Genomic DNA, 57671 nt, shown 5'->3' on the forward strand with positions numbered 1-57671 from the left:
TGTCTGGGAGGGCGCCATCTGGCACGCGGGTATGTACATCTGGATGAACTTACGGCAGAGCGTTTTATTCCCAATCCTTTTGTACCTGGTGAGCGAATCTATCGTACAGGCGATCTTGCCCGTATGCTGCCTAGCGGCGAGATTGTTTACTTGGGACGGTCGGATCAAATGGTGAAAATCGGGGGCTACCGAATTGAGACGGGCGAGATTGAAACAGCTCTTTTGCAAAATCCGGCGATTCAACAGGCAGCCGTGCTGGATTGGATAGATGAGCAGAGCAACAAGTATTTGTGCGCTTATCTGGTTGTGCAAAGCGACTGTACCGTTCGAGATTTAAGGGCATTTTTGCTGGAACGATTGCCGGAATATATGATCCCTTTACGTTTTATGAGGGTCGAGAACATGCCCCTTGGTTCAAGCGGAAAGCTGGACCGTAAGGCGTTAGATGCCTTGGGGATAGAGCTGCCTTCCGGCAAAGAGCTTACACCGCCACGTAACGAAATGGAACGGAAGCTGGTCCTGTTGTGGGCGGACATTTTCAAAACAGGTGCAGTAGGTATAGATGATCATTTCTTTGAGTTCGGTGGAGACTCGTTGCTGGCTCACCAGTTTATTTTGCGTGTGCGTCAAACGTTGGCCATTGAGATGACTTTAAAAGATCTTTTTGCAGCTCCGACCATTCGACAACTTTCGGATCTCATAAGCTCCAGAAGAATTGAATACCATCACGAGGTTGAAGAGACGGTCTGTTCCTTGATTCCTGCCGCCGCTCCGAGTGCCTATTATCCAGCCTCATCTGCTCAAATGCGTCTTTTTATGATGCACGAGCTGAATCCAGAGGATCTGAGTTACAACCTACCAGGCGCTATTATGCTGGAAGGAGAGCTGGACATCGCCAAACTTCAAGAAGCCTTCCAAGCGCTTATTCAGCGTCATGAAGCTTTTAGGACAACATTTGATGTGATCAACGGTGAAATTATCCAGCAGATTCATGAATCTGTTCCATTAAATATTGAGTTTTTTAAAACAGAGGAAACGGAGATTAGCAACATACTACGGGGCGCTGGAAAGCTAATAAAGGAAGTCGTCCCTGTTCAGCAGCATGCACTGTCATCGGTAAAAGTAGAGAAAAAAGAACGCCGACGGAGGGAGATTTAGCATCATGCATTATGAAGGATATGAAACATCTTCGGCGCAAAAGCGGCTATATCTGATAGATGATCTTCTCGGACCTAACATTATCTATAACATGCCCAGCATTCGAATTATCAAAGGTCCCCTGAAGCAGGAGCGATTGTACAGGGCATGGTGTAGGCTGACAGAACGTCATGAGGGCTTGCGAACATCGTTCCTACAAAAGGACGGTGAGGTTTTGCAACTCGTCCATGAATCCATTGACGTATCCATCCCTTATAGAGAACATTCGGGTCAGAGTACGGATAAGCTTGTTAACGAGTTTATCCGTCCATTCAGCCTGCATGAAGTCCCTCTATGGCGGGCTGAGCTAGTACCCTTGGCTGATGAGGAGCTCCTGTTCCTGTTTGATATCCACCATATCATTGCAGACGCGGTAACCATCAACATTATATTTGAAGAGCTGATGGCTCTGTATCACGGGCAGGAGCTTGCTCCATTGGAGTTTCAGTATGTCGATTATACGATTTGGCAAAACGATCAATTAAGCGACATTCATATTCAGAAGCAGGGTGAATTTTGGTTGAACCAATTTACAGAAGATGTCCCGCTGCTGTCGTTGCCTACGGATGGAAAAGGGCTAAGATCCGATTACAGCGGCGGGGTTGTACCGTTTTCTATTAAAGCTGATACAGCTCACTCCTTGCGGGCATTATGCTTGCAGCACAATGTTACGTTGTATATGGTTCTACTCGCCGCATACAGCATCCTTCTGTCCAAATATGCCGGACAGGAGGATCTGGTCATCGGAACACCTGTCGCTGGAAGAACTCATTCAGAGTTTGAAGGGATTGTGGGCATGTTCGTGAACACGCTCGCCTTGCGCCAGAAGCCGCTGGGAAGCATGCGGTTCTCTGTTTTTCTGGAAGAAGTGGCAGACCGAACCTTCGCTGCTTTTGATCATCAGGATTATCCCTTTGATATGCTGGTGGAGCAGGTCAATCCTGAACGAATCAGCGGCCGCAATCCCTTATTTGATGCATGCTTTGTATTGGAAAATGTACCGCAGCCTGTCGTGCAGGCAACAGAGGTCACGTTTTCTCCTTATAGCTTTGAGCATAAAATCTCAAAATTTGATATCACCTTGTATGCATACGAAATGCAGGAGGGTATAGGGCTGGAATTGGAATATCGCAAAGCGTTGTTTAAGGAGGAAAGCGCCAGCCGCATGCTGCGGCATTTTGCCAGAATTGTCGAGATCATTGGCGAACAACCCGATATTCGGATTGAAGATATTGATATGGTTACAGAAGAGGAACGCACTGTTCTCCTTCATACTTTTAATCAGACCAGCAGCAAAAATGCATATGAAAAAAAATTGCATGGAGTACCCATCCATCGTCTGTTCGAACAGCAAGTGATACGGACGCCTGACCATCCAGCTGTGAACTGGAAAGAAAAGCAACTAACGTATGAGGAATTAAATGAACGTGCTAATCAATTAGCTTGGGTTTTACGGCAAAAGGGGGTTCAGGCTGAGGATGTAGTTGGAATTTTAGCTACGCCTGCGCTGGAAATGATTGTCGGTATATTGGCTATTTTGAAGGCGGGGGCTGCTTATTTGCCGATTGATCCGCTCTACCCGGATGAACGGATTCAATACCTTTTACAGGATAGCCAGGCGAAAATATGCCTTCTACCAACTGCCAGCACCAGACGTTTTCCTCAGGCGGAAACGCTGCTGCTCACAGACCCGAGTCTATATACGGGAGAGTCCTGTAATCTGGAGGACAACAATCAGGCGCGCAATGTGATGTACATTATTTATACTTCAGGGTCAACAGGACAACCGAAAGGCGTAATGATTGAACATCAATCCTTTGCTCGCCTGGTACTGGAGCCGGGACCGCTGAAGATTACGCCAGAGGATCGAATATTGCAGACGTGTTCCCTGGCCTTTGATGTGTCGGTTTATGAATTGTGGGGAACGCTGCTGAGTGGAGCAACCTTGTATCTCATTGAAAAAGAAGAGCTTTTATCTGCCGACATACTCGGAATGAGGATGGCACAGTATCAAATCACCATGGCATGGTTTACGGCCCCGCTTCTAAATCAGTTGATTGATGACAAACCATCCATCTTCACTGGACTTCGTCTGATCATGACTGGAGGAGATGCCCTGTCTCCACAGCATATGAAGCTCCTTCGCGCCGCACAGCCGAATTTAACGATTGTGAATGCGTACGGCCCTTCGGAGAATACAATTTTTACGTCGTTTCATACGATTCAAGAAGACTATGACCATAACGTGCCGATTGGCAAGCCTGTCGCCAACACGCAGGTCTATATTTTGAACGCGTCCAATCAACTACAGCCCATTGGTGTGCCGGGTGAGCTGTGTATTGGCGGTGAAGGGCTAGCGCGTGGCTATTTGGCTCGTGAGGAATTAACGGCAACCAAATTTGTTACGCATCCGTGGTTGCCGGAAGAGCGAATGTACCGTTCCGGAGATTGCGCTCGATGGTTGGCTGATGGAACGCTTGAATTTTTGGGTCGCATGGATCACCAGGTCAAAATTCGGGGCTTCCGTATTGAAACTGGCGAGATTGAGGCTCGGCTTGCTCACATCGAGGGGATTCAGGAAGCAGTCGTTCTTGTTCGCCAACACAACGATGGGATCAAATACCTCTGTGCTTACTTTGTCTCCGATGCAGAAATGTCACCAGCGGAAGTTCGACTGGAGCTCGCTACGTATTTGCCGGATTACATGATTCCTGCCTGTTTGATTCGGCTTCCTCGTTTGCCACTGAATGTGAATGGCAAAGTGGATCGGAATGCTCTGCCGGAGCCTGATCTTGAAGCACTGCGGGAAAATGAATATGTCCCTCCTTGTAACGAACTGGAACAGGAGCTGGTTCGCATCTGGTCGATGGTTCTGCCCTCGAACCTACCCATGGATCGCATCGGGGTAATGGACAATTTTTTCACCCTCGGAGGGAGCTCGCTCAAGGCTACCAAGCTGGTTTCATTGGTTTTGCGTGAGCTGGGAATCGACCTGCCGCTTACCAAATTATTTACTTACCCTACCATTCGCCAACTGGCAGATGCATTGAATGGAAGGGCGAAAAGTGAGTTTCCGGCCAGAGCAGATACGCTAGTCCTTTTAAAGCCAGGTACATCGCAGGATAAGCACCTTTTTTTCATTCATGATGGGAGCTTGGATGTCAGTTGCTACATGGAATTGGTAAACGAACTTACGGCTACATGGAATTATTGGGGCATAAAAATGGATGCTTCGATTCTTGCTGGAAATAAAACAGCTGGAATGAAAGAAGCCGCACATCGGTATGTAGGTCAAATCAAAAGTATTCAAGAGAAGGGTCCCTATTATATTGCCGGGTGGAGTATGGGGGGAACGATTGCTTTTGAAATGACCCGCCAATTAGAAGAGCAGAAAGAACGTGTTGAGCTCTTGACGATTCTGGACACACTTCCGCCTTTGAAGTATGGCAAGGAAGATCATTGGGACCGTCATATTCAAGAGCTGGAAAGAATGGACGAAGATTTGGATTTATCGCTGTGGAAGCGAGCATTTCCAGACAGTGTACTTCCTTTACTGCCTGAATTCAATGAGTTGGGACGGAATGAATTACTAGAACGCTTTAAAAGCGTAAATCATTGGGTGAAAATGCAGCATGTTTACCAGCCAGATCGAGCTGTAACAGCCCCTGTATGTTTGTTTATTTCAGAACATACCTGGGAATTGGGATATAAAGGGTGGGAAATGTATTGTAAGGGGGAAATGTGTACCCATAAAGTGCCTGGCGATCATTTTTCCATCGTAAAAGGGGCTCAAGCTGTGTCTGTAGGTTTGGTGCTGAATACATTTTTGAGGTAAAAACATGCTCCTGCTTGGAGGTTGAGGACCACAAGCAGGAGCTTTTGTTTAATATGAACATGTGAGTTGATTTGTAATATTAATTAACATGATGTATAAAAACATATGGTAATGTATGAAAAACCCCCTTGTCTGCTTCCAAAATTTATAGTAAAGTATCCAATAATCAACTTTGTATGAAACTAATATTTACTATCTGTGAGTATTTATCACACATTCTCCATGACCTAACACAATCCTCTTCCCTTTTATGACATTACATCTATTCCATTATCCTACTGCATCTCTTACACCACTAGATTATGAATGCTTTCTGTGCCTGTCTGTATTCTTCAAAAAAAGCCTGTCCAGAACCTCCATACCTTCCCTACTACACACCTATTTGATGAACTCGGAACTTGGGACTACAGCTTGAGGACAAGCTTGTCATGCCAATCCAAAGGAATTGGTATTCATCCGGTATCAACGAATTAACAATATATAAGGTGTGAAAGGGGTTCGCTGCATGAGCAAAAAGTACGTAAAACACAAAATCTGGACCGTACTGCTGGTACTTGCGCTAGGAACTGTTTTGGTGCTTTCCGGTTGTGGGGGATCAGGTGAAGGTGCAAAACCAGAGGCAGGAAAATCGCCAGGTGGAGCGGGAAAAGGCGCTCAGGACACCTTGATTTATGGGCGTGGCGGGGATTCCGTGGCGCTAGATCCTGCCATTGTAACTGAAAGCGAGTCGTTAAAAATTGGAATGCAGGTGTTCGATACACTATTGGAATACAAGGAAAGTACCACGGAGATTCAGCCGGGGCTCGCAGAGAGCTGGGAAGTATCACCGGACGGACTTGTCTATACGTTCAAGCTGCGTCAGGGCGTAAAATTCCATGACGGAAGTGACTTTAACGCAGAAGCAGTTGTATTTAACTTTGACCGCTGGGTTGATCCGAAAAGTCCATACAAATTTGAGGGTGACTCGTTTGATTATTATGATTCTATGTTTGGGCCAGATGGAAGCAGAGTGATTAAGGAGGTTAAAGCGGTGGATGCGAATACCGTCCAGTTTACACTGAACAAGCCGCAGGCTCCTTTTTTACAAAATATCGCTATGCCATCCTTTAGTATTGCAAGTCCCAAGGCTATTAAGGAGAAAAAGGCTGATTTTAAAAATAATCCGGTCGGCACAGGGCCGTTTGTATTTAAGGAATGGAAACGTAACGATACGATCACCTTGGAGAAGAATCCTACTTATTGGAAAGAAGGACAGCCAAAGCTGGCTAAGGTCATCGTTCGTTCGATCCCAGACAACACTGCTCGATTTAATGCTCTGCAAAACGGGGAAATTGACCTGATGGAAGATTTGAATCCGGATGATGCGAAGCAGTTAGAAGGTAACAGCGAGTTGGTAAAAATCGAACGTCCCTCCTTTAATGTGGCATACATTGGATTTAATTTAAAGAAAAAGACATTTAGTAATCCCAAGGTACGGCAAGCACTGAATCACGCAGTGAACAAACAGGCCATTATTGATGCATTGTTTGCGGGCGAGGCCAAGCCTGCGGTCAATCCGATGCCGCCCACGTTATGGGGATATGACGAAAGCATTCAGGACTACACTTATGATCTAAACAAGGCTAAATCTTTGCTAGCGGAAGCGGGTTTTCCTAACGGACTTCCAGAGCCGCTAACCTTCTATGCAATGCCTGTATCTCGCCCATACATGCCTGACGGCAAAAAGGTAGCAGAGGCCATTCAAGCTGATTTTGAAAAAATAGGAGTCAAAGTCAACATTCAATCTCCAGAATGGGCTACGTATCTGGATGATCTTAAAGCTGGAGAGAAGGATGATCTATACATGTTGGGATGGAATGGGGATAATGGCGACCCGGATAATTTCCTTTACACATTGCTCGACAAGGACACGATCCCAGGCAATAACCGCAGTTTTTATGTGAATGAGGAACTTCACAAAATACTGGTAAAGGCGCAGGTTGAGGTTGATCAAGATAAGCGTGCGGAATTGTATAAACAAGCACAAGTCATTATTAAACAGGATGCGCCTTGGATTCCCTTGGTTCACAGCACGCCGTTGATGGCAGGCAAAGCCAATCTTAAGGGTTTTGTACCTTGTCCGGCAGGTATTGAAGCGTACGGTAATATTTATTTTGAATAGCCTAAACGCAAGCAGGCGGTGAATAGCATATGAACTCATATATTGTAAAAAGGCTGGCCATATTGATTCCCGTATTGCTGGGGATGACGCTTATCGTGTTTTCGATTATTCATGCTATTCCTGGTGATCCGGCAGAAACGATACTGGGGGACAAGGCCACGGAACAGTCCAAACAGGCGCTGCGTGAGCAACTAGGGCTGGACAAGCCGTGGTTACAGCAATATGGGACCTATCTAAGTGAGCTGGCACGAGGGGACTTGGGCGATTCCATTCGCACCCGGCAGCCGATTGCCCGGGAAATGGTCCCTTATCTGGCGGCTACGCTGGAGTTGACGGTAGCAAGCATGTTGTTTGCCGTTGTCGTGGGTATGAATGCAGGCATCGTAAGTGCCTGGAAGCGAAATTCCTGGTTTGACTATGTCAGCATGGTCATTGCCCTGGTCGGAGTATCGATGCCGATTTTTTGGCTGGGCTTGATGGAGCAATGGATCTTTGCTAATAAGCTGCATTGGCTTCCTTCCATCGGACGTATGAATTCCCGTGATCCGGTGGAAGCTGTGACACATTTAGCCGTGATTGATGCGTTCATAGGTGGACGTATGGATCAGGTATGGACCGTCATCAAGCATTTGATCCTGCCCAGTATCGCACTGGGAACGATTCCAATGGCGGTCATAGCGCGTATTACCCGTTCCAGCATGCTGGAGGTGATGGATGCGGACTATATCCGCACGGCTCGGGCGAAGGGGCTGGCATCTTTTCAAGTCGTGTACAAACATGCGCTTAAAAATGCTGCGATCCCTGTGCTTACTGTCATCGGTCTTCAGACCGGATCGTTACTGGGAGGCGCCGTACTGACAGAGACCATATTTGCCTGGCCCGGCATCGGACGGTACATTTTTGAAGCGATCAGCTCGCGTGACTATCCGGTTATCCAAAGCGGAATTCTAATCATTGCGTTCCTGTTCGTCATCATTAATCTGATTGTCGATTTGCTGTACGCTGTTCTCGACCGGCGTATTCGTTATCAGTAAATCAAGTCATCAGTTGGTCAGAGGGGGGGGTGTCCGATGTCACAATTTTCAATGGAAACCAATAACATACCGACGACACGCAGCACACTGGCGCATTTGCCGGTGGTATCAGGCCCTTGGAGAGATGCGTGGAGAGCTTTCTGTCACAATAAAATGGCGTTCGTCGGTCTCAGTATTATTATCTTCTTTGTCATCATTGCTTTGATCGCGCCCTGGATTGCTCCTTTTGACTATAAAGAGCAAAATTTGGTGAGCCGCTTGCAGCCTCCTTCCGCAGAGCATTGGTTCGGTACCGATGATCTTGGCCGAGATTTGCTGACTCGTACGCTGTATGGCGCCAGAATCTCGTTATGGGTCGGTTTCTTGTCCGTTATTGGTTCCATGATTGTAGGAACTGCCTTAGGATTAATTGCTGGATTTTATGGAAAATGGGCTGATATGATCATCTCACGCCTATTCGACATTTTACTGGCATTTCCGGGGATTTTGCTGGCAATTGCTATTGTGGCCATTCTGGGGCCTTCGTTGGAAAATGCGTTATACGCCATTGCAATTGTCAATGTGCCAACGTATGGACGATTGGTTCGCTCCAAGGTGCTGAGTGTCAAAACGGAGGAGTATATTACGTCTGCCAGAGCGCTTGGAGCTAATAATCGGCGAATCATACTCCGTTATATTTTGCCTAATAGCCTGACGCCGATCATCGTACAAGGAACATTGGGGATCGGAACGGCCATTATTGAAGCAGCAGCGCTCGGATTTCTGGGCTTGGGTGCACAACCTCCTGAGCCCGAGTGGGGCAAAATGTTGTCCGATTCGCGGCAATATATCCAAAATGCGCCGTGGACAGTTATTTTTCCGGGGATATCTATCATGCTGACCGTATTGGGCTTTAATCTGATGGGTGATGGCCTGCGGGATGTTTTGGACCCAAGAGCGAAGCGTTAGGGTAAAAATAGCGAGGTATATAAACAGCATCATTCCGTCTACACCGTTTTCCATGCACATTTTTTAGTTTTACTTATATACTTCTATTTAAATAGGAGAAAAGAGGTGTTCCCTGAATCTGGTAGCTGGGGAACACCTTTTTATATGACTTTGTTTACGTTTAGTGTACTTCGATTCATCCCGCTATGGTTTGCAATCTTCTCCGTAAGTCATGTGAACTTTCCTGAGGCGTGAAAAAAATGTATAATCACTCCAATTGAGTACGTAGGGAGTGGGCTTTATGACATGGCAAAATAAAAGAGAGCATCGACAATTTGCGGAGCAGACACGAAGCGACGCTTCACGGGCAGCATATGAACGGGATTATTCCCGATTGATCCATTCACCGACCTTCCGCCGGTTGCAGGGTAAATCACAAGTATTTGGCGCAGGCACAGGAGATTATTATCGCACACGGCTAACGCATTCTTTGGAGGTAGCGCAAATTGCGCGTGAGGCAGCACGAAGCTTGCTGCGACGTCATCCAGAAGTAGAGTTGGAACAGGCGGATAACGCGGGACTGATCATTGACCCTGAGGTGGTGGAGTGTGCGTCGATCGCACATGACTTTGGGCATCCACCGTTCGGACACAAGGGAGAAGAGGTGCTGGACGGGATTTTGGATCAACTGATTGAGACGAAGGTAGAAAAGATATCCGCTGCTGGTGGCTTTACGCCTGAGTCCAAGCGTGGACAGGAGGCCTATGCACGCGAGCGACAAATTTATGAGCATTTTGAAGGGAATGCGCACAATTTTCGGCTGATTATGTTTTTGGAGAAGCGTGAGAATGTGGACGGTTTGAATTTGTCGGACGCTGTATTGCTCGGAATCAACAAATACCCGTATCCAGGGATTCTGAACAAAAAAGGGTTGTACCTGCATGAGTGGGAATATATACGTTCTATCCGCGAGGATTGGGGCATCCCTGACGGTAAAAAAACGCTGGAGGCCCAGCTCATGGATCTGTGCGACGATATTGCTTATTCCGCGCATGATTTGGAGGATGGGATTAAGGCAGGGAAAATTGAGGTGCACGAGCATTTCTTATATGACCCATATTTAATTCGTCTGATCACGGAAAAAATCACTACGTTGGAGGATAGCTTCTGGCAAGGCTGGCAACTGGCTGAGATTGAGCAGAAGGTCGCAGCGGTACTAAGCGAATTTTTGAAGGTGTGGAATGGGAAGATGCCGATATGTGAACACGATTATTCTCGCACCCGCCGGGAGGTCAAAGCATACTGGGTCAGCCTGTTTGTCAGCAGCTTAGGTGTAATTGATGATGGAAACTGGAAAAAGGTAACCTTCGTACGGGATGGAAGCGAGGATTTGGATATGCTGCGCACGGTGAGTGTATTAAAAAGCTTTGCTTGGGTCACCATGATCCGCGATCTGCGCGTACAGCGTCTGCAAAAACGCAGTGAATGGATGCTTAGACGGTTATGGTTGGCTTTTCTGGACCCCGAAACATCCAAGTCCATTATTCCGACCGATTGGCTCCAGCGCTACGAGCGAGACCAGGCCAAGGCCAAACCAATCTGGACATGGGAGCATATGGTCATTGACTATATTGCAGGCATGACTGATGCTTTTGCTGAAAAAATTTATAATGAGTTATATGGCCTGAAGGTAGGTTCCATTTATGACCTGGACTAACGTTTTTATTTAACCCTATATAGTAGAAGAAACTTGCTTAGAACGGATAGAAGGGAGAGGAGAAGGCGTATATGCAACCTCAGTCTTTAGCTACTTACTCGTTGAATCTCGGTGTGCTTGATATGGTACCGCTGCTGCCCGGCAATCGTCCGGAGCAAGCAGTTCAATGGGCGGCAAAGCTGGCGAAACAGGCGGAAGCATGGGGATATACACGCTACTGGACCTCCGAGCATCACGATATGGAGGGGCTGGCTTCCTCCAGTCCGGAAGTGCTGTTGTCTCATATCGGGGCGGTGACGACGACCATCCAACTGGGGGCGGGGGCTATATTGCTCCCGCATTATAGTCCAGTCAAGGTCGCCGAATGGTTTCATCTGCTGGCTGCTCTATATCCAGGCAGAGTCGAATTGGGTCTGGGGAGGGCCCCTGGCGGGGGGCCTCATGCTTCGATGGCACTAAGCGGCAATTTTCTTCAACATGTGACTGAGCTGCCACAGAAGATGGAAGCTCTATTGGCTTTGTTGGAAGGCACATATGAATATGAACAGATCCCCGTGTTTGCCCGTCCAATGCCAGAACAGCCGCCAGCGCTGTGGATGCTGGGTACCAACCGAAAAAGTGCGGAATATGCTGCGCAGTATTCAACGGGCTATGTATTCGGCCAATTTATGAGTGAACAGCAAACGGAAGAAATGCTAAGCATTTACCGCTCCAGCTTTCAGCCGTCCACACGGATGGACAAGCCCCGTACTATGGTTGCTGTAGGAGCAGTATGTGCGTCGACAGATGAGTTGGCGCAGCAATGGGCTGCACAGATTTCATTGGGTGATCCAGCGATCCGAGCCAGTTGGCTGGTGGGAACACCATCGGTTATTGCCGAACGGTTGCGTAACTTGCAGGTCAAATATGACAATGATGAGTTTCTGTTGGTCACGCCCATTCCCGATTATGAGCAGCGGCTTCATTCCTACCGACTAATAGCGGAGGCTGTGAATTGTAGTCTTGATTCCAAATGAAAAGATGAAAAGAGAACTGACATGAATAAATACAAAATCGATACAGATAAAATGAAACCTCGCTACATATATACCTATGCGTGTCATGAGACCGAGCGTGAATTGTGTCTTTTGGAACTAAAGTGCTTGTTCGGTCAACAGCCTGTGCATAGTTCCATGCTGTCGTCCCATCTTCGGCTGGAGCCGGGGACCAGTCCGTTTATCCATATTCGTCTGGATATCATCATCGAGGCGGACACGCTGGAGGAGCTATGCGAAGCAGCTTCCATGTTACAGCTTGAGGAAGGAAAGACCTTTAAGGTGCTGTGCCTTAAAGAAGGGGACAATGAGGCTGATTATGACGAGCGGCGCGGGATAGAACGTCGGATTGGCGCACGTATTCACGGGCAGGCGCAAATGAAGATACCGGATGTCACCCTAGGAGTCATACGATTAGGAGAACGATGGCTAATGGGCATATGCGAGTATAGCGACAGGTCGTGGCAGGAACGTCGTCAGAAGCCGCAAAACTATTCTACTGGACTACCCGTTCTGGTAGCTAGAGCACTTGTGAATTTGGCAGCAACGGATCTAACTGAATCTAAGGGAAAGTCAGACTCCTTGAAACTGCTGGACCCGTGTTGTGGTATGGGCAATGTAATGATTGAGGCATTGAGTATGGGCAAGGATATCCGCGGCTGTGATATCAATCCGTTGGCGGTGCGTGGGGCACGAGTGAATTTACGCCATTTTGGATATGAAGAAGATCTGGTGAAACTAGGGGATATGAACATGCTCACATGTAATTACGATGCAGCTATATTGGATATGCCTTATAACCTGTGCTCCGTGCTCCCTGCTGACGAACAAAAAAAGATGCTGCGTAGTCTGAGGCGCCTGGCCGCGCGGGCTGTGATCGTGAGCACGGAGCCGATGGCAACATTGCTATCCGAGTCAGGCTGGACCGTTACGGAGCAATGCCGGTTCTATAAGACAGGTATGAGTCGGGAAATCTGGATCTGCAAGTAGCTTGTTAATACTGAGTTTTGTAGTTAACCAAATTCAACGGCAGCTCCTGATCAGTAGCATAGGCTTTCAAATTAGTAACAAAAATATCTACCGCTCGTTCAGCATATCGGTCTGTATCCCCTGCAATATGCGGCGTAATCAGGACATGCTCTAGGTTCCATAGTGGATGTGACGCAGGTAGCGGTTCTTCCTCGAATACATCCAGTCCGGCAAAAGCAATATGTTTTTGTTCCAGCGAGCGTACCAGCGCATCTGTATGAACAGTCTTGCCGCGACCGACATTTATGAAGAAGGCGCCTTTACGCATCGCTGCAAATGCGTTTTCGTCAAAGAAGTGATGGGTCTCTTCAGTGAATGGCAAAATATTAACCACAATATCCGCAACGCCCAATGCTTCATGTAGTTGTTCGTTTGTGTACATGTGTTCTACATGGGGAGCTTCCTTGCCGGAACGGCGAACCCCGATCACTCGCATGCCAAAGGCTTCTGCAATCCGAGCGGTTTCACGGCCAATTTCGCCAACGCCTGTAATCAACAGCGTTTTGCCACGTAATTCCGTCAGTTGACCTTCCGGTGGCTGCCATGTTTTCTGACGCTGCAAGAGAGCCGCTTGCTGTAAATAACGGGTATGCGATAGCAGCATTCCAAAGATCTGCTCTGTAATTGGAATCGCATGTACACCACTCGTATTCGTGAGTGCAATGTTGCGCTTTTCCAGTTCGGTAAGCGGGAGCTTATCAATCCCAGCCGACCAGGTTTGTATCCACTTTAGCTTGCTGTCTGGATGTAATGCTTCCTCGGCAATATGCTTGGACCAGCCTAGAATAACCTCGGCCTCACGGATCTGTTCAGTCTCCAATTCCTGGGCTTTGCCAATAATCAACTCGTAGCCTGGAGCCGCTGCACGAACCTGTTTTTTTTGATCATCCGTCAGTTGATGTAAACTTAAAATGCTTCCCATGATTCATAGCCTCCTCGATGTTTGATTCCTTGGAGTTTCCAATATATTCTGGCGAACCATCCCTTCAAGGATAACAGATTGTCGGAAAATTTGCATAAGAAGGGTAGAAACAAGCCCGCGGTGTCATCATATATAACAACAAGTGGCTTTACCCTGATTGGGGACCAACCAAACAGCTACTTTTTGGGATATGTAAGGGATATTTATAAGAAAGGAGAAGAGGTAGATGAAAAATGAATCGCAAAGGCTCTTTACAGCGATAGCTCTCCCGGACCAGCACAAGAAGAAGTTACGTCATTGGGTAGAGCAGGATTTGAGTAATTTGTCTTTCCGCAAATGGAGTGACTTCAGAGATTACCACGTGACACTTCAGTTTCTGGGTGATGTGGCGAATTCGGTTATTCCAAAACTTGAGCAGGCTCTAGTTCATGCTGCAGCTGAGCATCGCCCGTTCACGCTTGGCATGGGTCAAGCAGGCTTTTTTGGACGCGAAGATTTTCCGCGTGTACTATGGAGGGGAGTGACCGGGCAGCGAGAGTCACTGGATCAGCTGTACCAGTCCATACTTCGAGCTACCGAACCGCTGGGTTTTAAACCCGAGGAACGACCTTATCGACCTCATATCACTGTAGCACGTTCATATACAGGAGGGGAGCCTGTTTCAGCGTCTGTGTGGCAGTCAGATGACCGAAGCGGCGAGCCTTGGGAAGTGGGGGAATTTGTATTATATGCAACCCGAATGGGACAAAAACCGATGTACCAAATAATTCAAACATTCCCATTAATGAGGTGAAACCCTTGATCTATCAGCGAATTTAGTGATATAGTGTTTCAGCGTTATTCAAAAAGCGCATTTTGGGTTACATATCTGAGGAATGTGCTTAAAGTTAACGGGAGGAACATTATGGAAATCGTTAAAGAACATCGTTGGTTTGCACCTCTTTTGAGTGTGCTGCTTGTTTGTATATTGGGGATAGGCCTCTACGCTGAGGTTCAGCAAACACAGAATAATCATAAAAATGCACCTATGCAATCTCTGAGCTGGTCAGGGAACACTTCGGTTCCTACATATGGCGACAGGATGGGGACCCATAACGGGTCAAACAGGACAAGCCCCATCTTTGTCGCTGCTCATGGGCAGCCAAGCTGGAAAGAAATCATGCCGACTCCGTTACCCGCTTCCCAGATGAAGCAGGTGGAACAAGCTCGGAATAACGCTGTTACAGGCAAGAAAAAGCCTGAGGTCCAGCATAGCAAGTCCGCAATCCTAACCCCTCCTACAACCATCTACTTTACGAAGACAAAAATGCTCACTCAGGATGACAAGGCGTTGTCTACCTGGAGCTATCCTGTCTCCGCTAAAGAACTGCTCCTGCTGCAAAAAATAGTGATGGCAGAAGCAGAAGGCGAACCGTACGAAGGCAAAGTGGCAGTTGCCAACGTTGTCTTAAACCGGCTGCGGTCAGCCTCATTTCCCGATACGATTCAGGCAGTGATTTATCAAAAAGCGCAATTTAGTCCGGTTGCGAACGGGCGTCTTCGTCGTGTTCAGCCTAACCAGGACTGCATACGTGCAGTTACGGCCGCTTTGAATGGCCATAAAGCCGTGCCTGATAACACCTGTTTTTTCCTTTCGCTTACGTTGGCCCAGGACCTTACGGTTCATCATTCGCGTACCAAGGTTAAAACAATCGGTCATCATACCTTTTATAAATGAGCATTTGGTATAAATCCCATGAGCGACAAATAACAGCCCTTTCTAAACAACAGGGTTCAGCTTTGTGAGCGTATTTTGTGTGCGCAGGTGAAGCCGGTATGCAAAAGAGGTATAATAGGTAAAGGAAAGTAACCTAAATAATGAAAGTGACAAAGGAGGCGTAAATGTTATGAAAATCACATATTATGGACATTCAGTTGTGTTGGTGGAGGCAGAGGGGAAACGGATTATTATCGATCCTTTTTTGACGGGGAATCCTAAAGCAACCGTACAGGCCGAAGATATTCAGGTGGATGCAGTACTGTTGACACACGGTCACGCCGATCATTTTGGTGATGCAGTTGAAATTGCCAAGCGCAATGATTGCCCTGTAATTGCGGTGGCGGAACTGGCTGAATATTGTGCATCCTTGGGAACCAAAGCTCACGGTATGAATCTGGGTGGTGGTCACCAATTTGACGGTTTTCATGTGAAATTTACGCTGGCGTTCCACAGTTCCTCTTTGACAGTGAACGGACAAACCATCTACATGGGAGAGCCTGCGGGGATTTTATTGACGATGGGAGGCAAAACATTTTTCCATGCAGGGGATACCGGCTTGTTTGGCGACATGCGTCTCATTGGAGAAACCAACTCCATTGATGCCGCAGTATTGCCGATCGGAGATGGTTATACAATGGGACCGGAGGATGCTTTGCTGGCAGCGAAATGGCTACGGGCAAGCCGCGTGATACCGGTGCATTACAATACTTTTCCCGGCATAGAGCAGGATGGAGACGGCTTCTGTGACCGTCTTCATAAAGAAGGTATTGAAGGGAAAGCATTGAAGCCAGGCGAAAGTCTCGAATTTTAATACGGTTTATCGATTTGCGGGAATGTACATGATGGTCCGTATGTATATTAAACTCCTTTGTCAGCCTTTTCTGTTCCTTGGGAACAGAAAAGGCTGACTTTTTTAATGAATATTTATACATAAAAATGATATATTTTTGCATTGGTACGTTGAAGCTGTAATGTAAAAGATTTATTATCACAACCATAAAAACTTTGAATTGCTAACACAATAGGTCAATGATAAAATGATAGAACTAATTAGATTCATCAGTGGAATCGACGTGTTTTTCAAGTCAAGCCATTGCATAATTATTGAAAAACATGCGCATTCGGCGGACCGTACCGCCTTGAATACGTCTTATGTTTTTTGTCCCCCATTCCTCGTAGTTGTTCTTTGATTTACCTCTTGTTGCCACTGTCTTCTATTCGGCCGCCTGTATTTCAGGCCAGCATGACTTTATAACAGAAAGGTTGCATTCCATGAGACAGACAGGTTTACCACCCAAACAGGGACTATATGATCCCCAATTCGAAAAAGACGCCTGCGGCATGGGCTTTGTTGCCCACATCAAGGGAAAACCATCGCACGATATTGTAAGTCAGGCTTTGACCATGCTCGTAAACATGGAGCATCGGGGCGGTCAGGGAAGTGAACCAAACTCCGGTGACGGAGCAGGGATCATGATTCAGGTTCCGCATCTGTTTTTTCAAGAGGAAGCGGAGCGATTGGGCTTCAAATTGCCAAAGGCCGGACAATATGGCGTGGGTATGCTTTTTGTATCCAATGATCCAAAAGTTCGTGAGCTGCATGAGCAGAAGCTTAGAGAAATCATTGTGGACGAGGGCCAGAACTGTCTGGGCTTTCGCGATGTTCCAACGTATGACGAAATGCTGGGTAAATCGGCAAAAGCAGCTAAACCTGGCGTACGTCAGGTGTTCATCGGCCGCAGTAGCGATTTGAAGGAAGAACTGGATTTTGAACGGAAACTGTATGTCATTCGTAAACGTGCAGAGCTTGCTATTCGCTATAACCAAGAGGATATGAATGGTGAGTCGTTCTATATTCCAAGTTTGTCATGTCGCAAGGTTGTATACAAAGGAATGCTGACAACCGAGCAGGTAGGTAAATTTTATCTGGATTTGCAGGATGAGCGGGTGACATCGGCGATCGCGCTGGTCCATTCCCGTTTTAGTACGAATACGTTCCCGAGCTGGGACCGTGCGCATCCTTATCGTTTTATGATTCACAACGGTGAAATTAATACCATGCGCGGCAACGTAAACTGGATGCATGCGCGTCAGGCACAGTTTGAAAGTGAAGCGTTTGGCAACGATATCAAGAAGGTTAAACCTGTCATCAACCCAGATGGCTCGGATACAGCTATGTTTGATAATACGCTGGAATTTCTGTATCTGAGTGGACGTTCGCTTCCTCATGTAGCCATGATGATGGTACCTGAGCCTTGGAACAAGCATGAGACCATGGACCCGAAGAAGCGGGCATTTTATGAATATCATAGCACCATGATGGAGCCGTGGGACGGACCTGCTGCGATGGCGTTTACAGACGGTATCCAAATCGGGGCGATTCTTGACCGCAACGGCCTGCGTCCTGCACGTTACTATGTGACCAAGGACGATCTGATTGCACTGTCATCTGAGGCGGGCGTTTTGGATATTGCTCCTGAAAATGTGCTTTATAAGGATCGTCTCCGTCCAGGGCGTATGCTCCTGGTGGATACCCAAGAAGGTCGCATCGTTTCTGATGAAGAGTTAAAGGAGCGCATTGCATCCGAAGAACCTTATCAGCAGTGGCTGGATGAGCATTTGATTGATCTGGATGATCTGCCTGAAGCACTGGAGCAGCCAGAACCGAAACATGAAAATGTAAATCAGCTTCAGCTCGCTTTTGGATATACGTTTGAAGAACTACGCAAACTTCTGGAGCCGATGGCACTTACAGGTGCGGAACCGATTGGCTCAATGGGGTATGATGCTCCATTGGCGGTATTGTCTGACCGTCCGCAACGTTTGTACAATTACTTTAAACAAATGTTTGCTCAGGTTACCAACCCGCCGATTGACGCCATTCGTGAAGAAATAGTGACGTCAACTGCAACGACGATTGGACCAGAGCGCAATTTACTGCACCCAGAACCGGAAAGCTGTCGCCAGATTCGGTTGGATTCGCCGGTGCTGTCGAATGAAGAGTTTGCTAAAATTCGTCACGTACACCGTCCAGGCTTCAAATCCATGACCATTCCGATCTTCTTTGAAGCAAAAGAAGGTGCTGAGGGCCTGTACAAGGCGCTGGAAGGACTGTTTGAGGCGGCTGACCGTGTCATTGACAAAGGTCATAACATTCTGATTCTGTCTGACCGTGGAGTGGACGCAGAAAATGCAGCCATTCCGGCGTTGCTAGCTGTTTCCAGCCTGCATCACCATCTGATTAAGCAGGGTACACGCACACGTGTGAGCATTTTGCTGGAATCCGGGGAGCCAAGAGATATTCACCATTATGCGGTGCTTTTGGGCTACGGTGTGAGCGCGGTTAATCCGTATCTGGCGTTTGAAACGCTGGATGTCATGATTCAACAGGGCTTGCTGCGCGGCATCTCGCACGAAAAGGCAGTTAAAAATTATATTAAAGCGGCAACCAAGGGTGTCGTTAAAATATTGTCCAAAATGGGTATTTCCACGATTCAGTCGTACCGTGGAGCGCAAATTTTCGAGGCCGTAGGTCTGAAGCAGGATTTCGTTGACCGTTATTTCACATGGACGCCTTCCCGCATTGGCGGTATTGGTCTGGAGGAAGTGACGATGGAAGCGCTGGCCCACCATAACCGTGCTTTCACTGATAAGGACGGCAATGACAAGGTGCTCGATTCGGGCGGCGAATACCAATGGCGCAACGATGGAGAAGAGCACTTGTTTAACCCGCAAACAGTGCATTTACTCCAGCAGTCGGTTCGCTCGGGAGACTACGAGCTTTACAAGAAGTATACCAAGCTGGTACAGGGTGAATCTGAACAACATTTGACGATTCGTTCCATGCTTCAATTGAAGCCTGCTGGTGAGCCTGTGCCGCTGGATGAAGTGGAATCTGCTGCATCGATTATGCGTCGCTTTAAAACAGGGGCTATGTCTTTTGGCTCCATTAGCCAGGAAGCGCATGAAGATTTGGCGATTGCGATGAATCGGATCGGTGGCAAGAGCAACACGGGTGAGGGCGGGGAAAACCCTGCGCGTTTCATCCCGGATGCTAATGGTGATTCACGTCGCAGTTCGATCAAGCAGGTGGCATCTGGCCGATTTGGTGTCACGTCGAACTACTTGGTGAATGCTGACGAAATTCAGATTAAAATGGCGCAAGGCGCGAAGCCGGGCGAAGGTGGGCAACTACCAGGACGCAAGGTGTATCCTTGGGTCGCCGAGGTACGCGGTTCAACGCCAGGAGTAGGCCTGATTTCGCCACCACCGCATCACGATATTTATTCTATCGAGGATTTGGCAGAGCTCATCTATGATCTCAAAAACGCCAATCCACGTGCTGATATTAACGTAAAGCTGGTATCAGAGGTAGGTGTAGGCACGATTGCTACAGGGGTAGCCAAAGGCCGTGCTGACATTATTCTGGTCAGCGGTTATGACGGTGGTACAGGCGCTTCCCCGCAAGGCTCCATCCGCCATGCGGGTATGCCGTGGGAGCTGGGGCTGGCTGAGACGCATCAGACGCTCATGCTGAACAACCTGCGCGACCGCGTGGTACTGGAGACAGACGGTAAGATGCTGTCTGGACGTGATTTGGTCGTAGCTGCCCTGTTGGGTGCGGAAGAATACGGCTTCTCCACAGCGCCGCTCGTAGCGTTGGGCTGTATTATGATGCGGGTATGCCAAATGGATACCTGTCCGGTGGGTGTGGCTACGCAGAATCCAGAGTTGCGCAAAAATTATATGGGTGATCCAGCCCATGTGGTGAATTTTATGCGTTTCATCGCAGAAGATGTCCGTGAAATTATGGCGGAGCTGGGATTCCGCACGATTCAGGAAATGATTGGCCGTACGGATTGTCTGGATACCGTGAACGCCGATTCGCACTGGAAGAAGAAGGGCGTAGACCTGAGCTTGCTGCTGCATGTTCCTGAGTTGGAAGATGGAAGTGTACGTTACCGTGTACAGCGCCAAAACCACGGTCTGGAAGAAACACTTGATATGCAGAAGCTCGTACCGATGGCTGCGGAAGCACTGGAGAGCGGAACGCCTGTGGAGGGTACCTTGCCTATTACTAACGTGAATCGGGCGGTAGGTACGATTCTGGGCAGCGAGGTTACACGTAAGTATGGGGCGGCAGGTCTGCCTGAGGATACGATTCGCTTTAACTTCATTGGATCGGCAGGTCAGAGCTTCGGAGCCTTTATTCCGAAAGGTATCACGTTGAGCGTCGAAGGCGATAGCAATGACTATGTCGGTAAAGGGCTATCTGGCGGTAAAGTTATTGTAAAGAAATCTCACAAAGCGACCTTTAAGGCTGAAGAGAACATTATTATCGGGAATACAGCCTTGTATGGAGCGACCAGTGGTGAAGCTTATATTAACGGAATCGCAGGCGAGCGCTTTGCCGTTCGGAATTCCGGCGCACGTATTGTTGTTGAGGGCGTTGGTGATCATGGCTGCGAATACATGACGGGCGGACGTGTAGCTGTATTGGGTGGAACCGGACGGAACTTTGGAGCCGGGATGTCCGGAGGTATTGCATACGTCTATGATCCTGAAGGAACGTTCCTGAGCCGTTGTAATCTGGAGATGGTGTTGCTGGAAGATGTGGAGGACCCTGCAGAAGCAGCGGATTTGCGCGGCTTAATTCAGCGCCATGTCACTTACACGGGTAGTGAAGCAGGACAACGTATTTTGGATGAATGGCAGACTGCGATTCAGCAATTTGTACGGGTGATTCCAAAGGATTACAAGCGTATGGTTGAACAGATCCAAAAAGAAGAGGCGACCGGTTTGAGCGGGGATGAAGCTCTACTGGCAGCATTTGAAGCCAATATGCGTGAGTTGGCGCGTACCGGGGGCTAAAAAGCAGACCGCCAAATTCACTAAAAAGGACTTGCTGAATACCGCTGTTATAGTCACGGCGGTGCCAGCAAGTCCTTTTTTTAGGCTGATAAAAATGTGATTTATTACCTTGACAAACGTCATAAATTCTGACATTACCCCCAAAATGTTTTCCTGAAACGGTAAATATGTTATAAAAAGTACCAAATTTTTTGGAATGTAACCGTTTACGTAAGAGTTTATGTCTTGTTATTTATTTTTGGATTGGTTATGATTTTTTTAGAGTACGCAAACAAACCTAATATGCCCATCGTCCCTTCAAAACACAGAATAGGGTGACAGGATGAAGTTGAAGAAGTCAGCAGAAGACAAAATGATTTTTTTATACCGTTATGTATCATTATCTTTAACATCACTTGTTTTTCTGTTCGAAACATCTAGATTAATGGTATGGCAAAAGCTATTACTGATTGTTTTTCTATTTTTATCCGTTACAGCATTTACTTGGATTTACCGTAAATACAGACTTCATGATATGGTATTGAAATGCAGTATTGCACTAGAAACCGCAGGGATCATTTTGCTGTTATTCCCGACCGGAGGGATCAATAGCCCGTTCAAATGGTATGTGATTACTCCCATGCTGGTAGCTTGTGCTCATCTATCTATGAGGTACAGCTGGACGCTCCTACTTTCTTATATCGGTTTGGTGCTCACATTTTGTTATATCTTTTTTACACCAGGTCAATATTTTTTGTGGGATCTTATATTGCAGAACATTAATCTGTTTCTGGTATTGATCGTAACCACTATGGCAATGCAGGTTATTCGCGTCATGAAGGACGAACTGAAGGTGGCTAAAGAACAAGCCAATGAGACGATGGATCATATCAAGTCGATTTACCACATCATGGAGACGACCAGCCATAATGAGGCATTAAATCTAGGTCAGGTCATCTCGGATTACACTGTCAAGTTAACCAAGCAGAGCCGTGCATTTTTCTGGCTAGATAGTCAGGAGGAAGATGCGCCGGCAAGCAGCCAGACAGGCTGGACGGTAGAGGAAGAGGAACAGCTATTCGAGGAACTGGAGAATTACCGGGAGGAGTTCAGGGAAGAGCGCGAACCATTTTTCAGACATCTGCCGGAATGGGGCGACTTTCTCATGATCACCGTACCGATGACGACCCGCTTTGTAGCGACGATTGGCCTCAAGCTGGGACCGGATCAAAGTTTGACAGGAAGACGCTGGCTTGTGCAACAACTGATATTCTTAGCTGAGCTGAGTGCTGTGTTTTTGGAACGCTATGAGCTGGAGCGTATTGAGAATCAGTTGATTGTGACGAATGAGCAGAACCGGATTGCAAATGAAATGCATGACAATGTTTCACAAAGTCTTTTTGGTATTGTGTATGCAACGCATTCTCTCCGGCAGACTTGGTGCCATCAGCCTAAGGAGCAGGTGGAGGAACAAATTGATCTAATTCAGCAATCGGCCAATCAAGCGGTTAGAGAGCTGAAGGGGGCAATTCATAGTCTAAGCTCGAAAAAAAGCGGAGGATCAACTTGGTTGGGGACGGTGAAAAGTCATCTGCATACACTCTCCAAGCTGAACCATGTACAAATTGATTTTGACATCCATGGTGATCATTATTCACTTCCGTATTTGTACCAAAAGGCTTTGTTCCGCATCATTTCCGAAGCGGCGGGGAACGCAATCCGTCATGGATTGGCTAAGCGAATTGATGTGAAGTTAAAATTGACGCCCCAAGTGATTAGACTGTCTATTCATGACGACGGAGTAGGGTTTGAGACGGCGAGAATGGTAGCAGGAGGTGAGGCGGTCAGTGCAGGCGGGGGCCTGGGCATGATGAATATGGAATATTTAGCTCAATCGATGGGAGGCGAATTTGATATTTCAAGTCGAATCGGAGAGGGAACACAGATCCGATTGTCCATTCCGGTAAATGCTTATGAATGAGGATTTTACAAAATCCTTAAATAAATTGTGTGAACATTCTGCAATACAAAATCTGCGGTAACAATCGGATACATAGGGATTATGCAAATCCTGAACTGTAGACAGGAGGCCGAATCATGAAAATTGTCATTGTCGATGATCATCCTTTAGTACGGAAAGGACTCGCTGCGGTTATATCCATGCAGCCCAATGTTCAGTTCGCGGGAGAGGCCCAGAATCAACAGGAAGCACTTGCCGTGATCGAGGAAACGGATCCGGATTTGGTGCTGCTGGATTTGAAATTAGCTGATGAATCAGGTCTGGATATTATCAAGATAGCGCGCGGACGCGGGTTCAGAAGCAAATTTATTTTGCTGACCTCTTCTGCAACACGTGAAGATTTTCTGAAAGCGGAGGAAGCCTCTGTGGACGGTTACGTGCTTAAGGAGGCTTTGCCTGAGGAACTAATTTACGCGATTCATCTTGTCAACAAAGGACGCAAATATTATGATCCGGCTATTCTCGAAAATAAACTGCGTGAAGATGCGGGCAATCTCACGGACGACCTGACACCCAAGGAAAAGGAAGTGCTGGTCGAGCTGGGACAAGGGGCTTGCAATCGTGAAATAGCATCCCGGTTATTTATCAGTGAGTTCACCGTCAAAAAGCATGTCAGTCAGATCTTGGCCAAGCTGCGACTGGCAGATCGTACGCAGGCAGCATTATATGCCAATGCGATTGGTCTAGCGAAGTACGAGCCAACCAATATGATGATGCGCTAACCCCATAAGCTACGCAGTAGTTTCAATATGCGAGTGGTATAGAGAAATCCTCAAAATCACCAACTTTGGTGGTTTTGAGGATTTTTTCTTGTGTATTTACCATAATCGACAAAGTATGGTACAAAAGTATACCATGCCGTGTCCAAAAGTATACATCTCCCTTCCTCTGTAGTGAGGGAGAAAGTGCCGTTCGGTTCCATGTCGTTAATACAACGGATTGTTACAATTAGATCATACTTAAAATAAGAAGAGGAATTGTATGGGAGGGAGGATTTTTGTGGAGAAAACCATTTTGGATTATCTAGTCCTGATCAAAAAAAGATTGTGGCTGATTGCGATTTTTGTCATTCTCTCATGTGTAACGACTTACATTGTGAGCGACAATGTCGTAAAGCCAGTCTACTCCGCTTCAAGCCAACTGCTGGTTAATCATATTTCCGCCAAGCAGGGGAGTAACAATCTGAATGACGTCAACACAAGTCTTAATTTGGTGGAAAGCTACAAGCAAATTCTCACTTCACCTAAAATTATGGACGCTGTGGTAGCGACTCATCCTGAGTTCAATTTGACGTCGCAAAAGTTGGCAGAGAAGCTGCAAATTAAATCCTCGGATAAAAGTCAGGTAATCGGCTTGACGTTTGAGGCAGGGAATTATCCCCAGGCCGCAGCGGTTGTAAACGCAGTAACCCAGAAATTCGTGCAGACGGTTCCGGGATTGATGGAATTAAATAATGTGAAAATTTTAAATGAAGCGGACCCGCAAGCCAATCCTGACCCGATTAATGGGAATCCGCTCATGAATATTGCGATTAGTTTTCTCGTATCGCTAATGATTGCGCTGGGCACGATTGTGTTCCTGGAAAGCATTAACGGCACGCTGCGCACGGAAAAAGAAGCGGATGCAGACATCGGCATTCCGGTAATTGCATCGATTCCCGTCATTCGCAAGAAGGACATCGATGGAGTGGCCGGAAATTCCAAAGAACGGGTAGGGGAGCGTAAATATGCTGCGATTGAATGACATGTTGATTACAGAAAGTAATCCATCATCGTATATCTCGGAATCATTTCGATCCCTCCGTACATACATCCGGCAGCAGGTGGTCGGGCAAAAGGACCGTGGGACGGTTCTTTTGTTAACCTCGCCGGAAAGCGGAGCGGGGAAAACAACAATGATCGCCAACATCGGAGTTTCCTTTGCTCAAGAAGGCAAGAAGGTGGCTCTGGTGGATTGCAATCTGCATAAACCAGCGCTGCACGAGATATTCGGAATGGAGAATACCGGAGGTCTATCGGCTTATTTGCGCGGTGGGGCTTCTTCCAAATCTATCGTTAGGCATGGTGGACTGGAACTATCGGTTGTTCCTGGTGGGGACAGTCTGTATAACGCAGCAGATCTGCTCGGTAGCGAACGTATGGCAGAGCTGTTGGAAGAGCTCAAACGTGAATATGACATCATATTACTCGATTCGGCGCCAGCGCTGAATTATACGGATGCTCGCCTGATTGCAGGCTTGACGGATGGTGTGATTCTCGTTGCCAAACATGGCCGGACCAAACGGGAAGATCTACGCAAAACGAAGCAACTCATGGAGCAGGCTAGCGCGACGCTGGTTGGAATTGTGATGAATCAGGTGAAGTAAGCAACACCAAAATTCGATGAAGCAAGGAGAATGAGTGCGATGATGAAAAAAGTGAAAAAGGCCATTATTCCAGCAGCAGGATTGGGAACGCGCTTCCTCCCTGCCACCAAAGCAATGCCTAAGGAAATGCTCCCGATTATCAATAAGCCTACGATTCAATATATCGTGGAAGAAGCTATTGCTTCTGGTATCGAGGACATCATTATCGTTACGGGTAAAGGTAAACGTGCCATTGAGGACCACTTTGACAACGCATTTGAGCTGGAATCCAAACTGCTCGAGGACGGTAAGCTAAAGCTTCTGGAGGAAGTACAGCGTTCTTCAGGCGTGGAAATTCATTACATTCGCCAGAAAGAACCCAAAGGTCTTGGACATGCGGTATGGTGCGCAAGACGCTTTATCGGGGACGAGCCATTTGGTGTGCTGCTGGGCGACGATATCGTAACAGGTCAAAAACCTTGCCTGCGCCAGCTGATGGATCAATATGAGGAAACACAAAACTCTGTGATCGGTGTGCAGCGGGTACCACAGGAATTCACGAACCGGTATGGCATCATTGAACCGGACCAACAGGACGGACGATTGTACCGAGTGAATAATTTTATTGAAAAACCGGCTCCAGGCACAGCCCCATCCGATTTGGCTATTATGGGTCGATATGTGTTCTCGCCGAAAATTTTCAAATATCTTGATCTTCAGGAAAAAGGAGCTGGCGGCGAAATTCAGTTGACGGATGCGATCCAAAAGCTGAATCAGAGTGAACGTGTTTACGCCTACGACTTTGAAGGCACGCGTTATGACGTAGGTGAACGTCTTGGATATATTTTAACCACTCTTGAATTTGCACTTGCCAGCGATGATTTGAAGTATCCGGTTATGGAGGCCATGAATGAATGGCTGAAAAAAACCGAGAAAGCAACCACAGCGGGTTGAGAGGAGGTACGTCAGCATGAGCATGGAAAATTTACCGGAGGATGGCGAGGCTGTCATGTCAGGTAAAGCGTTTTACATGCCATACGGAAATACACAAATTCAGGATAAAACGTCCTACCTGGTCACAAAACGCCTCCTTGATATGCTGCTGTCTTTTGTGGGCTTAATCGTATTGCTTCCATTGTTTGCAGTGGTGGCCATTCTGATTAAGCTCGAAGACCCAAAGGGAAGTGTGTTTTTCAAGCAAACTCGGGTGGGCAAGAATGAGAAGTTATTCGATATGTATAAATTCCGTTCAATGGTGTCCAATGCCGAGGAACTGAAAAAGGACCTGATGGAGCTGAATGAAGTGAGCGGCGCCATGTTCAAAATTAAAAACGATCCTCGGATCACGAAAATTGGCAGTTTTCTGCGCAAGACGAGTATTGATGAGATTCCGCAGCTGTGGAATGTGTTGGTTGGAGACATGACTTTAGTCGGTCCGCGTCCGCCGTTGCCCAGCGAGGTTGAGCAATACTCCGATTATGACAAGCAGCGCCTGATTGTAACACCGGGATGTACGGGTTACTGGCAGGTGAGCGCACGTAACAGTGTAGGCTTCGAAGAAATGGTGCAAATGGATTTGAAGTATATTCATGTTCGCAATACGTGGCTCGATCTGAAAATCATCATGAAAACAGGCGTTAAAATGCTGTTCTCCAAGGATGCTTACTGATGGATGCATTTAAGCGATGTCCCGCAGTGTCCGTCGTTATTTGCACCTATAACCGGGCGGACCTGCTGGAGAAAACGTTAATGTCTCTACTGAAGCTGGAAGACCTTGCACTGGCTGAGATCATTGTGGTCGATAACCGATCCACCGATCATACAGCAGCGACGATCAAAAGATTCACCGTTGCGCATGGTCAGCATATTCATCTTCGGTATCATTATGAGCGCGAACAAGGACTGTCTGCCGCTCGTAATGCTGGCATTACGTTATCAAAAGCAGACGTCATTGCTTTTCTGGATGATGATGCAATTCCGTGTGTTACATGGCTGCAAACGATTATGTCGGCCTTTGGGAACAATCCCGAGCTAACGGCTATGGGTGGGAAGATTGATCCTAAGTTTGAGACGGAACGCCCGAACTGGTTGACAGGGCCGCTTGAACTGCCTTACACGATTATTGATCTGGGGAAATCCGTTCGGGAATATCCAGCGGGCCTGAATCCATTTGGAGCGAATATGGCTATGCGCAAAACGGCTTTCGCCGCCGTCATGTTCCCGCTTCACTTGGGCAGAAAGGGAGATATCCTACTATCTGGTGAAGAATCGTGGGTATTCGAGCAAATCCGTAAAAATGGTGGAACGATTATGTATCATCCGCACATGGCTGTAGAACATTTTGTTCCGGCTTCACGCTTAACGAGAGAATGGATTTTGAATCGCTACTATTGTCAGGGCATGTCTAATGCTGCTCAAGCTACAGGTCTGCGCGGCAACGCGGTGCTGATGGCAAAAGTGGCAGCCAAAGTGTTATACATCACGGTGGATTCCCTGCTGGCACGTACTGAGGGCAGGAAGCTGTTGAACCGGTGCAGGCTTGAAAATATCCGCGGAACGCTGGATACACTGCGCAACCGGAAAAGCGAGTCAGCTGCGGGGTGAAAAATTGAACATGAGTAACTATCCTTGGACTTCCAGAATAAACACGATACAGCATGTTTTTATTTTTCTACTAGGCGCTCTTGCTGTAGGAATTGCAGCTACCTATCAACCTGTGGTCAGTATTGCGGCGGTATGCTTACTGCTTTTGTTGGCTGTCTCTATCCATCATCCAGAGCGCATTAGCTATGCGGTTTTGCTAAGCACAGCGGTCTCGGTCGATTCTCTGTATCAGGGTGGCGTGTTCGGCATTGAGATATTGTCATTGTACAAATTGGGCATTTTGGCTCTGCTAGTGCCCTGCATGCTCGTGTATGGCATTCGTCTCAAGTTCAGCTATCCAGTCTGGGCATTGGTGATCATGCTGGGGATTACATTTGGATTTTCAGCATGGCTGCCTTTGTTAACGACCTCGATTGCCGTCAAGGCGTTCGTGGGACTATCACTGCCCTTCTTTTTTTTACTGATCCAGTGGAAAAAGGATGTGGCGGAAAAGCATATTCGACTGATTAGCCTGTTGCCGATTATTAGTGTGGTCATTGGATTAGGCTTGCAGGTTTTAGGATTGCACTCATTTACGGATGTGGAATTTACGGGCGCAGTCAGAGTACAAGGAGCGAACATACCGCCGCATTTGGCAATGCTCTCCTTTCTCGGAATTGCCGTCTCTCTGATTGAGGTCAAGCGCAAACCTAGGCAAGCTGCTTTTTATTACACGGTGTTGGCCCTGAACTTTCTAATCCTGATCGCCACCGGTACACGTGGGCCGATTCTGGCATTGTTATTAATGTTTGCTGTGTATCTGTTTGATATTGCCCGTCAGTACCTCAAGGGAAAAGTCAATTATTTGCTACCGCTGGCCGGATCGTTTTTGGTTGCTCTGGGGGCGGTGGCCCTACAATGGAACAATTTAAAAAAACGCTCCTTCGAACGGGAGACCGACACAGGCATTGACCTATCGGGACGCTCGGAGGCATGGGAATATTTTTTGAACAGAGTACATGATTACCCTTGGTCAGGCAGAGGCCTTGGCGCGGTAACGGTTGCGAACGACGGGACGTTATTCAATGGTTTTGTTGTACCGCATAACGAGTATATACGATTTTATTTTGATACCGGATATATCGGTTGCGGGCTATTAATGCTTTCATTACTGATCGTGTTCGCTCTCATTTACCGGTCACTTGCCAAGTCTATCAAACCTTATTTTGCAACTTTAATTGCAGGTTTTTTGATCTACTCGTTTTCAGATAATACGTTGTCGACGGTTCAGATGATTATTCCGTTTTGCTGGTATTTGAACGCATTATACCAGACATCTACTCAAACCGATTTTCGCAAAGAGAAGTGATACGATGAGCAGAGTGAACATGTTCGATGTCAACTTTGATAATTACGATTTTAATGATCTACTCGAATTTATAGATACTTCTATTGAGCATCAGCGTCATTCCTACATTTTGACCTGTAATGTCGATCATGTGATCAAGCTTCGTAAGGATGATGAATTCCGCAAGGTGTATTCGGATGCCGGAGCTGTAGTGGCCGATGGAATGCCTATCATTTGGGCGTCTAAGTTGCTGAAAAAGCCCCTCAAACAAAAAGTGTCAGGGTCCGATTTGTTCACCCGGCTGGGAGAGGCTTTTGAGGATCGGGGCTATCGCTTGTTTTTTCTGGGTGCAGCTGACGGTATTCCTGAGAAGGCTATGCTTAATCTCCAGGAATCCTATCCAAACATGAATGTAGTAGGCTGCTATTCTCCTTCTTATGGTTTTGAGAAAAACGAAGAGGAGAACAGATACATTATCCAGTTGCTTCAAGAGGCTCGCCCAGACATCGTTTTTGTAGGTGTAGGAGCACCGAAGCAGGAAAAATGGATTTACAGATATTATGAGACTTACCGTGCTCCAGTTTCGATTGGGGTGGGAGCGACCTTTGATTTCCTGTCGGGAAATGTAAAGAGAGCACCGGAGCTGATGCAGAAGACAGGATTTGAATGGTTTTGGAGGTTGTCTCAAGAGCCTAAACGATTGTGGAAAAGATATTTGATTGAGGATTCCCAGTTCCTCGTTCTGCTGTTTAAAGAGATGTTTAAGCGGAAGCGGATGAAGGGAGGCCAGGGGTGAGAAACATGAGTCGGTTGGCAGATCAGCAGATTTCCTTCTGGCTAGGAAGTCGGCGTGGAATCGGCATGATCGGCATGGGGGTGCTGGCTTGTATGCTACCACTCGCCATCGGATTTGTCAGCGCCAAGATGAATCCCACCACGAGCCAGCAGGGAGCCATATTGCTGGCGATCGTTTTTCCAGCCTTCCTGCTGGCGATCTTGCAATCACGGCTATTGATTTCTTACACATTGGTGGTGTGGGCAGTAGGCCCGGAAATCCGCCGCATTGCAGATTGGTTGGAGGGAACGTATCACTCGGTTTCCTTATTGAGCGTGGCGCCGCTGCTGGTAAGCAGCATGCTGATCATTCCTGTGCTGCGGGGTATTCATCTGGCGGAAAAGCCATTAACCCGGATTGCTGTATTTTTCGGCATAGAGTTGGCCTACGGAAGTGTGGTCGGGTTATTCAAAAATGGTATTGTTTTTGCTTATGATTTGGCCAATTATGTGGTTCCATTGCTTCTATTGCCTTATCTTGCAATTAAGCCTATGAAAGCCAAGGAGTTGGACCGACTGCTGTATTCATACGCCAACATTGCTGTTCTAGTAGCGATATACGGCATTATTCAGTACTTGACGGTGCCTCCTTGGGATGCATTTTGGATGAATCATGTGGAAATGAATTCCATTGGCGTGCCAGAACCGCTTCAAATTAGAGTGTTTTCTTCCATGAACTCGCCCGGTCCATGCGCTATTTTCCTGGCAATGGCACTTGTACCAATGCTGATGGAGAAACGGTGGCGAGGCACATTGGGATGGATTGGAGTCCTGCTAACAGTCGTTTGTCTCTTGGTCACGCTCGTACGTTCAGCCTGGCTGATTGCATTCGTCATGTTGCTGGCTTACATCCTCAGCTCATCCTCCAAAGGAAAGTGGAAGACCCTGTTTCAACTTGCTATCGTCGGCCTTCTTCTCTATATCATCGTTCCAAAACTTCCGGGGGCAGAAGGTTTGGTGGCTCGCATGCAGACGTTGACAGATATTCAACAGGATCATTCGTACAATGAACGTTTGGATCTACTGCATACAATGCTTCCGGCGATTACTAACAATCCGGTCGGGCAGGGGATCGGGAGTGTAGGTATCGGAACCAAGCTTGATAACGGCGGCGATCTCGGTGAACTTGGGATTATGGATAATGGATATATTGCCATTTTCCTCACCTTCGGTATTTGCGGAGCATTCTTTTTCTTCGGTGGTCTGTTCGTTATCATCAAGCGCCTTCTCGTCCGTATTGCCGAACGGAATTCCAGTCAGCCTTATATCAGACTGGCGTTGGCTACATGGGCCGGAGCTGTAGCCAGTCTCATATCGGATAATGGTTTCCCCGGTATGCGCGGCTATTTGATCTGGATGATGATCGGAATAGGACTATGGGCAAAAGATGTCATCGCGGAAAGAAGGTAAAGGCTGTGCAAAACTTACAAGCATTATCCGCACCTGTCCGGACACTATGGTCCACGGTGATTCGGTTTGCCAAAAGCAAGGATAACAGCTCTGCAGCAGTAAAAACGATGATATTCAGTATGCTGATTCTCGTCGTGAATATGCTGACTGGTGTGCTGACGGCACGATTCTTGGGTCCTACTGGACGCGGGGAACAGACAGCGATGGTGAACTGGTCCCAATTTCTTGCCTTCTGCATGAGCTTCGGTGTTCCATCTGCATTGATATACAATGCCAAAAGGAAACCTGAGGAAACGGGTAAGCTGTATGGTCTGGCCTTGCTGCTGGCTACGGTATTCGGGGGAATGGCGACACTCGTCGGAGTATTTCTAATTCCTTATTGGCTGCGCTCTTTTTCTTCATCGGTCATACTTTTCGCGCAGTGTTCTATGATGATGTGTCCGCTCATAGCGATTTCACAGATCAATAATGCATTGCTTCAAGTTCGCTCGGAATATAAACAATACAATTTATTCCGGTACCTGGTACCACTAAGTACACTGCTGGGTCTGGCGATTCTGATCCTGACGGGGACGATGAATCCGTACACCTCAGCATTGGCTTACTTACTGCCAGGCTTGCCGATCTATATCGGTGTCACGATACGAATGATTCGGCTGTACAAACCAAAGGTGAAGAACAGCTGGACGCAATTTAAAAATCTCTTTACCTACGGTATGGGTTCATACGGGAATGATCTCATGGGGCAGGTTTCTACTTACATTGACCAGATTTTGATTGCAGGTCTGCTCAGACCTGCTGATCTCGGTTTATATGCGGTAGCGGTCAGCCTGGCCCGGATGGTGAATGTATTTTCAACCTCGATCATTGTCGTGTTGTTTCCCAAAGCCTCTGGTCTGGATAAGGAAGAGGCAGTGGCCATAACATTCCGGGCATTTAGAGTGACTTCAACGGCAACCTTTTTGGCTGCGGTGATGTTAATGCTGGTTGCTCCGTTCGTATTTACATTGTTATATGGTCAAGAGTTTAAACAAGCGCTTACGGTATTCCGGTTTCTGGTGCTTGAGGTTGCTATCAGTGGAGGTACCATGGTGCTGGCACAACAATTTATGGCACTGGGTAAGCCCAAACTGGTTACCATTCTACAGGGTGTCGGATTGGCGCTCGTCATTCCATTGCTGTCCATACTCGTGCCGAGATATGGATTGACGGGTGCAGGGATAGCAATGCTGTCTTCGGGGATTTTACGGTTCGTTTTCATTTTATGTAATGTTAAGTTCGTTCTAAAAATGAAAATTCCAAGACTGCTTATTTCCAAACAAGATTTTCAATGGCTCCGATCAACGATGTCACACTACATCCGGAAAAAGCCAGTTAACGGTTAGATAAAGAAGGAGGCACCCGCTAATGAACCACATGTCTAGCGTTCCCGCGGACAACCGGATATCCGTAGTTATTATCGCTCAGGATGATGGCACTCGAATTACAGCCGCCATTAAATCCTGTCAGCCCTTTGCGGACGATATCGTCGTCATTGACGGAGGGAGCAAAGACAATACGATTCAGGTAGCTGAATCATTGGGCTGTCGGGTGTTTTCCAACCCATGGCCTGGTTATGCCAAACAGCGCATGTTTGGTGTTGATAAAGCGGAATTTGATTGGATTTTCCTGATTGATACAGACGAAGTAGTGGATGCAGAGTTGCTTGGTGACTTGTTGAAAGTAAAGGAAACGCTCCACGATCCGGCCAAAGCCTATTCTGTATTTCGCATTGGCGATTTTCTCGGCAAATGGATGAACAAAGGCGAGTATTTGGTTCGTTTGTACAATCGGCGAATTTATGGCATTACGAATAGTCTTGTTCATGAAATGCCGGATGTAGCCTCTTCCCAGATTATCAATCTGGAGGGCGTGTTATGGCACTATGGCTTCCGCAGCATCAGCGATCATATGACCCGTTTTAACAAATATACGGATCTGGAAGCAGAGACGGCATTTAACAAAGGAAGATCCTTTCGGATTACCAGACTGTTGTGGAGACCGCCTGCCCGCTTTGTACAGAAGTATTTTGTTCAAGGCTTATACCGCAAGGGGTTGGCGGGTTTTGCCGTAGCCGTTTTCTGGGTGATGTATGAGTTTCTCGTCTGCTTCAAGCATTATGAGTTAACCAAGCGGCGAAAAAAGATTGAAGTTGTGGATGGCGGACAAACCGAGCAGAAAGGAGAAACCAGCTATGTCGTACAATAACGGATTTCGTATTGCGGCAACCGGGCTGAGCTGGCCGTCCTTGCAGCCAGGAGGTCTCAACACATATTTCAAATCCATCTGTGAGCAGCTTACGCTAGAGCGCAATACGCTGGATGCTTTAATCTGTAGTGATGAGCAGCCTCAGGCGCCTGAACGTATTCGTATTCATTCAATTGGTAGCAAGCAGCAATCCATCTGGAAGCGTCGAGAGCTGATGCAAAAATATGCAGCAGAACTGTTCGACAAGCAACCGATAGATGTGCTGTATTCCCACTTTGCTCCCTATAGTGTCGGACCGGCACTGGAGGCGAAAAAAAGAGGAATCCCGGTCGTTACCACCTTCCACGGACCGTGGACGGAGGAAATGAAGATTGAAGGACAGGGAATTAAGCATTTTCTTAAAACGACGTTGGCCAAATCCATTGAAATGAAGGCTTATGGTCTGGCGGATAAATTTATAGTGCTAAGCGAGACTTTTCGGGATATTTTACACGAGCATTATAAAGTTCCACTTAGTAAAATTCATATTATTCCTGGTGCGGCGAATGTAGAAAGGTTCCATCCGGCAGAGGATCAGGAGGCCGTACGGAAGCGGCTGAATTTGCCGCAAAATGCGACGATTGTGCTAACCGTTCGTCGTCTTGTTAATCGCATGGGACTGCTACAGCTGCTCGAAGCATGGCGGCGAGTAACCGAGCGACACCCTGATCATCTGTTGCTGATTGGTGGGAAGGGCCCCTTGATGGAGGAATTGGCTTCCAAGGTGGCGGAATACAATCTTCATAATCACGTAAGATTGCTTGGTTATGTGTCGGATGAGGAGCTGCCCCTGTACCATCAAGCCTCGAACCTGTTCGTTGTGCCAACACAGGCACTAGAGGGTTTCGGTCTGATTACAGTCGAGGCGATGGCCTCGGGACTACCGGTGCTGGCCACTCCTGTAGGCGGCAACAAGGAAATCTTAAGAGGATTCCGTCCTGAGCTTTTGTTCCAGGGGACGGACAGTGAAGCCATTGCTGCTGGGCTGCTGCGTGTGCTGGATCATCGTGAACTTCTACCGAATGCACGGGAATGCCGGGACCATGTCCTGAGCAGATACACATGGGGACATGTAGCGGAGCAGGTAGAAGAGGTGTTCCGACAGGTCCTTGACAGAAAGGCGGCGGCGAAATGATGAGAGTAGCTTATATTGACCATACGGCAAGATGGAGCGGCGGCGAAGTCGCTTTGTATAACATCCTGACGAATATTGGGGAACATATCGACCCGCTCGTTATTTTGGCGGAGGAGGGCGATTTGGCGGATCGGCTTCGGCAGCGTGATATTGATGTACGCATCGTTCCACTAGATGATTCGATTCGCAATCGAGGACGAAATGCTGTTAATCTGGGTGCGCCTGCAGCAGCCTTTCGGTTGCTGGCTTACGGCAGAAAACTCGCGCCGTTGCTGCGTGAGGAAAAAGTCGTGTGTGTGCACACAAACTCACTCAAGTCTGCACTGTATGGTGCAGTAGCCGCCAAATCGGCGAAGCTGCCGTTGATCTGGCATATCCGTGACCACATCGGTCCGCCGTATCTGAAGCCGATTGTAGCCAAAGGGATTCGGCTGATGTCCCGCTTTTTGCCTAACGGTGTGATTGCCAATTCCAAATCCACGCTGAGTGCATTGGAATTACCCCCGGACAAAAAGACGCTCGTCGTCTACTCCGCTTTTGCCAAAGCAATTACGGCTCGTGATTCGGCTGCGCATTTGCGTGGCGATGACTCGTTTAACGTCGTATTGGTCGGCAGATTGGCGGAATGGAAGGGACAACATATTTTATTGGAAGCGGCACGTTCTTTTTTACCAGATCAGCGTGTGAAATTCTGGCTGGCTGGAGATGCGTTGTTCGGAGAAGAGGAATACAAACAACGATTGGAATCCACGATGCGCGAATATGGGTTGACCAACGTCAATCTGATGGGACACGTCGATGACATTCAGGGACTGATGCAGCGCTGTGACCTGCTAATTCATACTTCCATTACACCGGAGCCATTCGGTCAAGTCATTATTGAGGGCATGGCTGCAGGTTTGCCAGTGATCGCTTCAAACGAAGGTGGTCCCAAGGAAACGGTGGTACCTAATGAAACCGGGCTGCTCATTGAACCGGGAGACCCGGCCAAGCTGGAAGAAGCCATCCGCTGGATGCTGGAGCATCCACAGGAACGTCAGCAGATGGGTGAGAGAGGGATGGAACGGGTCAAGAAGCATTTTGTCATCGAGAACACTGTTAAGGATATAGTTCATTACTATAAGGGTTTGTTGGCAGGAGTCTGACCGACATTCGCGTTAAAGGATGATTCAGATGAAAATAGCGATAGCACATGATTACTTAATCCAAATGGGCGGAGCGGAAAGGGTAGTAGAGGTATTCCATGATATGTATCCGGAGGCTCCCATCTTCACAACGGTGTTCAGCGACGAGCGCCTGTCGCGCAACTTGAAGGATGCGGACATTAGAGCCACTTGGCTACAAAACGTCCCAGGAGTGAAGACCAATTTCAAAGGAGTGCTGCCGCTGTATCCCATCGCTATCCGTGATTTTGATTTTAGGGATTTCGACATTGTTTTAAGCTCCAGCAGCGCATTTATGAAAAGCATCCAGGTACCCAAACATACGTTTCACATTTGTTACTGTCACACACCGATGCGGTTTGCCTGGGATTACGATACATATATGGCCCGGCAGTCCAAATCCAACCTGCTCAAAAATATGCTAAAGCTGTACATGAACAGGCTGAAAACATGGGATGCCAAAACTTCTCGCAACGTAGACCAGTTTATCGCCAATTCTTCCGTCGTCAAACGGAGAATTCTGCACTATTACCAACGGGAGGCAGATGTTATTTTCCCTCCTATCAATACATCCCGTTTTAAACGTGCTACAAGCATCGGTGACTATTATCTGATCGTATCCCGATTGGTGTCTTACAAGCGTATTGATCTCGCGATCGAGGCATTCAAACGTAACGGTCTCAAGCTGCGCATCGTTGGCGAAGGACCAGATCGTAAACGACTCGAAGCCATGGCTGGCCCGAACATTGAGTTCCTCGGCAGGCTTGAGGACGAAGAGGTTAACAAGCTGATGGCCGAATGCCGGGCGCTTGTCTTTCCGGGGGAAGAGGACTTCGGTATTACGCCTTTGGAGGCGAATGCGGCTGGACGGCCAGTTATCGCTTTTCAGGGCGGGGGAGCGCTGGATACGATTGTTCCTCATGTGAACGGCGTATTTTTCCGCAAGCATCAAGTAGACGATGTGCTGGAGGCCGTCGCAAAGGTCGAGCAACATGCATGGAATGTGGACGATATCATTACCCATGCCCGCAAATTTGATGAAGATAACTTCAAGGATCAATTGAAAAAGTATGTAGAACAAGCCTATGTGAACTTTCTAAAAGGAGGATGAACGGAATGAAGCTGGCTGTAATCGGTACTGGATACGTTGGACTCGTCTCGGGTGTGTGTTTTGCGCAAAAAGGTAATGAGGTGATTTGTGTCGATCTGGAGCAGTACAAAATCGACATGTTGAACCGGGCAGAATCTCCGATCTATGAACCGGGTATTGAGGAATTGATCGCGTTGAATCTGGAAGCTGGCCGTTTGGAGTTTACCTCCGATTTGGCCGATGCGGTACGTCGCTCGGATATCGTTATTTTAGCGGTAGGTACGCCTTCACTGGCTAACGGCGAGGCGAATTTGTCTTACATTGAACAGGCGGCTGCCGATGTCGGCAAAGCCATGAACGGGTACAAGATTATTATGACCAAGAGTACCGTACCTGTCGGAACGAACGAAAAGATTAAGGATGTAGTGGCTCGACATACGAGTTTGTCTTTTGATATTGTATCCGCGCCGGAGTTCCTGAGAGAAGGCTCAGCCATCAATGATACGCTTCATCCAGATCGCATCATTATTGGTTTGGACAATACAGGTTTGCGTGAAACAATGGTCACTCTGCATCAGGTATTCACGGATAAAATCTATGTGACCGATATCCGCAGTGCTGAAATGATCAAATATGCCTCCAATGCGTTCTTGGCAACTAAAATTTCGTTTATTAACGAGATTGCTAATATTTGCGAAAAGGTTGGCGCGGACGTTACCTGTGTGGCTGAGGGTATGGGCATGGACAAACGGATCGGTTCCTCTTTCCTGCAAGCAGGGATCGGATACGGGGGCTCTTGCTTCCCGAAAGATACGAATGCGCTCATCCAAATTGCGGGTAATGTAGACTATGAATTTAAGTTGTTAAAATCGGTGGTCGAGGTGAACACTGACCAGCGTTTTATGATTGTATCCAAGCTGCGTGAATCGCTGGGTCAGCTAAACGGCGTATCGATTGGCATTTGGGGCCTCGCCTTCAAGCCTAATACAGATGACATCCGCGAAGCTCCAGCACTGGAAATCGTAGAAACGCTCATTCAGGCAGGTGCTATTGTCAAGCTGTATGATCCCATTGCGATGGATAAATTCAAGGAGCGCGTGGATCACCCGAATATTATATGGTGCTCCTCCCCGCAGCAAGCCGCCGAAAGAAGCGATGCTGTGTGCCTGCTGACGGATTGGGAAGAGTTCAAAGAAGTTGATCTCGTGCAACTGGGCTCTATTCTACACAAGCCAGTTCTGATTGACGGTCGTAACGTATTCACCGAGGAACAGATTCAAGGCTCTGGACTGGAATACTACTCCGTGGGTCGTCCGCGGATGAGTGGGTGGAACAGAGATAAAGTGGAAGTTTAAAAAGTGACTGTGGGCGGTGGGGAGACGCTATGCGTTCCATTTGATCTTCTGAGCGCTGTTGCAGTGGGATTCTCTGGATTATATAAAACATTCCAAGGTAAGAATCCCGCTGCAAAGGAGAACGCTAGCGCTTCTCCAGATTCAAATGGACCGCTTCGCTGCTTTTGCCGCATAGAGTCACGGTTTTTAATCTCCCATCTTAGGGGATGGGAGTAGTAAGGGCGTATCGGAAGGAGCGGCACAGTTGAAGCCGCTCCTTCCGATTAAGGCGCCATGCGCTGTACCGCGGCGCCCCTGTGGAGCAAGCCTACCATGTGGATACGCTATGCTGCTCCTGTAGAGCAAAGACGCCATTGCGGTTGTCGAAGGCAATCTTGGCAAGGCGTTACGAAGCCTTGATTACTAGAAGCTTGCAAGCAAGGCAGGCAAACGCCGAGCTCCCCAACGTTTTTTACAGGCTGACCGGACTTAATAATGTCCGGTCGTGCCTTTTGCACCACAAGGTATGATCGATATGATGCATTTTTGAGTAGCGTAGGAATGGATTTGAATCCCGGTCCAACAGCGATCGTAAGATCAAATCCAGCCCGTAGCGGGCTACTCAACCTTGCCTCATCCGATCGCCCACACATTATAGAGAGGAAGTGGAGAATTATGAAGCTCGTACTTTTGTCTGGTGGTTCCGGTAAAAGATTATGGCCGTTATCCAACGATTCCCGTTCCAAACAATTTTTGAAGGTACTGGAGAGCCCGGAAGGGATTTCGGAATCCATGGTGCAGCGGGTATGGAGACAATTGGGAGACAACGGATTATCCGAATCCTCGTTTATTGCGACAGGGAGAGCGCAGGTTGAAATGATCCAGAGTCAGGTCGGACCGAATACGCGCATCATAGTTGAGCCGGAACGCAGAGATACCTTTCCTGCGATTGCGCTGACAGCGACTTATCTATATTCCATTGCGGGTGTTTCGCCTGATGAAATTATAGCTATATTGCCTGTAGATCCTTATGTAGAGGATGCTTTCTTTGCTTCCGTAGCTCAACTGGAACATACACTTCAGGAGAGTGAAGGCAAGCTTGCATTAATCGGGGTTGTCCCTTCCTATCCTTCAGAGAAATACGGTTATATTATTCCAAAAAATGATGCCACTCAAGGTAGCACAGGCTACCGCGAAGTGAGCCATTTTCAAGAGAAACCCGACCGGGAGCAGGCGGAGCGTCTGATTGAACGCAATGCTCTATGGAACTGCGGGGTTTTTGCATTCAAATTAAGCTATTTGCTGGATATCCTGGCATCCAAGGGCCTGCCGCTGAATTATGAAGAAATGCAAAAGCAATACGCATCTCTGGAGAAAATCAGCTTTGACTACGAAGTCGTTGAGAAGGAGAAGGACATTGTTGTTCTTCCTTATGATGGTTTTTGGAAGGATTTGGGCACCTGGAATACGCTCACAGAAGAAATGTCTAATCAGCAAGTGGGCAGAGGTGTAGTAACGGAGGATTGTGTCAATACAAGCCTTATTAATGAGCTGGACATTCCAGTAGCGATCATTGGAACGAATGATCTGATTGTAGCCGCTAGCCCAGATGGTATTCTTGTGACCAATAAGGCAGAAAGCCCACGCATCAAGGAAGTGCTCAAGGCTCATGATCAGCGTCCAATGTATGAAGAACGCCGTTGGGGGCAGTATCGAGTTGTAGACTATGTAAAGTATGACGAGGGTAATGAGGTACTGACCAAACGAATCCGCGTACACAAAGGTAAAAATATCAGCTACCAGCTTCACTTCAAACGAAGCGAAATCTGGACCATTATTAGCGGCGAAGCGGAAATTATTTTGAATGAGAAGCTGCACAAAGTGAAGGCCGGTGACGTAGTCCGTATCCCTGAAGGAACCAAGCATAGTATTTTGGCTGTAACCGATGTGGATTTTATAGAGGTGCAGACTGGCTCTGAGTTGGTTGAAGAGGATATTGTACGCTTTTGCATGGATTGGAATGAAATTGCCCGTCATCAATTTATCTCATAATCGTTTTCGTAAAAACGAAATAAAGAAGATTTGATGAAAATTTATAGCCCAAACTGTCGAAATTGGGCGAAAACCTGTAAATTCATGAACATGACCTATTAAATTTTGGTAAAAAAAAGTCGATACTTAGGTTAAGAAGGAATCCAAACTCCTTCCAACGATAAACGCAGCCCTGTCGAAAGGCAGGTACGCAAAGCTAAAGGGCCTTCCCGTAAGGATGGCAGCCTGGCTACCGAAAGGAAGAGCAAAAGTGAGATTCAATTTTATTCCTCTGTATCGACTGATACGTCATGTACTCCCCGTAGTTATAATTTTTTCTTTGTTTCCCGTCGGATTTGGTGATTCTCTGTCTGTGGTGAATGCCGCTTCATTACAACCTGTTAATTCGGACGCTTGTACTCAGGCCCGTGAACTATACAATTATTTACTCAGCATCTCTGGAAAGAAAACAGTCACTGGTCAGCATGATTATTTGGAAAGTCCAGATGAATTAAGCAACAAGGTCCAAAAAATCAGCCAGGCGTATGTGGGTCTGCACGGCTATGAGATGGGAGCCATCTCTGGTCAATCTGACGCTACAGAAGCAGCACAACGTAAAAATGTCGTCGATAGCGCTATTCGTTGGAGCAGAGCAGGTGGCATTGTGACGATGACTTTTCATGAAGCGCTGCCGGGTAGACCGCTGACTTGGGCCAATGTGCAGGCCAAAGTAAGTCAGGCGGAGTTCAATAAATACGTCACGCCAGGCACTGCGCAGTATAACCTCCTCATTGCCGATCTGGATAAGGTCGCTGTATCGTTAAAGCAGCTTCGTGATGCAGGGGTTCCGGTATTGTGGAGACCTTACCACGAAATGAATGGTGACTGGTTCTGGTGGGGAAACAAAAACAATTTCAATCAGCTATGGAATATCATGTACGACCGTTTTGTTAACACGCATCAATTGAACAATCTGCTGTGGGTGTGGAGTCCCAATGCTCCCAATTCCTACACTGTCCCGTATACCCCAAAATATCCGGGGGATGACAAAGTGGATATTTTGGCAGTAGACATCTACAACAATGATTTTAAGCAAAGTCACTATGAAGGACTGCTCGAGTTGGCACGGAATAAGCCGATTGCTATTGGCGAGCACGGTGAGATACCTAGTTCTGAGGTGTTGCAGGCTCAGCCAAAATGGGTGTATTCCATGACTTGGGGCAAGATGCTGACCGAGAATAACACAACCACTCAAATACAGGATTATATGAACGATGCGAAGAGTTTGACACGGGATGATGTGAAAAATGGGCTGGAGGCCATCCAACAACCTGGAACAGATGTACCGACCTTACCGGATGAGGGACAAAGTGAGCCTCTCCCAGCTCCACCAGTAGTGATTGCTCCTCCAGCTCCGACTCCTCCTTCCGTTCCTGATGAAGTATATGTGAACGGGCTGCGGGGCGAATATTTCAACAATATGAATTTGAGCGGCAGTCCTGTTTTGATCCGTACAGACAGTAAGCTGGACTACAACTGGCGCGCCATTGCTGCTGATCCAAAGGTAAATGCCGACCAGTTCTCGGTTCGCTGGACGGGTAAAATCAAGCCACAATACTGCGAGACCTATACGTTCACAACCATATCCGATGATGGTATTCGTGTATGGGTAGACGGCAAGTTAGTGATCGATAGTTGGTTCAAACAAAGCTGGACAGAGCGAAAAGGCAGTATTGCTTTGGAAGCAGGTAAAATGGTAGATCTAAAAGTGGAATACTATGATGAAAAAGGCGATGCGATGGCACGTCTGATGTGGGAAAGTCAGCATGAAGCGAAAGCGGTGGTTCCCGGAAACGCTTTGTTTCTTCCTTGATAGATACTCTTTCCCGGTCAAAAATTTTGAGGAGAGAGGGTGTATCATATGATGAAAAAATGGTTGACCCATAGGTATACGGTCGTATTATCCGGATTACTAGGGGTCGCAGCTCTAGCCATGATCGCTTGGTTTATATACACGCCTTCAAAAAGTGTAGAATTGCAGACAGATAAGGTAGCGGCGGCCAGTCCAGTATGGAAGCTGGGCCAGAGGGATGACTCCTCAGCGGAATTTAAAGGAGTGGTCGGTAGGGATAATATCGATATTTCTGCAGCAGCAGCTTCTTCCGAATTATCTGCTAAAGCAGCATTTTCGGCGTTGTCGGAAGCAGAAAGTACAACAGTTCCGGTATTGCTCAGCAGTGGAGATATTCCTCCCGGTTTGAATGCATCCACAAATCCAGAACTAACACTTCAATATAAGCTGAATCAGGTTCCTCCCAATGGTATGATATTCCGTGTTCGGATTTTGGATGCGGGCAAAGCTGTGCCGCAGATGGCTGTCTTCTCAAATCATCAGCTGTCCGGAATCATTCAGATTGCCGGGGTATCCGGTACTGGGAGTACCTATAATTTCAAAAACAACTACGAGCTGTATATCCCCAAAGAACAATTGCAAAGCGGTGTTAACGTACTCAAGCTAAAGACAGCGCGCTGCCTATACTGCTCCTCTGCGGAAGATAAAAATGTGTGGTGGACTTGGGATGACTTGAGCTTGGAGACGTTAGCTTCCCCTGCGGCCGAACCGGTACATGGGAAATATATAATGACTGGTACGAATGTGAATAATAAAGAATTTTATTATGATCAGGGTGCAGTTAAGCATCTACCATACGTTCTCAAATGGCTGGGAATTGCTTATAGCGGCAACGTCATGAGGGTAACCTGTGCCAGTAATGTAGGGAAGGCATGCACAGACGTGGACGATTACTATCAAACGTTAAAGCAGTATAATATGCAATCGTCTGCTTTGTATCTATACACAGGTGATATTAAGCTGCAAAAAGATGGTACTCTGCCAGAGACGGCCAAGCAAAAGTTGCGTGATTATGTAAAAAAATACGGTTCATACCTTCAATATTATGAAGTAGATAACGAACCTGGATTGTTTAATCGCTCCAAGGCGGTAGACCTGGCTGTGGCTAAATGGTTGAATACGGAAGGCAAGCAATTGGCACCGCATCTCAAAACCGTAGCGCCGGGTTGGGCCTACTGGCCGACATACTCTACCAAGGCGTGCAAAAATCAAACCGGAGGTACGCAAAAATGCGGTGATCCGGATGGATGGGAACGGGACCCAGCGCAGCGTAAACAGCTGGAGGAAGTCACCGACCTGACCAACGGACACGCCTACGGTGAATCGTATAATGAAGAGGGCGGGGGCAGCTTCGTTCAGAATTTGAAAACCTTCGGTGGTTCGAGCAACGGACTGGCGAAAAAGATGCTAAACACAGAGTTCGGTACTAACGATACGCATCGAGACAATCCTGATTACGGGGCTAGTCAGCCACAAGCAGCTGCATTCGATCGGATTATGCGATCGCAAATCGGGTTTGCCGATATGTTTATCCAGCACGCTGCTTTTTATAAGGATTACACACTGTTTAAAACGGGTTTTGATCTGCAAAGTCACAACCCGGCTAACACGGAAATTTATCCGTTTGGGCAAGGACAGGACACTCGCGTTAAGATTATGAGACGCTTGAGTCTAGCCTATGCCACGCATGGTAAACCACTGACTTATACAATGTTGAATCCAGAGGAGACCAAGGACAAGATGGTCTATGTTCGCGCGGTGGATACGTCCAAGCTTAAACCGCTGGCAGGTAGCGGCGCTACCTCGAACAAATTGCTGGTGAACCTAGTGAACTTCGAATCCACTACGCAGACCGTTCGTGTACGGGTGACGATGCCGAAAGCTGGCTTGTACACGGGGGAACGTTTTGGGGCGGGTTCCACCTACACTCAGGCGCAGCGTTCCATATCAGGGCTGAAGGCTTCTCCTGCCCTTGATTTTGAAGAAAAGCTGGGCCCTGGCGAATCGGTACAATATATTTTGGAATTAAAAAGTACAGATCAAACCACGGCCTCTGCCCCAACTGAGGTGAAAGCAGCCTCTATTCAGGATGGGGTGGTAAAGATTAATTGGCTTCAAGCAGAAGGCATATCTTCCTATGATGTGCTGCGTGCTGATCGGACAGATGGTGCCTATCAGGTGATTGCCTCGCAAGTAGAAGGAAGCACGTATACGGACCGCACTGTAAAAGCTGGAAGTCATTACGTCTACAAAGTCCGAGCGACCGGAGGTACTCAGGTTTCTCAGGCAGCCGAGGTCGCTTAGTTACACCGGAATGCATGTAGGACCTTACCTAATGAATATCTAACACCATTCCGAAAGAAAGCAAAAAAGAACCTATCAGGAGAAAATAGGACCTGACAGGTTCTTTTTTATTTGTAAATCGTTCTGAATTGCCAATACTTTACGTATAATGGAGAAAAAAATAAGAAAATCCTTTAATATTCTCGTCATAAGACGACAACATTACAGGTATGTATTCATATATAATAGTTTTGTTCATGACTATACATACATGGTTTGTAGGGAATCTCTTTCTTTCCGGCGACCAAGACTAATAAAGTGAGGTTAGTGCTGAATGAACAAGGAAACAGAATTAGGGGGGAATGGCCCTCTTCTTCGAGACAACGCACGGAAAGCAGGCAAAGCAGCCATCCACTTGGACATCCGGAACATTTTGCTCCAATGTGGTATCACGACACCAGAATGGATGGAGGGCGACGCTGATAGAACTAAGTGCCAGAAGGACAAGCGCGTGTAATTTCAGTGGCTGGTCCTACTTAAGCCAAACATCAAGCAGCGGCGCTTTCTTTATTCCATCATTCGTTCCATTCGAACAAACGCGATAAAACGTTTGGCTTCTTCCTCAGACAAGGTGCGTCCGTCAATCGTCAGGTTAAAACGTTGCAGGATATCCTCGTCTGACAGTTCAAGCTGATCCACAAATTCCCTCACATCTGAATCCAATATGGCTGTCGGGTGGCTCGTACGTCCCACCAAATAATCGATGGTTACCTCGAAAATATCAGCGAGCTTGGTCAGGGTCTCAAAGTCTGGCTTGCGTCTATTTTTTTCATAGTGAGAAAGAGCCGCCCGCGTAATTCCGAGGGATTGCGCTAATTCCTCTTGTTTTAATCCCTTATGTTCTCGTAATTCAGCGATGCGGGTTCCATAATTCATCTGTTTTTCCTCCTGAAGGCAAGGTTAAGAAAGGTAAGAAAAGCAATTTTGCGCTTGACAAGATACAATTTGTATCATAAATTAATTATGTAAGTTACATAACGTATCCTTATTTCATAGTTTTCACTTATATCTTCATTTATATACCCTTAAGAGGCCAACGATGATTGAGCATTGTGTGCTTATTCGCTGGCTGGACCTTCTATGCGCTATTATACAACATTTTACTATAGATTAGAGGGTCATGCATCGTTCTTTTCCCCGTCATGCAGAGGATCAGTACAAGCGTTATTCATCGAAAACAAGTCAAGCAGGGAGGACTGGTCTTGTGCAGTTGAAAGAGTACATCCGTTTGATCCGCAAAAGAATGTGGTTGATTGGTAGCATTGTACTGCTGGTGTGTACTGTAGTAGGCATAAAAAATGTATATTTTACCCCGCAGGTTTATGAAGCTACCGCCAAGCTCATTATTAATCAGACGCCACGACCGGACCGTGCAGGTGTCGTCGATTACAGTGTGGTGCAAACCAATATAGCTCTAACGAACTCCTATAAGCAAATTATGATCTCCTCGGCGATTATGGATCAGGTGGTCGCCAGCTTCCCCGATCTTAAGGTTACTCCGTCAGCTTTGGCGCAAAAATTAAGAGTAAACACCGCAGGTGATTCACAGGTCATGGATGTTACAGTCCGCGACTTATCGTATACGAAGGCTGTGAAAACCGTCAATGCGGTAGCCAAAGTATTTAAACGGCAAATCCCCTCTATCATGAAAATGGACAATGTCACCATCCTAAGCGAAGCCAGTCTGAATGACCCAGCAGTTCCCGTGAACAATAATCCCGCCATACAAATTTTTATTGCTTTTACCATTTCTTTATTACTGGGCATAGGCTTGGCGTTTTTGCTGGAGGTATTGGATGATACATTTAAAAATGAGGAGGATATTGAAAAAGAACTCGGTCTGCCTACCCTATCCCTGATTACAAAAATGAAAAAAGAAGATAGACGCTCTGACAGCTCTACTACAACTCCTAAACAGGTAGGTGAGGGACAATATGCCGCGATTAATCAATAATCAGCTCGTTACATCCTTGCATGCTCAGTCTTCCGTGTCGGAGGAGTACCGCATGCTTCGCACTAACATCCAGTTTTCTTCTATAGACGAGCCGATTGAGGTGATGATGGTGGCGTCCGCTCAGGCGGGTGAAGGCAGAACAGTCACGATTAGCAATTTGGCTGTAACCTATGCGCAAGAGGGAAAAAAGGTGCTGGTTATGGATATGGATCTGCGTCGGTCCTCCTTGCATCATATGTTTGGTTTGCGCAATCATACAGGGCTGACACGGGTACTTGCCAATCAACAGACATGGCAGGATGTGGTTCAGGAAACCGGGATTGATCATCTGCATGCAATCACAGCTGGACCGAATCCACCCAATCCGTCCGAGATGCTCAGTTCCCGTAGAATGAAGGCTCTACTAGTTGAGCTAAAAGAACATTATGACGTGATTCTGATGGATACGCCACCCCTGCTGCCTTTTCCGGATGGCCTCATTGTAAGTGCCATGTGTGATGGTGTCATTTTGGTAGTACAGGCAGGGAAGGTCAAAAAGGATGTCGTTAAGAAGGCGAAGGCAAATTTAGAAAGAGTTAAGGCGCGCATTCTGGGTGTAGTGCTCAATAACGTGAAGCGTCGCGCCGAGCGTGGTATGGAGGAACGCAATCTGACATGAATAAATCGGGGAAAATAAAAGTATATAAAATTCTTTTAACAATGAATAAATAATATTTATAAATAAGGAGTGAGGTGATGAGACGTGTCTTCTTCCCGCTCGAACGAGGCCAAAGTGCTGGGCGCGTCAGTAGATGTATATTCGGTCGCTCATGGGCTTGAACGACGACAAGGATGGAGCGTATATCCGTTCGTGAAGCGAAGTATGGACATTATCCTGTCTTTTATTGGAATCATCGTACTGTGCCCGGTATTTCTGCTCGTCATTTTGTTGATCAAGCTGGAGGACCCCAAAGGAAGTGCATTATTTTATCAAATACGTATCGGTAAACATGAGCGACCGTTTCGCATGATCAAATTTCGTTCCATGGTGTCTGATGCCGAAGCCAGATTGTCTGCATTGCTGGTGGAAAATGAAATTGAGGGTGCGATGTTCAAAATGCGGGACGATCCCCGAATTACCCGTGTGGGTCGCTTTCTTCGCAGAACGAGCATCGACGAACTACCGCAACTCTTCAATGTACTGCGTGGGCATATGAGCCTTGTAGGACCCAGACCCCCATTGCCAAGAGAAGTCCATGATTACACCATGAGGGATAAGCTGCGTCTGACGGTTACACCGGGCTGCACCGGACTATGGCAGATCAGCGGTCGCAATCATCTAAGCTTTGACCAGATGGTAGAACTGGATTTGGAGTACATATCTAGACGCAGTTTCCGCACGGATATGATCATCATGCTGAAAACATTTCGTGTGCTGCTGGGCTCCAAGGATGCTTATTAAAGTCAATTTTAATAAAGAGGGGTAGGAGAGAAGGATGGAGCTACATTCTAACATCTATGTGGCAGGACACAATGGGCTGGTGGGTTCCGCTATTGTTCGAGCGCTTCAGAAAGCGGGATATCGTCATATTATTACTCGCACAAGCCGTGAGCTGGATCTGCGCAATAAAGAGGCCGTAGATCATTTTTTTGATACAGAGCCCGTGGATTATGTATTTCTAGCAGCAGCCAAGGTAGGCGGGATTTTGGCGAATAACGAATATCCGGCCGATTTTATCCGTGACAATCTACTTATACAAACAAATGTGATTGATGCGGCATACCGGAAGAATGTAAGCAAGCTGTTATTTCTAGGCTCTACCTGTATCTATCCCAAATTTGCTCCACAGCCGTTGCGAGAAGAATATCTGCTTACAGGTGAGCTTGAGCCTACCAATGAGGCCTATGCGGTTGCTAAAATTGCCGGGATTACAATGTGTCAGTCCTACAACCGTCAGTATGGAACCCGTTTTATTTCGGTGATGCCTACGAATTTATATGGTCCGGGCGACAATTTTGATCTCCAAACCTCTCATGTGCTGCCTGCGCTGATCCGCAAGTTTCATGAGGCTAAGCTGAATCAATCTCCGACTGTAGAAGTGTGGGGCTCCGGTACGCCTCGGCGAGAATTTCTTCATTCGGATGATTTGGCTGATGCTTGTCTATTTCTGATGAATAACTATGAGGGAAATGAGATTGTAAATATCGGTGTGGGTGAGGATATTTCCATCCGTGAGCTGGCTGAACGAGTCAAAAATGTAGTCGGCTTTGAGGGCGAAATTACTTTTAATACATCCGTTCCTGACGGAACGCCGCGTAAGTTGGTAGATGTATCCCGGATTTCCGGGCTGGGCTGGTCGGCGCGTATTTCACTAGAAGAAGGATTAAGGTCTGTATACCAGGCATTTCAAGGTCTGGATCTGGTTGAACAATAAATAACGGTGGGGGAATTGGAATGAAAAAAGCGCTGATCACTGGGATTACCGGACAAGACGGGTCTTATCTGGCTGAGTTGCTGCTGTCCAAGGATTATGAGGTGTACGGGGTGCGCAGACGAACCAGCACACCGAACTTTGAAAATGTAGCGCATATCCAGAATGACATTCACTGGCTTTCCGGTGATATGACCGATCTGGCTTCGCTGATCGAAGCCGTCCGTCAGTCCGACCCGGATGAGGTCTATAACTTGGCTGCTCAATCCTTTGTAGCGGCCTCATGGCCGCAGCCCTTGGCTACAGGGCAAATCACAGCATTATCTGTTACCAATATGCTGGAGGCGGTTCGAATTGCCAAGCCGGATGCACGCTTTTATCAGGCTTCAAGCAGCGAGATGTTCGGTAAGGTACTGGAGACGCCGCAGACAGAAACGACCCCATTTTACCCACGTAGTCCTTATGGTGTAGCCAAGGTGTACGGCCATTGGATTACAGTCAACTACCGCGAAAGCTTTGATATGTTTGCTTGCTCCGGTATTTTGTTCAATCACGAATCACCTCGCCGAGGGCTGGAGTTTGTAACACGCAAAGTGTCGGATGCAGTAGCTCGTATCAAGCTGGGATTGCAGCAGGAGCTGCGCATGGGGAATTTGGATTCACTGCGAGACTGGGGTTTTGCAGGGGATTATGTAAAGGCGATGTGGCTGATGCTTCAGCAGGATCGACCAGATGATTACGTGATTTCTACAGGAGAAATGCATTCTGTGCGTGAACTGCTGCAAATTGCTTTTTCTCATGCAGGTTTAAATTACGAAGATTATGTCGTGATTGATCCGCAATTTGTTCGACCGGCAGAGGTAGATCTATTGCTTGGCGATTGTGCCAAGGCGAAAGAAAAGCTGGGCTGGCGATTGGAAGTCGGCTTCGACCAGCTCGTTCGTATGATGGTGGATGCAGACTTGGAGCGTGTAAAAAGGCAGGCTGCAGTTGAAGCTTCTGTCGTCGTGTAAGAGGTGGAGAGGCCGCCCGCCTGGCCGGGGGGTCTCTTCGTTGTACATGATTTCAGCTGTATGACAGATCAACAGATCATAAAGCAATGTTTAAGGTCATTTTTCAAGATGGAGTAGAACCTATGACATTAGTCAAGAAACGTGCCAAACCGCGCAGAAGCTTGCTGGTGAATACATCCTGGCTATTCGGTGACAAAATGATTCGCATGGTGTTCGGGCTGGCAGTCAGCATCATCATGGCGAGAGTGTTGGGACCAGAGGAACTGGGAAAATGGAATTATGCGGAATCCTTTTTCGGGATGTTCCTGATTTTCACGACCCTTGGCTTTGATTCTATATTAGTACGCGATCTTGTCAAACACCCCAAGGATGAGCACGAACTATTGGGTACGGCGGTTCTGCTGAAGTTGTTAGGTACTTTGGTAGCCATTGTACTGTCCTATTCCTTTATTTCACTGCTCAGACCGGAAGACAGTTCAGTACGGCTAATCAATCTGATCCTGGCTACGGCCTCGGTATTTCAGTTGTTTGATATTATCGACTACTGGTTCCGTGCGCAGATGTTGTCCAAATATACGGTTGTTGCCAAGAATACCGCCTTTGTCCTCGGTTCCACCGTCAAAATCATTCTATTATTGTCCGGTATTCCAGTTTGGGCAGTGGCGTTGTGTGCTCATGGAGAGTTTCTGCTGGGAAGCCTGCTGCTGCTGTATTTCTTCCATAAGGAAGGGCGGCGTGTGAACAAGTGGACGTTCCGCTTCGCAACTGCTCGGCGAATCATGAATCACAGCTGGCCGCTTATTTTGTCCTCCTCCGCTGTATATGTACAGGCACGGATTGATCAGGTCATTATCGGAGAATTGTTGGGAAACGAGGCTGTCGGGCAATACTCCGTTGCACTCCGACTCATCGAGGTGCTGGGCTTTATCCCGGTCGTGCTAACGACAGCTTATGCCCCGGTGGTGACGCGTTCCAAGCAGAAAGGAAGCGACGAATACAGACGGACGTTGTCTAACGTGTATCGGCTGATGTTTATATGCTTTCTTGTGACCTCAGTCCCCTTATTTTTTCTATCCCAATGGGTAGTCGTTGTGCTGTATGGGAGAGAGTTTGCTGAAGCAGGCTCGCTGTTGTCACTGTTTGCGATTCGTCTATTTTTCACCAACTTTAGTGTCGCCAAAAGCTTGTTTATCACCAATGAAAATTTGTTCAAATACACGCTGCTGACCTCGATAATAGGTGCGGTTACGAATATAGCCTTCAATTACGCGCTGATTCCATGGCTTGGTGTCCGAGGGTCCTTAGTGGCGACGATTTTGTCCTTTACGATATCTGTATTTCTATTGGATTTGTTGTTTAAGGAAGTCAAAGCCAATTTGGGTTGGATGATGAAGTCAATCCTGACCTTCTGGCATGTTCATATTACAGTACCGAAAGTTGGAGAGAACAATCATGATACCGATTAAACCATTTGTTCGGCATGAGGAACAGTGCCCGCATTGTGGAGACACGTTACGTGCTGGAGAGGTGCTGTGGCAGGGAATCCACGTATGTGTCAGTACTAAGTGTGAGGGTTGCGGACGTGAATATCTCGAGGACATGAGGGTTGGTCATGCGACGTATTCACCTTATCGTGTAGAAATGCCTGACTATATCCTGACCGGTAATGCGAAGTCAAGAAAATGGCTCGGAGAGCCTCTGCGGCAATCGTTGATGAATCCTTCCTATGATTTGGCAGTCGGTATGACCGTGCATAAAAAGAAAGCTTCTTCACGGGTGATCATTGTCAACACTATAGATTATTTATATGGTCATGCGTTGCTTAAGCTGCTTAATGTTCAGCGTGAATATGAGCAATCGCCGGAACTGGGGATCATCGTTATTGTGCAAAAGTCGCTGGAGTGGATGGTGCCGGCATATGTGTCAGAAATTTGGACGGTCGATGTCCCGTTCAACAAGGCGCGAAACTTTTATCCTCTGCTACATCATCGGATGATTGAGGAATTGATGCGCTTTGATGAGGTGTATGTCAGTCCGGCATATTCACATCCCAGCCAATTTGAGATTGAACAATTTACAGGGGTCTCCCGTTATGACGAGGAACGTGAGCGGAAGCCACGCATTACCTTTGTATGGAGGGAAGACCGCTTGTGGAGCGGCAGCCATCATATTGCCAGAGCAGTGCAAAAATTTCCGAAGCTCAAACGTGGCCTGAAACCGCTAATTTATCATCAGCGCAGCAAAATCATTGGACTGTTCCGCAGACTGAGAGAAAGCTTCCCTGATCATTGCTTTACAGTAGCGGGACTTGGGCGCACGGGAAGCTTCCCAGCATGGATTGCTGACGAGCGCGTCTCACGCTTCGATCGGGATAGTGAAAAGCGGGTATGCGAGGTATACGCAGCCAGCCGATTAGTCATTGGTATTCATGGCTCCAATATGCTGCTGCCTTCTGCACATGCAGGTATGACGATTGATTTGATGCCTAAGGACCGATGGGGCAATTATGCCCAGGACATTTTATTTCACGAAACGGATCATCGGCTTACAGCCTACAAATATCGCTTTGTACCGATGGAATCGAGCGTGAGCTTGGTGGCGGATATGGCAGCGGCCCAGCTTAAAGGGGCAGACCATTTTAATATGCAGATGATGGAGGAAAGACAACGGCAGGGGGAACATTCAAGTTGGAGGGGAAAGGCCGCTACGGGAAGGATTTGATCTTCCGATCGCTGTTGACGAGGGATTCCCTAGATTAAATAAGCTCTGTAAGCGGGCGGAATCCCACGGGGAATATGCTTTCGAAGCGAGCTTTCCTTCGGAAAGCTTTGAGGCGAACGCTAACGCTTCTTCAGATTCAAATCCTTACCCTCCGCTACGTTTCACCGTCACCAAAAAGAATTTCCCCAGCCATAAGGTGGGGGAGGTAAGAGCCGCCTGGCGATAGCTTCGTCCTATCGCCGCGAACTTCACGCCGGGCATGTGTGCCGGTGTATTAATGCTCTGTATAGTCCTCTCTCAAGCTGAAAGAGTTTGATGAATAGTGCTTACGGCATGCAAAATCAAGCCTAATTAAGGCATCTTGGTCAGCCTAGCAGTAGTATAGCCGTGCTTGCTTGTGAGCGTGCCATAACGTGCCAAGCTTACAAGTCGTTTGACGAAGTCAACGCCCTGCATGCATTCGCACGCGTATATCCGCAGCGATGGCACTTCATGCCTAGCATTCCCTTTTTTAAGATGGGGTGACTTTATGGAAACGGCGGTCAGCAGCGGAGTGGATGGAATCGTTCTGAAGAAGCGATAGCGTTCGCCTTTATCCCCGGATTTTACCCTTTAAAGGGTTTATATAAATCAGATGAAATCCGGGGATAACAGCGATCGGAAGAATGATCCATCCGCGTAGCGGACTCTAACCCCCGCGTGCCATAACTCACCCAATATGAAATGGCAGGAGTACTGATGATGATTCCAAAAATATTGTATCTTCGCAACTTTGCCAGCAAGGTGAATGGAGCCTCATACAATTTGCAGGAAGTCGGCTTAGGCAAAGCGCTCGTCCGTAAAGGTTACGATTGCGATATTGTTTACTACAACGATCGTAAGGAGACCCATCTGGAACAAGTCTATCGTCACGCAGGCTGCACCTTGCGCATTATCTGGCTGCACGGTTTCAAGTTTTTAAGCAACAGCATCTACAGAGATGTTCTCAAAGATTCTTTTCTGGCAGCTTATGATCTGGTTATTACTACAGAATACAACCAGATCATGACCTACCTGCTTTCCCGCAAATGTCCCGATAAGCTGGCGCTGTATCACGGTCCATACCGGGATAATACGCATGCGCTGATCCGCAAACTGTACGATGTTATGCTGCTGCCTAAGGTGACAAAGTCTCTACGCCGAACCTATGTCAAATCCGATCTTGCCAAGCGCTATCTGGAGAATAAAGGCTTTGACAACGTGATAACGATTGGGGTCGGACTGGACCGCAGCAATGTAGAGAAAGGATTCAACAGTGACGACCAAAGCGGAGAGCGTGAGGAAAACCGTGAGGTTGCGAATGAACTGCGTCGGATCGGTAATCGCCCGGTGTTGCTGTATGTCGGTGTGCTGGAGGAACGGAGAAATATACGTTTTATGCTGAATACGTTCAAAAGAGTACTCCAAAAGCATCCCGGCTGCCTTTTGTTAATGGTTGGGGATGGACGAAAGATAGATACGGATCGTTATTGGGCTTATGCTGAGCAACTGGGGTTGACGGATAGTATTATACATTTTCCAAGAGTGGAGCAACGTCATCTGTGGCAGATTTACGGAGCAGCGGATGTGATGCTGTTTCCGACCCAATACGATATTTTTGGCATGGTGCTGCTGGAAAGCATGCTGTTCCGTGTCCCGATTATTTCTTCGATGAACGGTGGCTCGGTTACCTTGATTGAGGACGGAGTGAGCGGAGTGATGCTGAGAAGCTTTTCGGAGGAGGAATGGGCTGGTCGTATAGGCACATTGCTGGATGATGCTGGGCTTAGACGAAGTCTGGCCGAGAAAGCGTTTCTTACGCTCGAGCGTATGTCGTGGGATCGGATTGCGGATGAAATCATAAGCCAGCAGCGGATCAAACCCATAAGCTCCAATCACGCTATGCAATCAACACAGGAAAGTGGGGCGGCCACGTGAGTCAACAGGTTAGCAGACGAATGACCCCGCCTGTAAGCAAAGTACTGATCATCCATAACTTTTATCAGCAAAGTGGGGGAGAAGACAAGGTTGTCGAGCAGGAATCGGCTATGCTGCGTTCCAGAGGAATAGAGACGGAGCATTACTATGTGCATAACGACAGCATTCAAAGCAAAGGATTGGCCAACATGGCAAAGCTGGCGGTAGAGGCAGCCTGGTCCTTCCCAGAATTCAAAAGAATCAAAGAGCTGCTTTTGCGAGTGAAACCGGATGTGGTACATGTGCATAATTTTTTCCCGGTCATATCCCCATCGGTCTATCATGCCTGTGAACGGCTGGGGGTTCCGGTTGTCCAGACACTGCATAATTACAGGCTGATTTGTCCGGCGGCAACTTTTATGCGAGGGAATGAAGTTTGTGAAAAATGCCTGCACGGCACGCTGCTGCACTCCATCCGTCATGGATGTTACCGAGGCTCACAGCTGCAGACGATTCCGGTGGCGGCGATGATTAAGTTCAATGAGCTGATCGGCACATGGCAGCACAAGGTAAGTCGCTATATTGCGCTGACGGAGTTTGCACGGGACAAATTTGCTGAAAGCGGCATTCCGCTGGATCGCATCGCAGTAAAACCGAATTTTATCCATCATCAAACAGTCAAAGCCAAGTATGACCCCAATGATCGTTATTTGTTGTTCGTGGGCCGGATTTCAGCTGAAAAAGGGGTTCGCAATCTGTTGCAAGCCTGGTCACAGCTGGAAGATCGAGGTGGATTGAGACTGGTCATCATTGGCGATGGTCCGCAAAAGGCTGAACTGGCTGCTGCTTATTCGCAGGAAGACATTCGGTTTCTCGGCAAGCAGGATGGAGACACGGTGCTGGATTGTATGAGCCGAGCCATGTATGTGATGGTGCCTTCCATTTGGTATGAAGGTTTTCCGATGACGATTGTAGAGTCCTATTCCGTGGGAACGCCGGTATTGTGCAGCCGAATCGGCGCATTGGAGGAAATCGTGGAGGACGGAGTGACGGGTTTCCATTTTCAACATGATGATCTGGAAAATATAAAGACCGTGATTCGCCGTGCAGTAGCCTATGAGAACTATGCAGCTATGAGACAGAAGGTGGCGGAAAACTATGCAGCACACTATACGGAAGAAGTGAATGTGAAGCAACTGCTGGCGATATATAGCGAGGCCATGGAGGAATGTGATGATGAAGCAGCTGCCCCAGTATAGAGTCGGAAGGATTGCGAGCACAGATGTTGCAGCGCTGACGTTTCAGGAGACGGTACATACGCTGGAACAATGGGCAGTCGGACGAAAGGACAGCTATGTATGTATTTGCAACACCCATTCCATTGTCACAGCCGGGAATCATCTCGAGTTCCACGAAGCGCTCACTCAGGCTGATTTGTGTACTCCAGACGGTATGCCACTGGTATGGGCACTCAAGCTGTACGGGTTCGAGCGTCAGGATCGAGTAGATGGTCCCAGTTTGATGCTCAAGTTGTGCGAACGTGCGCCACAAACGGAGGTGAGCGTATATTTTTACGGCAGTACGCCGGATACGCTGGATAGCTTAAAAGACAGGGTAGGACAGGATTACCCTGGAATTCGTATCGCGGGCAGCTTTTCACCGCCATTTCGTGAACTTCAGCCAGAGGAGGAGAAGCGGATCATTGAGGAAATCAATGCTTCAGGTGCGCATCTCATATTCGTCAGTCTGGGCTGTCCGAAGCAGGAAATCTGGATGCATCGCAACAAGGATCGTATCCGTGGCGTGATGGTTGGAGTAGGGGCTGCCTTTGACTATATTACAGGCAAGGTTCGCAGACCGCCGCTAATGATACAAAGGTTGGGACTGGAGTGGCTGTACCGTCTGCTCTGTGAGCCAAAGCGTTTATGGAAGAGGTATGCCTATAACAATCCAATGTATATCTATCGTTTTCTCAAATCCTATCGGCATAATAAAAGGCTCACGCTCTATCATAATCGGCATACAGGGAGAGGCGTAGAGAAGTGAAGCAGGGCAAAAGTACAGTGAAATGAGACAGCATGTAAAAGGGGGAATTGGTTTGAAACTATGTGTTATAGGTGCCGGGTATGTCGGACTGGTGTCAGGGGTCTGTTTTGCCGCGCTTGGCAATAACGTCGTCTGTATCGATCAGAATGAAGACAAAATTCGTCAGCTACGTGCAGGCGGAGTACCGATTTATGAACCAGGCTTAAAGGCTCTAATTAAAGATAATGTCGAGCAGGGCCGGCTAAGCTTTACAACAGATACCGCAGCTTCAGTGCAGGCAGCTGAAATTGTTA

44 protein-coding genes and 1 riboswitch (2 of these 45 cut by a window edge) are annotated in these 57671 nt (G+C 47.5%); of the genes, 42 read left to right on the forward strand and 2 right to left on the reverse strand.

Annotated elements, in window-relative coordinates; translation table 11 throughout:
* The 8 genes from MKX36_RS05655 to MKX36_RS05690 all read left to right on the forward strand — a co-directional run.
* Window positions 1–1158, forward strand: partial view of an amino acid adenylation domain-containing protein gene (locus MKX36_RS05655; protein WP_340864385.1) — the 3' end only. It extends 10155 nt beyond the left edge of the window; 1158 of the gene's 11313 nt are visible here — the last part of the coding sequence; its start codon lies beyond the left edge, outside the window; its stop codon occupies window positions 1156–1158.
* 4 nt (window positions 1159–1162) lie between these two features.
* On the forward strand, window positions 1163–5032 hold the full coding sequence (locus tag MKX36_RS05660; RefSeq protein ID WP_340864386.1) for a non-ribosomal peptide synthetase: 3870 nt from the start codon (window positions 1163–1165) through the stop codon (window positions 5030–5032).
* 505 nt (window positions 5033–5537) lie between these two features.
* Window positions 5538–7193, forward strand: a complete 1656-nt coding sequence (locus MKX36_RS05665) for an ABC transporter substrate-binding protein (protein WP_025364248.1) — start codon at window positions 5538–5540, stop codon at window positions 7191–7193.
* Between the two features lie 29 nt (window positions 7194–7222).
* Window positions 7223–8227: an ABC transporter permease gene (locus tag MKX36_RS05670; protein ID WP_340864387.1), complete on the forward strand. Its 1005-nt coding sequence runs from the start codon at window positions 7223–7225 to the stop codon at window positions 8225–8227.
* Window positions 8228–8263: 36 nt separating this feature from the next.
* On the forward strand, window positions 8264–9175 hold the full coding sequence (gene nikC / locus MKX36_RS05675; protein ID WP_340864388.1) for a nickel transporter permease: 912 nt from the start codon (window positions 8264–8266) through the stop codon (window positions 9173–9175).
* Between the two features lie 280 nt (window positions 9176–9455).
* Entirely contained in the window at window positions 9456–10871 is a 1416-nt protein-coding gene (locus MKX36_RS05680) for a deoxyguanosinetriphosphate triphosphohydrolase family protein (RefSeq protein WP_113050674.1), read from the forward strand.
* A gap of 71 nt (window positions 10872–10942) precedes the next feature.
* A complete protein-coding gene (locus MKX36_RS05685) occupies window positions 10943–11887 on the forward strand; it encodes an MsnO8 family LLM class oxidoreductase (protein ID WP_340864389.1) in 945 nt (314 codons plus the stop codon).
* Window positions 11888–11908: 21 nt separating this feature from the next.
* Entirely contained in the window at window positions 11909–12895 is a 987-nt protein-coding gene (locus MKX36_RS05690; RefSeq protein ID WP_340864390.1) for a methyltransferase domain-containing protein, read from the forward strand.
* Window positions 12896–12899: 4 nt separating this feature from the next.
* Here MKX36_RS05690 and MKX36_RS05695 read toward each other — a convergent pair whose 3' ends face one another.
* Window positions 12900–13856: a D-2-hydroxyacid dehydrogenase gene (locus MKX36_RS05695; protein ID WP_340864391.1), complete on the reverse strand. Its 957-nt coding sequence runs from the start codon at window positions 13854–13856 to the stop codon at window positions 12900–12902.
* Between the two features lie 226 nt (window positions 13857–14082).
* On the opposite strand from MKX36_RS05695, the gene thpR reads away from it, so the two are divergent.
* The 23 genes from thpR (at window position 14083) to MKX36_RS05810 (ending at window position 45259) form a co-directional block, all read left to right on the forward strand.
* On the forward strand, window positions 14083–14649 hold the full coding sequence (gene thpR, locus MKX36_RS05700) for an RNA 2',3'-cyclic phosphodiesterase (protein WP_290402871.1): 567 nt from the start codon (window positions 14083–14085) through the stop codon (window positions 14647–14649).
* Between the two features lie 111 nt (window positions 14650–14760).
* A complete protein-coding gene (locus tag MKX36_RS05705) occupies window positions 14761–15573 on the forward strand; it encodes a cell wall hydrolase (protein WP_016821264.1) in 813 nt (270 codons plus the stop codon).
* 169 nt (window positions 15574–15742) lie between these two features.
* A complete protein-coding gene (locus MKX36_RS05710) occupies window positions 15743–16426 on the forward strand; it encodes a metal-dependent hydrolase (RefSeq protein ID WP_017426450.1) in 684 nt (227 codons plus the stop codon).
* 461 nt (window positions 16427–16887) lie between these two features.
* Window positions 16888–21486: a glutamate synthase large subunit gene (gltB, locus tag MKX36_RS05715; RefSeq protein ID WP_044785745.1), complete on the forward strand. Its 4599-nt coding sequence runs from the start codon at window positions 16888–16890 to the stop codon at window positions 21484–21486.
* Between the two features lie 322 nt (window positions 21487–21808).
* Window positions 21809–23446, forward strand: coding sequence for a sensor histidine kinase (locus MKX36_RS05720; RefSeq protein WP_013369810.1), 1638 nt, complete (start codon window positions 21809–21811; stop codon window positions 23444–23446).
* 116 nt (window positions 23447–23562) lie between these two features.
* Window positions 23563–24207 (forward strand): response regulator, encoded by a 645-nt coding sequence (locus tag MKX36_RS05725; RefSeq protein ID WP_013369811.1) that lies wholly within the window; start codon window positions 23563–23565, stop codon window positions 24205–24207.
* A gap of 277 nt (window positions 24208–24484) precedes the next feature.
* Window positions 24485–25228, forward strand: coding sequence for a YveK family protein (locus tag MKX36_RS05730; protein WP_013369812.1), 744 nt, complete (start codon window positions 24485–24487; stop codon window positions 25226–25228).
* Window positions 25212–25850 carry a CpsD/CapB family tyrosine-protein kinase gene (locus MKX36_RS05735; protein WP_016821260.1) on the forward strand — a complete coding sequence of 213 codons (639 nt, stop codon included), beginning with the start codon at window positions 25212–25214 and terminating at the stop codon, window positions 25848–25850. Before MKX36_RS05730 ends, MKX36_RS05735 begins: the two co-directional genes overlap by 17 nt.
* A 42-nt stretch (window positions 25851–25892) precedes the next feature.
* Window positions 25893–26783: a UTP--glucose-1-phosphate uridylyltransferase GalU gene (gene galU / locus MKX36_RS05740; RefSeq protein WP_025364257.1), complete on the forward strand. Its 891-nt coding sequence runs from the start codon at window positions 25893–25895 to the stop codon at window positions 26781–26783.
* A 16-nt stretch (window positions 26784–26799) separates the two neighbouring features.
* On the forward strand, window positions 26800–27498 hold the full coding sequence (locus MKX36_RS05745) for a sugar transferase (protein ID WP_013369815.1): 699 nt from the start codon (window positions 26800–26802) through the stop codon (window positions 27496–27498).
* Window positions 27498–28433: a glycosyltransferase gene (locus MKX36_RS05750; RefSeq protein WP_019686405.1), complete on the forward strand. Its 936-nt coding sequence runs from the start codon at window positions 27498–27500 to the stop codon at window positions 28431–28433. The genes MKX36_RS05745 and MKX36_RS05750 overlap by 1 nt, the downstream gene beginning before the upstream one ends.
* Window positions 28434–28443: 10 nt before the next feature.
* Entirely contained in the window at window positions 28444–29781 is a 1338-nt protein-coding gene (locus tag MKX36_RS05755; RefSeq protein WP_013369817.1) for an O-antigen ligase family protein, read from the forward strand.
* A 4-nt stretch (window positions 29782–29785) separates the two neighbouring features.
* Window positions 29786–30556, forward strand: a complete 771-nt coding sequence (locus MKX36_RS05760; RefSeq protein WP_014599532.1) for a WecB/TagA/CpsF family glycosyltransferase — start codon at window positions 29786–29788, stop codon at window positions 30554–30556.
* A gap of 5 nt (window positions 30557–30561) precedes the next feature.
* Window positions 30562–32004 carry an O-antigen ligase family protein gene (locus MKX36_RS05765; protein WP_025364259.1) on the forward strand — a complete coding sequence of 481 codons (1443 nt, stop codon included), beginning with the start codon at window positions 30562–30564 and terminating at the stop codon, window positions 32002–32004.
* 5 nt (window positions 32005–32009) lie between these two features.
* Window positions 32010–33389 carry a lipopolysaccharide biosynthesis protein gene (locus MKX36_RS05770; protein WP_016821254.1) on the forward strand — a complete coding sequence of 460 codons (1380 nt, stop codon included), beginning with the start codon at window positions 32010–32012 and terminating at the stop codon, window positions 33387–33389.
* A gap of 22 nt (window positions 33390–33411) precedes the next feature.
* A complete protein-coding gene (locus tag MKX36_RS05775) occupies window positions 33412–34251 on the forward strand; it encodes a glycosyltransferase family 2 protein (RefSeq protein ID WP_016821253.1) in 840 nt (279 codons plus the stop codon).
* On the forward strand, window positions 34238–35425 hold the full coding sequence (locus MKX36_RS05780) for a glycosyltransferase family 4 protein (protein WP_013369822.1): 1188 nt from the start codon (window positions 34238–34240) through the stop codon (window positions 35423–35425). The genes MKX36_RS05775 and MKX36_RS05780 overlap by 14 nt, the downstream gene beginning before the upstream one ends.
* Entirely contained in the window at window positions 35422–36570 is a 1149-nt protein-coding gene (locus tag MKX36_RS05785) for a glycosyltransferase family 4 protein (RefSeq protein ID WP_016821251.1), read from the forward strand. Before MKX36_RS05780 ends, MKX36_RS05785 begins: the two co-directional genes overlap by 4 nt.
* Before the next feature lie 28 nt (window positions 36571–36598).
* Entirely contained in the window at window positions 36599–37699 is a 1101-nt protein-coding gene (locus MKX36_RS05790; RefSeq protein ID WP_025364260.1) for a glycosyltransferase, read from the forward strand.
* Window positions 37700–37704: 5 nt separating this feature from the next.
* Complete coding sequence (locus MKX36_RS05795) at window positions 37705–39033, forward strand: UDP-glucose dehydrogenase family protein (RefSeq protein WP_016821249.1); 1329 nt, start codon at window positions 37705–37707, stop codon at window positions 39031–39033.
* A 654-nt stretch (window positions 39034–39687) separates the two neighbouring features.
* Window positions 39688–41064 (forward strand): sugar phosphate nucleotidyltransferase, encoded by a 1377-nt coding sequence (locus MKX36_RS05800; RefSeq protein ID WP_016821248.1) that lies wholly within the window; start codon window positions 39688–39690, stop codon window positions 41062–41064.
* Between the two features lie 155 nt (window positions 41065–41219).
* Window positions 41220–41301: riboswitch (cyclic di-GMP riboswitch) on the forward strand.
* A 13-nt stretch (window positions 41302–41314) separates the two neighbouring features.
* Window positions 41315–42916: a glycosyl hydrolase gene (locus MKX36_RS05805; RefSeq protein ID WP_340864392.1), complete on the forward strand. Its 1602-nt coding sequence runs from the start codon at window positions 41315–41317 to the stop codon at window positions 42914–42916.
* A 48-nt stretch (window positions 42917–42964) separates the two neighbouring features.
* Window positions 42965–45259, forward strand: a complete 2295-nt coding sequence (locus MKX36_RS05810; RefSeq protein WP_340864393.1) for a hypothetical protein — start codon at window positions 42965–42967, stop codon at window positions 45257–45259.
* Between the two features lie 546 nt (window positions 45260–45805).
* Here MKX36_RS05810 and MKX36_RS05815 read toward each other — a convergent pair.
* Entirely contained in the window at window positions 45806–46174 is a 369-nt protein-coding gene (locus MKX36_RS05815) for a helix-turn-helix domain-containing protein (protein ID WP_016821244.1), read from the reverse strand.
* 328 nt (window positions 46175–46502) lie between these two features.
* Here MKX36_RS05815 and MKX36_RS05820 point away from each other — a divergent pair, with 328 nt between their 5' ends.
* From MKX36_RS05820 to MKX36_RS05870, 11 genes are all read left to right on the forward strand, one after another.
* Window positions 46503–47252, forward strand: coding sequence for a YveK family protein (locus MKX36_RS05820; protein ID WP_016821243.1), 750 nt, complete (start codon window positions 46503–46505; stop codon window positions 47250–47252).
* Window positions 47233–47910 (forward strand): CpsD/CapB family tyrosine-protein kinase, encoded by a 678-nt coding sequence (locus tag MKX36_RS05825; RefSeq protein ID WP_016821242.1) that lies wholly within the window; start codon window positions 47233–47235, stop codon window positions 47908–47910. The genes MKX36_RS05820 and MKX36_RS05825 overlap by 20 nt, the downstream gene beginning before the upstream one ends.
* An 84-nt stretch (window positions 47911–47994) precedes the next feature.
* Window positions 47995–48693: a sugar transferase gene (locus MKX36_RS05830; RefSeq protein WP_016821241.1), complete on the forward strand. Its 699-nt coding sequence runs from the start codon at window positions 47995–47997 to the stop codon at window positions 48691–48693.
* A 34-nt stretch (window positions 48694–48727) separates the two neighbouring features.
* Entirely contained in the window at window positions 48728–49666 is a 939-nt protein-coding gene (locus MKX36_RS05835) for a GDP-L-fucose synthase family protein (protein WP_045244087.1), read from the forward strand.
* 20 nt (window positions 49667–49686) lie between these two features.
* On the forward strand, window positions 49687–50676 hold the full coding sequence (gmd, locus tag MKX36_RS05840; RefSeq protein ID WP_016821239.1) for a GDP-mannose 4,6-dehydratase: 990 nt from the start codon (window positions 49687–49689) through the stop codon (window positions 50674–50676).
* 122 nt (window positions 50677–50798) lie between these two features.
* On the forward strand, window positions 50799–52142 hold the full coding sequence (locus MKX36_RS05845; RefSeq protein WP_045244086.1) for a flippase: 1344 nt from the start codon (window positions 50799–50801) through the stop codon (window positions 52140–52142).
* Window positions 52129–53397, forward strand: a complete 1269-nt coding sequence (locus MKX36_RS05850) for a hypothetical protein (protein WP_340864394.1) — start codon at window positions 52129–52131, stop codon at window positions 53395–53397. The genes MKX36_RS05845 and MKX36_RS05850 overlap by 14 nt, the downstream gene beginning before the upstream one ends.
* A 741-nt stretch (window positions 53398–54138) precedes the next feature.
* Window positions 54139–55353 (forward strand): glycosyltransferase family 4 protein, encoded by a 1215-nt coding sequence (locus MKX36_RS05855; protein ID WP_045244084.1) that lies wholly within the window; start codon window positions 54139–54141, stop codon window positions 55351–55353.
* Entirely contained in the window at window positions 55350–56591 is a 1242-nt protein-coding gene (locus tag MKX36_RS05860) for a glycosyltransferase family 4 protein (RefSeq protein WP_045244083.1), read from the forward strand. The genes MKX36_RS05855 and MKX36_RS05860 overlap by 4 nt, the downstream gene beginning before the upstream one ends.
* Window positions 56566–57378: a WecB/TagA/CpsF family glycosyltransferase gene (locus tag MKX36_RS05865; protein ID WP_045244082.1), complete on the forward strand. Its 813-nt coding sequence runs from the start codon at window positions 56566–56568 to the stop codon at window positions 57376–57378. The genes MKX36_RS05860 and MKX36_RS05865 overlap by 26 nt, the downstream gene beginning before the upstream one ends.
* Before the next feature lie 52 nt (window positions 57379–57430).
* A protein-coding gene (locus MKX36_RS05870; protein ID WP_045244081.1) for a UDP-glucose dehydrogenase family protein crosses the window boundary here: on the forward strand, window positions 57431–57671 show its beginning. It continues 1100 nt past the right edge of the window; the window shows 241 of its 1341 coding nt (coding positions 1–241); its start codon is at window positions 57431–57433; its stop codon lies beyond the right edge, outside the window.

The organism is Paenibacillus sp. FSL W8-0439, from assembly GCF_038008995.1.
GTDB lineage: Bacteria > Bacillota > Bacilli > Paenibacillales > Paenibacillaceae > Paenibacillus > Paenibacillus polymyxa.

What these genes read in the sequence shown, in the direction of transcription:
- MKX36_RS05660 (WP_340864386.1), top strand. Translation starts at nt 1,163, where the DNA reads ATGCATTATGAAGGATATGAAACATCTTCGGCGCAAAAGCGGCTATAT.
- MKX36_RS05665 (WP_025364248.1), top strand. Translation starts at nt 5,538, where the DNA reads ATGAGCAAAAAGTACGTAAAACACAAAATCTGGACCGTACTGCTGGTA.
- MKX36_RS05670 (WP_340864387.1), top strand. Translation starts at nt 7,223, where the DNA reads ATGAACTCATATATTGTAAAAAGGCTGGCCATATTGATTCCCGTATTG.
- nikC (WP_340864388.1), top strand. Translation starts at nt 8,264, where the DNA reads ATGTCACAATTTTCAATGGAAACCAATAACATACCGACGACACGCAGC.
- MKX36_RS05680 (WP_113050674.1), top strand. Translation starts at nt 9,456, where the DNA reads ATGACATGGCAAAATAAAAGAGAGCATCGACAATTTGCGGAGCAGACA.
- MKX36_RS05685 (WP_340864389.1), top strand. Translation starts at nt 10,943, where the DNA reads ATGCAACCTCAGTCTTTAGCTACTTACTCGTTGAATCTCGGTGTGCTT.
- MKX36_RS05690 (WP_340864390.1), top strand. Translation starts at nt 11,909, where the DNA reads ATGAATAAATACAAAATCGATACAGATAAAATGAAACCTCGCTACATA.
- MKX36_RS05695 (WP_340864391.1), bottom strand. Translation starts at nt 13,856, where the DNA reads ATGGGAAGCATTTTAAGTTTACATCAACTGACGGATGATCAAAAAAAA.
- thpR (WP_290402871.1), top strand. Translation starts at nt 14,083, where the DNA reads ATGAAAAATGAATCGCAAAGGCTCTTTACAGCGATAGCTCTCCCGGAC.
- MKX36_RS05705 (WP_016821264.1), top strand. Translation starts at nt 14,761, where the DNA reads ATGGAAATCGTTAAAGAACATCGTTGGTTTGCACCTCTTTTGAGTGTG.
- MKX36_RS05710 (WP_017426450.1), top strand. Translation starts at nt 15,743, where the DNA reads ATGAAAATCACATATTATGGACATTCAGTTGTGTTGGTGGAGGCAGAG.
- gltB (WP_044785745.1), top strand. Translation starts at nt 16,888, where the DNA reads ATGAGACAGACAGGTTTACCACCCAAACAGGGACTATATGATCCCCAA.
- MKX36_RS05720 (WP_013369810.1), top strand. Translation starts at nt 21,809, where the DNA reads ATGAAGTTGAAGAAGTCAGCAGAAGACAAAATGATTTTTTTATACCGT.
- MKX36_RS05725 (WP_013369811.1), top strand. Translation starts at nt 23,563, where the DNA reads ATGAAAATTGTCATTGTCGATGATCATCCTTTAGTACGGAAAGGACTC.
- MKX36_RS05735 (WP_016821260.1), top strand. Translation starts at nt 25,212, where the DNA reads ATGCTGCGATTGAATGACATGTTGATTACAGAAAGTAATCCATCATCG.
- galU (WP_025364257.1), top strand. Translation starts at nt 25,893, where the DNA reads ATGAAAAAAGTGAAAAAGGCCATTATTCCAGCAGCAGGATTGGGAACG.
- MKX36_RS05745 (WP_013369815.1), top strand. Translation starts at nt 26,800, where the DNA reads ATGAGCATGGAAAATTTACCGGAGGATGGCGAGGCTGTCATGTCAGGT.
- MKX36_RS05750 (WP_019686405.1), top strand. Translation starts at nt 27,498, where the DNA reads ATGGATGCATTTAAGCGATGTCCCGCAGTGTCCGTCGTTATTTGCACC.
- MKX36_RS05755 (WP_013369817.1), top strand. Translation starts at nt 28,444, where the DNA reads ATGAGTAACTATCCTTGGACTTCCAGAATAAACACGATACAGCATGTT.
- MKX36_RS05760 (WP_014599532.1), top strand. Translation starts at nt 29,786, where the DNA reads ATGAGCAGAGTGAACATGTTCGATGTCAACTTTGATAATTACGATTTT.
- MKX36_RS05765 (WP_025364259.1), top strand. Translation starts at nt 30,562, where the DNA reads ATGAGTCGGTTGGCAGATCAGCAGATTTCCTTCTGGCTAGGAAGTCGG.
- MKX36_RS05775 (WP_016821253.1), top strand. Translation starts at nt 33,412, where the DNA reads ATGAACCACATGTCTAGCGTTCCCGCGGACAACCGGATATCCGTAGTT.
- MKX36_RS05780 (WP_013369822.1), top strand. Translation starts at nt 34,238, where the DNA reads ATGTCGTACAATAACGGATTTCGTATTGCGGCAACCGGGCTGAGCTGG.
- MKX36_RS05785 (WP_016821251.1), top strand. Translation starts at nt 35,422, where the DNA reads ATGATGAGAGTAGCTTATATTGACCATACGGCAAGATGGAGCGGCGGC.
- MKX36_RS05790 (WP_025364260.1), top strand. Translation starts at nt 36,599, where the DNA reads ATGAAAATAGCGATAGCACATGATTACTTAATCCAAATGGGCGGAGCG.
- MKX36_RS05795 (WP_016821249.1), top strand. Translation starts at nt 37,705, where the DNA reads ATGAAGCTGGCTGTAATCGGTACTGGATACGTTGGACTCGTCTCGGGT.
- MKX36_RS05800 (WP_016821248.1), top strand. Translation starts at nt 39,688, where the DNA reads ATGAAGCTCGTACTTTTGTCTGGTGGTTCCGGTAAAAGATTATGGCCG.
- MKX36_RS05810 (WP_340864393.1), top strand. Translation starts at nt 42,965, where the DNA reads ATGATGAAAAAATGGTTGACCCATAGGTATACGGTCGTATTATCCGGA.
- MKX36_RS05815 (WP_016821244.1), bottom strand. Translation starts at nt 46,174, where the DNA reads ATGAATTATGGAACCCGCATCGCTGAATTACGAGAACATAAGGGATTA.
- MKX36_RS05825 (WP_016821242.1), top strand. Translation starts at nt 47,233, where the DNA reads ATGCCGCGATTAATCAATAATCAGCTCGTTACATCCTTGCATGCTCAG.
- MKX36_RS05835 (WP_045244087.1), top strand. Translation starts at nt 48,728, where the DNA reads ATGGAGCTACATTCTAACATCTATGTGGCAGGACACAATGGGCTGGTG.
- gmd (WP_016821239.1), top strand. Translation starts at nt 49,687, where the DNA reads ATGAAAAAAGCGCTGATCACTGGGATTACCGGACAAGACGGGTCTTAT.
- MKX36_RS05845 (WP_045244086.1), top strand. Translation starts at nt 50,799, where the DNA reads ATGACATTAGTCAAGAAACGTGCCAAACCGCGCAGAAGCTTGCTGGTG.
- MKX36_RS05850 (WP_340864394.1), top strand. Translation starts at nt 52,129, where the DNA reads ATGATACCGATTAAACCATTTGTTCGGCATGAGGAACAGTGCCCGCAT.
- MKX36_RS05855 (WP_045244084.1), top strand. Translation starts at nt 54,139, where the DNA reads ATGATTCCAAAAATATTGTATCTTCGCAACTTTGCCAGCAAGGTGAAT.
- MKX36_RS05865 (WP_045244082.1), top strand. Translation starts at nt 56,566, where the DNA reads ATGATGAAGCAGCTGCCCCAGTATAGAGTCGGAAGGATTGCGAGCACA.